The organism is Nonomuraea sp. NPDC049646 (genome assembly GCF_044465525.1).
Lineage (GTDB): Bacteria > Actinomycetota > Actinomycetes > Streptosporangiales > Streptosporangiaceae > Nonomuraea.
Genome location: NZ_JBITLU010000007.1, coordinates 106,985 through 161,333, shown reverse-complemented (window position 1 = coordinate 161,333; position 54,349 = coordinate 106,985). Strand labels below are relative to the sequence as shown.

Genomic DNA, 54,349 nt, shown 5'->3' with positions numbered 1-54,349 from the left:
CAGCGCACGGGAAGGAGGTATCTCCTACCCGGGAATGACATGACATCTCCCCCTGGCAGCTCAGGACCGGGACCTGACCAGGTTCGATACTGGAATCGCACGGGGGTGGGGATGAAGGGGATCAGGATGTTCTCGGCGGCCGCGCTGGCGCTGGTGCTGGTGGCCGTGCTGGCGTGCCCGGCCCCGCCCGCGGCGGCGTGGGCGGAGGTGCACCGGCCGTCGTCGTCGGAGCGGTTCCTGCAGGTCGTGGCCCATCCGGACGACGACCTGCTGTTCATGAGCCCCGACCTGTACGGCGCCGTCCAGTGGCACCGTCCGACGGTGACCGTCTACCTGACCGCGGGCGAGGGCCAGGCCGGCTGGGACGACGACCGCGACCCCGTCGCCTACGCCCGCGACCGCGCGCAGGGCCTGCGGGCCGCGTACGCCTTCCTGGCCGGCGCGCCCGACGTCTGGCGGGTCAGGACGATCACGGCGGGCGGCTTCCCCGTCCGGCTGGAGGAGCTGGCCGACCGGCCCGCGGTCAGGCTCGCCTTCGTCGGGCTGCCCGACGGCGGCGACCCGCGCGCCGACGGCGGCCGCGACGCGCTGACCAGGCTGTGGCAGGACCGCTCCTGCGTGCGCCGGTTCGGCGCCGGCCCCGAGCCGCGCTGCGTCGGCAGGAGGGACGTGGTCGGCGTGCTGCGCGCGCTCTACGCCCGCTTCCAGCCGACGGTGCTGCGCACGCTCGACCCCGAGCCGCCCACCGGCCGGGGGTTGTGCGACCACCCCGACCACGTCGCCTCGGCCCGCTTCGCGCTGGCCGCGGCGAGCGGGCTGGGGCTGCGGGCGGTCTCCTACCGCGGCTACCCGATGACCGGCTGGGCGCCCAACGTGGCCGGGTCGCTGCGCGAGCTCAAGCGCCAGGTCTTCGGCGTCTACCTGGGCCACGACTACCGCGTCGGGCACACCTGGCGCTACCGGGCCTGGACCGAGCGCATGTACCGGGTCCCCTGAGCCGGGACGCCGCCCGGCTCGGGGAGCGCCCGGCTAGAACCAGCCGCGGCGGCGGGCCATCTGCTCCAGGCCGTGCTGCAACGCCTGGTCGGCCGCGCCGGGGTGGTCGTCGTAGCGCACCGTGAAGCGGTTGTAGGTGTCGTGGCCGGAGGTCAGGAAGCCGTCGCGCTGGTCGGCCTCCAGGATGACGTCCATCTGCCGCGGCCCGGCGATGAACGTCAGCTCCAGCTCGTTGAAGTGCCGCCGCCACTGGCCGCCCGCGTAGTACTCGATCTCCTGGAAGAACGGCATCGTCGAGCCGTACAGCGTGCCGCGCTCCAGGTCGGCCTTCTTGAAGCCGAAGCCCAGCCGGTCGAGGGCGGCGATGACGTGCTCCTGGGCCGGCAACGGGCTGACGAACAGCGGGTCGAGGTCGCCCTTGTCGATCGCGCCCGCCAGCGCCAGCTCCGTCTGGACGCCGAGCCGCATGCCGTGCAGCGGGTGGCCGCCGATCGCGCTGATCGGCGTCTCCCACGGCACCATGATCTCGAACGGCTGCTGGTGCTGGGCGCCCGAGGCGAGCTGGAACGTCCCGGCCACCTGCTGGCGCAGGAAGCTGTAGGTCGTCTTGTACTCGTTGTCGCCGCTCTCGACCTCCACCACGGCGGTCAGGTCGAGGTAGATGCCCTCGACCTTGTAGTCGGAGCCGCCGCCCCGGAAGTGCACGACGCCGCGCAGCGGCGAGCCGGGACGCACGGTCGTGTCGGTGAGCACCGTGTCGACCTCGACGCCCGCGCCGAAGGCGGCCATCAACTTGCGGAACACCATGGGGTCTCTCCTATGCGGTGGGGGTCTGGCCGTTGACGGCGGCGTGTCCCGTGCCCGAGATGCGGGGGAGCAACTGGGCCAGGACGAGGGTGGACAGCGCCGAGTCGGCCTGGCCCTGCTGGGTCCGTACGACCAGCGGCTGGGGGGCGTTCTCGGCGAGCTTGGCGCCCACGTCCAGGCGCCGGCGGGCCAGCTCGTACTGCAGCACGGCCCGGTTGTCGCGGTAGGACTCGGCCAGCCTGCGCAGGGCCTTGGCCTCGTTCTCGGCGGCGGTCAGATCGGCCCTGCCGCGCGCCTCGATCTCCCACGTCACGCGCTGGGCCTCGGTCTCCTGCTCCTCCAGCATGCGCGCCACGTTCTTGCGCGCGTTGTTGTGGGCGGCCTTGACCTCGACCACGCGGGCGTCGCGGGTCTTCTTCGATCGCTCGATCTCCATGAGCAGCGTGTCGATGCGGCGCTTGCGGGTCAGCTCCCACTCGCGCTCGTAGGCCGACAGCTCCTTGGCGACCTTCTCCCGGGTGGCCAGGTGCTGCTGGTACTGGTCGGGGAGCTGGACGTCGGGGATGTTGGCGCCGGTGACGCGCACGCCGTACCGGCCGAGCTGGCGGTTGAGCGCCTCCTGCATGTCGCCGACGTCGGAGCCGCGCAGGTCGTAGGCGCGCTCGGTGTTGACCCGCCGGCTGCGCTGCCGGATCGCGTCCTGCACGGCGCTGGAGAGCACGAGGTCGAAGTTGCCCGCGCCGATCGTCCGGACGAACGCCACCGGGTCCACGATGCGGAACTTCAGGAAGAACTCGATCGACTTCAGCGGCACGTTCTCGGCCGTCGGGCAGGCCACGATCGGCGCCGAGTACGGGATCTCGGTGGAGGTGTCCACGACCGCGTCCACCCGGTCCCACGGCAGCCACAGGTAGTGGCGGCCCGGCGGGAGCGTGCCGGTGATCGCGCCCCAGCGGCTGCGCACGCCGGTGGTGCCCTCCTCGATCTCGATGATCGCCTTGCGCCACATCGTGACCAGCGCCACGACCAGGAAGAACAGCGCAGCCAGCGCGGCGGGCAGGGTGAGGTCGGTGAGCGCGGCCATCCCGGCGAAGTACAGGGCCAGCAGGACGAGCGCCATCCAGGCGAAGCCGCGCCGGTCCTTGGGGATCACCACCGGCACGAGCTGGCCCTGCTCGCCGCCGCGCAGGAGCTGGCGGATGTCGGACCAGGAGGCCAGCGACTCCTTGATCTTGGAGAACTCGCGGGTCATCGGACCTCACCCTCGCTCAGGTGGCCGGGCAGCAGGCGCTCGACCGTGCGTTCCAGGTCGTTGTCGGGCTCGGGCGTGGCCTGCGGCTCGCTCACGTCGGCGGCGGCCTTCTTCAGCAGGGCCGCGATCTCGTCCTCGCGGCTGCTGACGCGGGCGGCGATCTCGTCGAGCCGGCCGCGGATGGCGGCCATGTCCTCGGGGGAGAACAGCGTCGCGCCCTTGCCGCCCACGAGCTGCTGGGCCAGCGCCAGGAAGTCGATGTCGGTCTGCTCGCCCACCTGCACCACCTGCGGCAGCCGGGTGGCCACCGACTCCAGCTTGGTCAGCAGGTCCTGCTGGAAGCGGTAGTCGAGGATCTCGGGGGCCTCGGCGGCCGACAGCGCCCGGATGTCCAGGGCCTGGGCCTCCAGCAGCGCGGCGTTGGCGTTGGCCGTGGACTCGGCCTCGACCAGGCGCTGCCTGGCCTGCGCGGTGGCCTGGTGGCTGGCGCGTTCGAGCGCGGTGTCCATGCGGGCCTGGTAGCCGGCGATCTCGGCCTGGATGGCGCTCAGCGTCTCCTGGAGGCCGGCCAGCTCCTTGACCAGGTCGCCCTCGTTCTGCTCCTTGCGGAGCTGGAGCTCGTACTCGTAGGTGTAGGCCTCCTTGGCCACCCTGACCATCTCGGGGGCGGCCAGGTCCATGCGGTACTCCTGGCTGGACGGCTCGGCGTGGGTGATGTTCACGTCGGTGAGCCGTACGGCGGGCAGGAACTGCTGGTTCAGGTTCTCCAGCATGCCGAGGGTGCTCTCGCCCACCAGGTCGTAGATGTCCTCGGCCCGCTGGGCGTAGATCAGCGAGCGGGTGACCTCGCTGATGGCGTTCTGCAGCTTGGACTGGAAGCCGCTGACCGAGCCCAGCACGAAGATGAACTCGGCCGGGTTCTCGATCCTGAACTGCAGGAACAGGTCGACGCTGGCCTTGACGCCCTGCTGCGTCGGCGCCTCCCTGATGGGCGCGTTGAACGGGTACTCGCGCGTGGTGTTGACGATGTAGCTGACCCGCTTCCACGGGTTGAACAGCGTCACCCGGCCCGGGTCGGCGATGTGCACCAGCTTGCCGAACTTGGTGATCAGCGCCTTGCAGCCCTCGGGGACCATCACCACGCTCCTGCGCCACCACAGGAACGCGGCGGCCAGCACCAGCACCACCCAGTAGTGCGGGCCGAAGAAGATGTCCGACCCCGGCACGATGCCGCCGAGCGCGCCGATCAGGCCGAGGACCACCAGGACCGTCAGCGGGATGACCACCTTGGCCGTGCTGCCCTTGGGGATCACCACCGGCGAGATGACGTGCATGCCGTTCTCGGCGAAGCTGCGGTTGACGATCTCGCCGGCCTCGTTCAGCGAGGCGGACCTGGCCTCGATCAGCGTGCCGACGGAGGCGCCGCCGTCGCGGGCGGCGGCGAAGTCGTGCGGGTTGAGCGCGAAGCCGGGGGCCTGGCCGGTGAGCTGGCCGGCCTGGTCGGCGACCTGTCCGATCGCCTGGCTCATCGCCTGCCGTACGTCACCTCCTTGAGCGACCGCTTGGGCTATGCCCTGACCTGCCTGGATCAGTGCCTCTCGGGGTCGTGACATCGAACCTTCCTTTTCCGCTACAGGCGAATCCGACCGTATCGGGTATGACTTGCTGTTCGCTTGCAATGTGTCGTCATATGACTATTACGTCCCATAGCAGGTGTGTTATGGATGGAGCAGGTCTGCTACATGGAGGGTTGATGAGTGAGACCGTCCACAACCGCATCGCGCTGCTGCGCGCCGAGCGGGGGGTGAGCCGCAGGCAGCTCGCGCAGGCGCTGGGGGTGCACTACCAGACCGTGGGATACCTGGAGCGGGGCGAATACAGCCCGAGTCTTCACCTGGCGTTGCGCATGGCCGGATACTTCGGGGTGCCGGTCGAGGTGGTGTTCTCCACCACGCCGTTCCCCCGGATCGGGCAGCCCACGGCCTGACGGTTTCTGTCGGTGACGCCGCCTACAGTGGCAGCATGCGTCCGGTCACAGATTTGCAGCGGAAGGTGGCGCCTTTCGAGGTCGTCACCGAGATGACTCCATCCGGCGACCAGCCGACGGCCATCGCCGAGCTGGAGCGCCGCGTCCGGGCCGGGGAGAAGGACAGCGTCCTGCTCGGCGCCACCGGCACCGGCAAGACGGCCACGATCGCCTGGCTGATCGAGCGGCTGCAGCGGCCCGCGCTGGTCATGCAGCCCAACAAGACGCTCGCCGCCCAGTTCGCCAACGAGCTGCGCGAGATGCTGCCCAACAACGCGGTCGAGTATTTCGTCTCCTACTACGACTACTACCAGCCCGAGGCGTACGTGCCGCAGAGCGACACGTACATCGAGAAGGACTCCTCGATCAACGACGAGGTCGAGCGGCTGCGCCACTCGGCCACCAACTCGCTGCTCACCCGCCGCGACACCATCGTGGTCGCCTCCGTCTCGTGCATCTACGGCCTGGGCACCCCGCAGGAGTACGTCGACCGCATGGCCAGGCTCCGCGTCGGCATGGAGGTCGACCGCGACCAGCTCCTGCGCCGCCTGGTCGACATGCAGTACACGCGCAACGACCTGGCCTTCACCCGGGGCACGTTCCGGGTGCGCGGCGACACGATCGAGATCATCCCGAAGTACGAAGAGCTGGCCGTGCGCATCGAGATGTTCGGCGACGAGATCGAGAAGCTCGCCACCATGCACCCGCTGACCGGCGAGGTCATCACCGAGGACGAAGAGCTCTACATCTTCCCCGCCTCCCACTACATCGCCGGCGAGGAGCGCATGGCGGCGGCCGTGGCCGGCATCGAGGCCGAGCTGGCCGCGCGCCTGTCGGAGCTGGAGCGGCAGGGCAAGCTGCTGGAGGCCCAGCGGCTGCGCATGCGCACCACCTACGACATCGAGATGATGCGCCAGATCGGCACCTGCTCCGGCATCGAGAACTACTCCCGCCACCTCGACGGCCGCGCCGCCGGCACCGCGCCCAACACGCTGCTCGACTACTTCCCCGAAGACTTCCTGCTGGTCCTCGACGAGTCCCACCAGACCGTGCCGCAGATCGGCGCGATGTACGAGGGCGACGCCTCGCGCAAGCGCACGCTGGTCGACCACGGCTTCCGGCTGCCGTCCGCGCTGGACAACCGGCCGCTCAAGTGGGAGGAGTTCCTGGAGCGCATCGGGCAGTCGGTCTACCTGTCGGCCACGCCCGGGCCGTACGAGCTGGGGCGGGTCAAGGGCGACGTCGTCGAGCAGGTCATCCGGCCCACCGGCCTGGTCGACCCCGAGATCGTCGTCAAGCCCACCAAGGGGCAGATCGACGACCTGGTCCACGAGATCCGCGAGCGCGCCGAGCGCGACGAGCGCGTCCTGGTCACCACGCTGACCAAGAAGATGTCCGAAGACTTGACCGACTATCTCCTTGAGCTCGGCATCCGGGTGCGCTACCTGCACAGCGAGGTCGACACGCTGCGCCGCATCGAGCTGCTGCGCGAGCTGCGCATCGGCGAGTTCGACGTGCTGGTCGGCATCAACCTGCTGCGCGAGGGCCTCGACCTGCCCGAGGTGTCGCTGGTGGCCATCCTCGACGCCGACAAGGAGGGCTTCCTGCGCTCGGAGACCTCCCTGATCCAGACCATCGGCCGCGCCGCCCGTAACGTCTCCGGCCAGGTCCACATGTACGCCGACAAGATCACGCCGTCGATGGAGCGGGCCATCGACGAGACCAACCGGCGCCGGGCCAAGCAGATGGCCTACAACGAGGCCAACGGCATCGACCCGCAGCCGCTGCGCAAGAAGATCGCCGACATCCTCGACTCCCTCCAGCGGGAGGACGCCGACACCGACAAGCTGCTCGGCGGCGGCCGCCAGCAGTCGCGCGGCAAGGCCCCGGTGCCCGGCTTCGCCGCCCGCCAGGCGGGCCAGCACGCCAAGGCCATCGCGGGCGAGATGCCGCGGGCGCAGATGGAGTCGCTGATCGAGTCGCTGACCGAGCAGATGCACCAGTCGGCCGCCGACCTTCAGTTCGAGGTGGCCGCGCGGCTGCGCGACGAGATCAAGGAGCTCAAGCGCGAGCTGCGCGACATGCGCGAAGCAGGCGTCAAGTAGCGGCCTGCGACAGGCGTGACGCAGGCGTCGAGTAGTGGCCGGCGACAGGCGTCACGTAGCAGTCGGCGAGGTGCGTGGCGCGGGCCTCCAGTGGCGGCCGGCGACAGGCGCGGAGTGGCCGTCCAGTACGGGCCGGTGGGTCGGTGGTGGGTGCCCGGGTGGCGCGTCTCGCCGGCCCCGGGCCTGGCCCGGGGTTCTGACCTGCGGGAATGAAGCCGGGTTCCTGGGGCAGCGGTCCAGGTATGAACAAGTCGATCATCGGGGCACTGGTCGGTGCGGCACTGCTCGCCGCCGGCTGCGGCGCCGTACGGGAAGTCGGCCAGTTCGCCGTCGAACCGACGCCGGGCCCCACCATGGGAAGCCCGACTCCGACGATGGAAAGCCCGCCCGAGACGGGGACCATGTCCCCCTCACCGGGCGCCACGTCCATGAAGCCAGGAGCCGGAGAGCTCAAGGACGCCGCCAAGGTCGCGATGGCCGCGGTTCCCGGATCAAAGGTCGTCTCCGTCGAGAGCGAGGAGAACGGCATGCTCTGGGAGGTCAAGGTCGTCGGCTCCGACGGCACGGAACACCAGGTCGACGTCCAGGCCGGCAAGGTCGTCAAGGGCCCGACGACCGAGCAGATGGACGAGCAGGAGAAGGCCGAGATGCACACCCGCATCACCGAGGCCAAGCTCGACTACGCCCAGGCCGCCGACAAGGTCGCCGCGGCCGTACCGGAGGGACACGTCGCCAAGCTGAAGCTCGACACCGAGAACGGCAAGACCGTCTGGCAGTCGGACGTGATGACCCCGGACGGGACCAAGCACGAGGTGATGGTCGACGCCGCCACCGGTGAGGTCACCAAGAAGAACGAAACCAGCTGACCCACGGGGGAGCAGGCCACCTCCGGCCATCGGCGGAGGTGGCCGTCCCGGGGTCTGGGAGCGCTGGACGCCTGCCGGGGACGGGGGAGCCAGGGCAGGTGCTCTACAGGTTGTAGAGTAAAGTCCTGATCGCGTTTTCGGCCGCCACCCACGGCGGTTCGCCGAGCAGCAGAGAGACCTCTTCCCCCATGACCACTCCTTTCCAGTGGCTCGCCGCCCGGGTCGCCTTCGAACGAGCCGCCCTGCGAAGGGCCGCGGGCGCGGCGCTGGCCACCAGCCTGATGATCATCGTGACCGGCGGAGTCGTCCGCCTGACCGGGTCCGGGCTGGGCTGTGACGGGTGGCCGCGCTGCTCGGAGGCCGGTTTCGCGGCCACGCCCGAGCTCGGCGTCCACGGTGCGATCGAGTTCACCAACCGGGTGTTGTCCGGGGTCGTGTGCGTCGCCGTCGGCTGGCTCATCGTCGTCGCCCGGCTGCAGCGCCGTCCGGTGCCCGAGCTGACCCGGTGGGGGTGGGCGCAGTTCTGGATCGTCGTGCTGAACGCCGTCGTCGGCGGCCTCACCGTGTGGGCGCGGCTGAGCCCGTACCTCGTCGCCGCGCACTTCCTGGCCGCCGTGCTGTTCCTGACCGCCACCACGGTCGTCTGGCACAAGGCCCGCCTGCTCGACCGGCCCGCGCGGCCGCTGTCCGCGCCGTCGGGCCGGCTTCCGGCGGCGCTGGTGGCGTCCGTGGCGCTGCTGGTCGCGGCGGGCACGATCGTCACCGGCACCGGGCCGCACGCGGGTGACTCCTCCGACGTGCCGCGCATGCCGTTCAGCTGGACGGCGATGGTCTGGCTGCACGGGGCCGCCGCCGCGCTCAGCCTCGGCCTCGCCGTCGCCCTGTGGCTCAGGACCCGGCGCGAGCCGGGCTCGGCGGCCCACCGGCGCACCACGCTGTTCCTCGCCGTGCTGCTCGCCCAGGGGCTCGTCGGCCTGACGCAGACCGTGACCGACCTGCCCGAGCTCGTCGTCCTCGCCCACCTGCTCGGCTCGGCGATGGTGTGGGTGGGGGCGGTGCGCGTCCTGCTCGACACCCGGCTCCCGGCGGCGGCAGAGGAGGAACGGCCCCTGCTCGCCCGTACGTAACCGGTCCGCGCGGACGGGTCCGGGCGCCGGCGCCCGGACCGTGCGGGTTCCTCCGGTCACATCCGGCCCGACTCCTTGCGGAGCAGGTCGGCGAGCGCGTCGGGGTCCGCGGCGGCCACGCCCTTGGCTGCGAACCAGGTGGCCACGTTGCGGGCGTCCCGTTCCAGGTACGACGGGCCCGCGGGGTGGGCGATCACGTCGACGATCTGCGGCAGGTCGATGATCACCAGCCGCCCCTGGTGCACCAGCAGGTTGTACGGCGACAGGTCCCCGTGCGCCAGCCCCTCCGCGGCCAGCGTCACCATGGCCGCCACGAGCTGCTCCCACAGGTCGTCGAGGCCGTCGGAGACCTGGGCCAGGCGCGGGGCCGCGTACCCGTCGGGGGTGCCGACGAACTCCTCCAGGATCTCCGTCCCCACGATCTGCACCGGGTACGGCACCGGCACCCCCAGCTCCCAGAGCCGGCAGAGCGCCGTGAACTCGGCCACCGCCCACTGCGCGGCGATCACCTGCTTGCCGAACGCCGTGCGGTTGGCCATGGCCCGGTTCATCCGGCTCTCGCGGGCCCTGCGGCCCTCCAGGTACCCGGAGTCCCGGTGGAACAGGCGGTGCTCGGAGGAGCGGTAGCGTTTGGCCGCCAGCAGGCAGACCCGGTCGGTGCCGGGCACGCCCCGCGAGATCAGGTGGACGTCGGCCTCTTTGCCGGTCTTGAGCAGGCCGAGCTCGGTGTCGACGGCGGCCAGCTCGGTGACCAGCCAGCCGGGGTACGGCTTCGGCCCCTTCTCGGTGGGCGTGCTCTGGTCCCAGGTGGACCAGCGGTCGCCCTCGGGCGGCCCGTCATCGGTCTCGGGGGCGCTTTCGAGCCATTCGAGGTCGTCGGCGTCGAGCGCGAACTTGCCACGGCGGCGGTGTTGCGAGTGCTTGGGCACGGTGAGATGTCTCCAGTTACGAGGCCCCACCGGCTCGCCGCACGGATCAGGTCAGCGGACGCCTGGTGGGAAGGTCTGAGGGCGCGGAAAACGGCACGCGGGCAACGGTCGTCACGGTCTCAGCCTCCCTTCGTCTCGCTGCGAGCAACGCGGACGAGTATGCCGGGTCCGGCACGGCACTCGCAATCGAATAAACGGCGGCCCGATAATCGGGGGCGCCGCCACTCGCCCGGCTTGTACGGTCTCGGCCATGCGGCGATGTGAGGTGTGCGGACATCTGGAACCCGCCGGCGCGCCCGATTGTGACCGCTGCGCCGGGCTGGTGGACGAACTGGTCGAGGAGGGCTGGCGGGCCTTCCTGCTGGCGGAGTTCGGCACCGTGGCCCCGCCGGACGAGCAGCTCATCGCCCGCATGGTGGTCGACGAGCCCGACAAGCACCCGTGGCGGGTCGTGGACGCCGCCTACGACCGCCTGACGTGCCCCGAGTGCGGCGGCCGGCTGAGCCGGGGCCCGGCCGGATGCGCCTCCTGCGACCTCGCGAACGGCTTCCGCTATTCGGCCGTCGAGATCGACCGTCCCGGCGTGCCGCCCGGCAACGAGCACGCGCTGCGGGTCAACGTGGCCGTGGCGCGCCGCCCGTACGGGATCGCGGCCACGGAGGTGCTGGTGCGCCGGCTCTCGCTGCCCGTGCTGATCGCCGGCCGCCTGCCCACGACGGCCCAGGCCCAGGCCACCAAGGCCCTGATCCGCAAGGGCGTCACGGAACAGGAGCTGGCCGCGGCGATCTACGCGGACTGGAACAGCTGAGTGTGACGCGGCCGGTCCCGGTGGGTCTCGTCACTTCTGGTCGGCGGCGGGGCGGTCGGCGGAGTCGCGGGCGAGGGCGACGATCCGCTCCAGGGCCGCCGCGTGCCGCTGGAAGGCCGACCGCCCCTGCGGGGTGAGCTGCACGTACGTCCGCCGCGCCCGTTTGTCCTGGTCCTTGCGGACGACCACGTACCCGGCGGCGGCCAGCGCGGAGACCTGCTTGGACAGCGCCGAGTCGCTGGTGCCGACCGAGTCCCTGAGGAAGCCGAAGTCCACCCAATCGGCCGGCGCCAGCAGCGCCACGACCGACAGTCGCGCCGGGACGTGCAGGAACTCGTCGAAGAGCGGATCCATCAGGCGACCCCGCCGTCCTGCCGCACGATCGACCTCATGACCCGGCGGTTCAGGGGCGTCGCCGCGACGTACACCACGGCCGCCACGACCGCGCCCGCGACCGCCTGCGACGCCGCCCCGTGCGGCGGCAGGCCGAACAGCGCGGAGGCGGCGATCCGGCCGACAGCGAAGGCCACCATGACGCAGGCCAGCAGCACGCCGTGGAACAGGGCCTCCCGGCCGGTGGCCTTCCGCCGGACCGAGGCCCGGTGCTCGCAGACGATCCCCACGCCCCCGTACACGACCACCCCGAGCGCCGCGCCGAGGTAGTACCACGGGCTCGGCAGGTCGATGGCGGCGAGCATGACGAAGAGGGCGAGCGCGGAGACGGCCACGCGGGGCAGCGAAAAGCTCTGGCGGACGATCTGCTGCCGGGTCCTGGCCTGGAGGCGGTGGATGTCGTCGAGCGAAGTCTGGGCGTCGTGCTGGTTCATGGGCCTTCCCCGAGGGTCGACTGCTTTCCTGTAAGGAAAGTACCATCTGTTTTCCTCTTGGGAAAGTCGTCAGCGGCCGAGCGGTCGGCGCCGGAGGTGAGACCTGTCCCTTTGATCTCTGACGTCGGCGGAACTAGGGTCGCTGCATGGTCAAGGCCAGGGGTGACAAACCGTGATCGGCCGCGCAAAGCTCGCCCTGGGGCGGCCGCTCGGGCGTGAGGGCCAGGGGATGGTCCACGAGGAGCTCAGCGGCAGGATCAACGGCCGGCCCGGCGTCGCGTACAAGGAGATCGACTACGACGTCCGCCCCGGGCTCGACGTCGCCGTTCTCACCGCGATGACCCAGTTGACCGGCCGTCTCTCCCCGTCCGACGCCGATTGGCTGGCGGAGCGGGCGGCCTGGCCTGCCGAGCTGGTGGAGGAGAACGGCGCCGTCGTCGGTTTCCTGATGCGGACCGTGCCGCAGCGGTTCTTCCGCGAGAGGCCGGGCCCGTCCGGCGGCGTCCGCCGGCTCGCGACCCTCGACCGCCTGTTCGGCCAGGAGGACGTCACCGACCGCGACCGCCTGCTGATCCTGGCCGATCTCGCCGACACGCTCGCCCGCCTGCACGCGATGGGCATCGTCGCCGGCGACCTGGCCCCCGAGAACGTGCTGTTCACGACAGAGCCCCGGCCGGGGTGTTTTCTCATCGGCTGCGACGCGATGGGGCTGGGCGGAGCGCGGGCGCTGCCGCCCGTGGAGACACCGCCCGACCGGCGGATCCCCGCCGGGGAGCAGCCGGGGACGCCGCAGGCTGACGCCTACCAGTTCGCCCTGCTGGCCATCCGCGCCTTCGCCCGTGACCCGTCCGCCACCGACGTCGCCGCGCTGGCCGCCGTCCATCCCGGCCTGGCGGAGTTCGCCACGACCGCGCTCGACCGGCCCGCGTTCAGCCGTCCCATGCCCGCGCAGTGGGCCACGCGATTACGCGAGGCCGCGCAGCCGGAGCCGGTCTCGCCGCCTGTCCGGCAGGCGGAGGCGGCTTCGGGTTCCGGACGGTCGAGAATGGTCGGCATCGGGGCAGCGGTGGGAGCCGTCGTGCTGGTTCTGCTCGCGATGATCGGGAAGAACGTGATCAAGAACAACGTGCGCGAGGCCCTGACCGGTTCCTCGACGGTCACGGCCGAGCCCGCCGAGACGTCGCCGGCGTTCCCCGCGCCCACCGACGTCCCCACCCAGGCGCCGCCGACCTCGGCCGTGGCCCCGACTGTGGCCCCGACTGTGGCCCCGACCTGGACCCCGACCGTGGAGCCCAGTGAGCCGGTGGCCGACTTCAAGGTCGGTGACTGCCTGTCCGGCCTGCCGGACGCGCCGGTGACCGACAGTTGCAAGCAGGGCGCGCCCTATCGGGTGGCCGCCATCACCACTCCCTCCGGGCTCTGCGACGGCGAGACCAACCACCGCTACCTCGTCCACAACGACGTGCTGTACTGCCTGGCGTACCAGTTCGGGCGTAACTACTGCTACAAGTGGTCGAAGAACGACGAGTTCGTGGACTTCGCCCGCAAGTGCCGAGCGCCGAAGACGTTCACCGTGCGGCGCGTCCTGCGGGGGAACGCCGACAAGGACGCCACCGCCTGCGACGGCGTGACCAGACATTCGTGGACGTGGCCCGTCCCCGCGCTGACCATCTGCGTCGACAAGTACTGAGCGGCGTCCGGCCGGGCACCGATGAGTTCCGGGCGGCTCCGATGTCCTACGTGTCACCGGACGACCCGAGACCACGGAGACACGCTCATGCGGAAGCTGATTGCGACGGTGTTCAACTACTCCCTCGACGGCCTGCTCGCCGACGAGGGCACCGACTTCTGGAAGTTCTGCTTCGACCTGCCCGAGAACAACCGGCCCGACTCCCCGGCCTACCTCGACTTCCTGCGGAGCGCCCACGCGCACGTCATGGGCCGCGGCGCCTACGAGGGCATCGCCAAGGGCATGACGACCGCCACCGACCACCCGTTCGCCGACATCCTGACCGCCGGGCGCAAGGTCGTCTTCTCCCGGACCATGAAGACGGCCGACTGGGCCAACACCACCGTCGCCGGCGGCGACACGGCGGAGGAGATCGACAAGCTCCGCCTGGACGGCGACGGCCACATCCTGGTCTGGGGCGGCGTCGGCCTCTGGCGGTCGCTCATGCGGCTCGACCTGATCGACGAGTTCCGGCTGAGCGTGTTCCCCTACGTCGCGGGCGAGGGCACCCGGCTGTTCGACGGCTTCCCCAAGTCCTACCGCCTCGACCTGGTCTCCAGCTCCGCCTCCGACGGCGGGATCATGGAACTCCAGTACCGCCGACACCGCTGACCCGCCCGGCCGGCGCCGTCGAGGGGACCCGCCTGGGCGCCCCTCGACCACCGTGTCAGCGGCCGGAGCTAGCCAGGTGGCCACTCCAGGCCGAGGTCGATGTCTACGTCAAACCCGACGTACGTTCGCAGCCGCTTGCGGTGGATGCCGGTGGGGACATAGGCCCTGACTGCCGGTTCCAGCTCGAAGGTGTACACGACCGGCAGGCCGTCTTCCTGCTCCACCCGCCAGAAGTGCCGGATGCCGGCATCCGAGTATTTGATCGGTTTGGTGCTGCGATCCCGCTCCTTGGACTCCTCTGAGACCACCTCGGCGACGAGGTGGACGTCCTCTGGGCGGAAGGAAGTCGTCTTCGGTCCGATCGCTGACTTCTCCACCACCAGAATGTCCGGTTCCGGCCGCTGCCGGAGGCCCAGAGTGATGGTCATCTCGCGGACCACCGCGAGACGTGCGGGAGGTTTCAGGGCGTTCTCCAGCAACCTGATCGTGTACAGGTGGAAGGCTGTCTGTGGAGACATCATGATGAGCGACCCATCGATCAGCTCGACGTGCCGGGGCGCGCCGGGGGGGAGGTGATCGAGCATGTCGGCGGTCCAGCCGCCGGGTGGGCCGGGATAGAACCACTCAGGAAGGGCTGTGCTCATGCGCGCCTCCTAAGATGTACTCGGCGAGCTTATTGTGTCACAGACGGTGACCGTCAGGAGTGGTCCTTGCGCTGGTCCATCGAGCGGCGGTAGAGCTCGTCGATCTGGTCCAGCGGGTCCGGGGGGCGGCGGCGGGCCTCGATCTCCAGCTCCGTGCGCGAGTACAGCTCGTCGATGCCGGAGGACGCGTGGTGCATCTGGTCGCCCAGGAGGTCGGCGCGGATGCGGGCGCACATGGCGGTCAGCTTGGCCTGGTGCTCGCGCAGCCGGTCGAGGGCGGCGTGGTCGACGTACGGCGAGACGCGGCGCTGCTGGGCGTACGTGGCGAGCTGCCCGTCGTGCACGTCGGCCTGGGCCGACAGGTCGGCCAGCAGCCGGGGCAGGTCGCCGAGGCCCCAGCCGCGCTGCTGGGCCTGTTCGACGGCCTGGCGGGTGAGGGTCACCTCGCGGCGCAGGTCGAGGCGGAGGCGTTCGACCTCGGCCGCGTCGCCGGTGCCCATGGCGTTGACGTGCGTGGTCAGCCGGGTGGTGGCCTGCCGGGCCTTCCTGGCCGCCTTCTTGCCGACTTTGACCAGCAGATAGACGCCCACGCCGGTCAGCAGCAGGAGAAACGCCAGGATGGCCAGCACGATGACAAGGAACTCGCTGATCTCCGCCACCTCCCGTGGGGTTGTCACCTAGAAGGATAGTTCGACACCCGGGGGGTTCAACGCGTGACGGGGATCCCGGGTTCCGGCGAGCGGGCCGAGCAAGCCCTTGATCGGGGACGTGGGCGCGTGTTTCAGTGCACATGTTCGGTCGTCTCGGATGAGGGGTGCGCGTGCTCGACGGCAAGGTAGTGATCATCACGGGCGGCGCCCGGGGCATGGGCGCGGCCACGGCGCGCCGATGCGCGGCGGCCGGGGCGCGGGTCGTGCTCACCGACGTGCTCACCGAGGAGGGGACGGCCACCGCCAAGGACGTCGGGGGCACGTTCGTCCCGCACGACGTGACGGACGCGGAGCAGTGGGCGGCCGTCGTGGCCGCGACCGTCGAGGCGCACGGACGGCTCGACGGGCTGGTGAACAACGCCGGGATCGTCACCGTGCGGACGATCGAGCAGCAGTCCCTGGCGGAGTTCGAGCGCGTGCTCCAGGTGAACCTGGTCGGCGTGTTCCTCGGGCTGAAGGCCGTGGCCGGGGCCATGCGGGCGTCCGGCGGCGGGGCCGTGGTGAACCTGTCGTCGGTCGCGGGCCTGACCGCGCTGCCCGGCACGGGCGGGTACGGCGCGTCGAAGTGGGGCGTACGCGGGCTGACCAAGATCGCGGCGCTGGAGTTCGGGCGGGACCGCATCAGGGTGAACTCGGTGCATCCCGGGATGATCGTCACCCCGATGACGGCCTCGCTGGGCGCGGTCTCCGGCGAGGGCACGTTCCCGCTGGCCGCCGCCGGGCGATGGGGTGAGCCCGAGGAGGTCGCCGAGGCCATCGCGTTCCTGCTGTCCGACGCGGCCTCGTACGTCACGGGCGCGGAGCTGGCGATCGACGGCGGCTGGACGGCGGGGGAGACGGCCCTGCTCGGCTCCGTCCCGCGCCAGGCCGCTCCCGCCGCGGAGGAGGAGGCCGGAGATGGCCGTTGACGAGCCGACCCGCGCGGTCATCGACCTGATGAGCGAGTTCTTCCCCAAGGGGGAGGGGCCCTGGGACCCGGTGGCGGCGCGGCGGGTGCTGGCCTCGGTCCCGAGCCCGGAGCCGATGCCCGTGGGCCGGGTGGAGGACCGCGACGCGGCGGGCGTCCCCGTGCGCGTCTACTGGCCGGACGAGGTCGCCGAGGGCGCAGAGGGGCGGCCGCTGGTCGTGTACTTCCACGGCGGCGGGTTCACGCTGGGGTCGCTGGACAGCCATGACGGCGTCTGCCGCCAGATCTGCGCCGGGTCCGGGGCGGTGGTGGTCGCCGCCGACTACCGGCTCGCGCCCGAGCACCCCTATCCGGCCGCCGTCGAGGACGCCTTCGCCGTCACCCGGTGGGCCCACGAGCACGCGGCCGCGCTCGGCGCCGACCCGGGGGCGCTGGTGGTGGCGGGCGACAGCGCGGGCGGCAACCTCGCCACCGTCACCTGTCTGCGGGCGCGCGACGAGGGCGGGCCGCCGATCGTGCTGCAGGTGCTGGTCTATCCGGCGACGGACGCCGTCCGCCACTGGCCCTCGTACGACCAGAACGGCGAGGGATACTTCCTGACGACGGCGCACATGCGGTGGTTCTGGAACTGCTACCAGCCCGACCGGGAGCGGCGCGGGGAGCCGTACAGCTCGCCTCTGGGCGCGGACGTGAGCGGCCTGCCGCCGGCCCTGGTGATCACGGCCGGGCACGACCCGCTGCGCGACGAGGGCGAGGCGTACGCCCGCCACCTGCGCCACTCCGGGGTCGAGGCGGAGTGCGTCCGGTACGAGGGCCTGTTCCACGGCTTCTTCGGCACGGGCCCGATCCTGCCCGCCGCCGCCGACGCCACGGACCGGGTGTGCGCCGCCATCCGCGCCCTCAAATAAGGGGATATTTCATGCCACACGCCGAAATTTCGGCAACCATCAGCCTCTTCTACACCGACGACGGCCCCGGCGAGGGCACCGGAACCGGCCAGGGCCCCGGCGAGGGCGCCGGCCAGGGCGCCGGCCAGGGCGGCCCGCCGTTGCTGCTCGTGCACGGCTGGGGCGCCGACTCCCACCAATGGTCCTGGCACATCGACGCCCTGGCCGCCCGCCACCGCGTCATCGCCGTGGACCTGCGCGGCCACGGCTACTCCTCGGTCCCGGAGACCGGCAACACCCCCCAGGCGATGGCCGAGGACCTGAACACGCTGCTCGACCGCCTGGACGTGCCCGAGGTGATCGCGGTAGGCCACTCCATGGGCGGCCAGGTCGTCTCGATCCTCGCGGTCGAGCATCCCGGCCGCGTACGGGCGCTGGTCACCCTCGACCCCGGCTACGGCATGAGCCAGGACCTCGCCGCGGGCTTTCCCGGCATGATCGCGGCCCTGCGCGGCGAGCACCCGCACGCCGCCGCCGAGGAGATCGACCGGTGGTGCACCACCTCCGCGACCCCCGCCGTGATCCGGCGCTGGCACAAACGCCGCCTGTACGGCATGCCCCCGCACGTGCTGGCCGAGGCGTTCGAGGCCATGTTCACCGCCCCGGGGGCCATCGGCGTGCGGCCGGCCAGCGACGAGTACCTGGCCCGCCGGCGCTGCCCGGTGTTGTCGATCTGGGCCGACCCCGGACGCGCGGCCTGGGAGTCGGGGCTGCTCAAGCATCCGGACTCGAAGGTCGTGTGCTGGGAGGGCTCGGGCCACCGGCTGCACGAGGAGCGCCCGGCGGAGTTCGTCCGCGTGCTGGAGGGCTGGCTCAGAGGGCGTTGAGCGGCCGCAGGGCATAGTGAAGGGCCCGGCAGCGCGGACGCTGCTGCCGGGCCCTTCGTGTGAGCGCGCACAGGGGGTTGGGGGCCATGGCGCTCACACGTCTATGCGGGCGGCTCCACCCGGACGATCTCGCCCTTGCCGGGGGTGAAGCCCTTGTTGGACACGTAGACCGAACCGTCGCCGGCGACCGCCATGCCCAGCGGCACGGTCAGCGTGCCCGGCTTGAGCAGCTCGGTGCGCGTGCCGTCGGCCTCGATCCGGTAGAGCGACGTACGGGGCTGATGGTCGGCGGGCACCGGGCCGACCGAGCCGAGGACGAGCAGCCGGCCCGAGGCGTCGAAGGCGACGTCGACCGCGGTGGTGAAGCCCTTGACGGCGGTCTCGGCCTTCTTCCCGGCCAGCCTGAACACCCGGGCCACGCCCTCGGGCTGCGGGAACCCGGCGTGCTCGGCGACGTAGTAGGAGCCGTCGGGGGCGGCCGCGATGCCCATCGGCACCGACTGCATCGGCACCTTGCTGCCCTTGGGGAGCTTGAGCATGGCCGGGGCCGCGACCTTGCGCGCGTGGAACACCGCCCGCAGCGTCACCTTGCCCGACGCGCTGACCTGGAGCACGTCGTTGCCGCCCACGTCGGTGACGAGCGCGCCGCCCTGCGGGGTCGGCACGACCGCGAACGGGTACGAGTCGATCGCGCTGCCCTTGTCCTTCTTGTCGGGGTTGTGCTTGACCTCGAACGCCAGCAGGTCGCCCATGACGGACGACTTCCCGTCCTTGATCTTCAGCAGCGTGCCGAGGGTGCGGGCCTTGGGGCCGAGGTCGGCCCGCAGCTTGCCGTTGCCGCCCAGGCCGACGGGCACCAGCATGGAGCCGTCCGCGGCGAAGGCGACGTCGTGCGGGCCGGTGCCGAGGCCGTCGGAGCCGGCCGAGGGCAGGCCCTTGACCACGGTGGTCAGCCGGCCGTCGGCCAGCTTGGAGATCTTCCCGGTGAGGCCGAGGCACACCTTGCTCGCCTCGCCGCCCGGCTCGGCGGGCACGGTCGCGCACTTGATCGTGCCGCCGGAACCGGACTCGGCGACGTACAGGGCGCCGTCGGGGCCGAAGGTCAGGCCGCGCGGCCCGTCGAGCTTGGCGGCGACGACCGTGACGCTCGCCGGCGCGGACGCTGACGCCGGGACGGGCGCGACCGACGCGGCCAGGCCGAGAGCAGCGACTCCCCCCGTGATGATGACTCGCTTCATGAGGGAACACCGTAGAAGCGCGGGACGGGGCGGCGGATCAGCCCGCAGGGTGAGGCGCACTCAGCCTGCGGGTGGATTCCTCCTGATCCTGCGCCGGGCGCGCAGCCGGCGTACCCGCCGGAACGTCCACCACGCGAGCAGGACGAGCAGCAGCAGCGCGACGATCACCAGCACCGGCAGGAACACCGCGATCAGGCTCATGCCGAGCGAGCCGGCGTCCTCGGCGGTGCTCACCACGGGCGCGCCCACCCCCGCCGTGCCCGCGTTGATCACCGGCCGGGCCGTCGCCTTCAGTATGTGGACGGCCAGCGCCATCACGATACCCAGCAGCCAGCCGGCCCACGGGTTCTCGGTCATCCAGGTGGAGTGGTCGAGCTCGGCGGCGGCGTTGGTGGCGGAGAAGACCACGCCGCCCGCCGCCGGGCGCACCACGGTCTGGATGGCGTCGTTGACGGTGTCGACGGCCGGCACCTTGTCGAGGACCATCTCGGCGAGCAGCAGCACCGCGATGATCGCCAGCACGCCCCAGTTGGACAGCCAGGAGTAGCCGTCGGGCAGCTTCACCCTGTCGGTGAGGTTGGCCAGCACGCCCACGACCAGGAGAGGGATGTAGGCGTTAAGGCCGGCGGCGGTGGAGAGGCCGAGGCCGGTCAGCGCGGCGAACATCCCCCTAGTCTGCCCCCGCCGCGGCCTCCATCACGCGGGCCAGGCCCGGCCGGGTGAACTCGGCGGCCGCACGCTCGTACTTCTCCATGCCCCAGGACCAGAAGTCGAAGTCGATCGTGTCGTTGGCGCCGTCCTGGATCGAGGCCCACAGGGTCCAGCCGTACTTGGACATCAGGCCGAGCAGCCGGGCGCGGGCGATCCTGTGGCGCAGGCGGCGGCCGTAGTAGGCGGTGACGAGCTCCTCCAGGTGGCCGGGCGGCAGGTCGGCCTCGCTCCAGAGGTTGCCGAGCTCGAAGCAGGGGTCGTTGTTGCCGGCGTACTCGTAGTCGATGAGGTGCAGGCGGTCGCCGCACTCGACGATGTTGCCGGGGAGAAGATCGTTGTGGCACGGGACGGTGGGCTCGGCACGTACCGCCAGACATTTCCTGATTTCTGCGGCGGCGGGCATGAAATCCAGATATTTCGCAGGAAGTCGGAAACCTCGCTCCTGGACGATCCGCAAATACCCCCGCTGCACCTCGAACATGTCGAAATCGCGGACGAAGCGCGGCCCCGCGTGCAGCCGCCGGCACACCTCCGCCACCCGCGTCAGGTTCGCCGGCTCCCACAGGTCGGCCTCGGTGAACGTCCGGCCCGGCAGGAAGCCGATCACCAGCACGCCCGCCTCCGGCAGGTAGCCGTGCACGGGCGCCCCCACCCCGGCCCGCGCGGCGGCGACCGAGTCGGCGTGCTCGGCGTCCTTGTCGATGCCCAGCAGGGAGCCGTCGCTGGCGGCCACGCGCACGACGTAGACCCCGGCCGGGGTGGTGACCTTGTAGTTGCGGTTGGTCATCCCGCCGGGCAGCTCCTCGACGGAGCGCGGCAGGCCGGACAGCAGCGGGATGCGGTCGAGGACCCGGGCGATCGCCATGATCGATGCTAGCTCCGCCGTCCTAAACGGTCTAGACCTTTTAGGGTACGCGGGTTAGCCTCGCGACCATGAGCGACTCGGCCCGCATCGTGATCATCGGCGGCGGGGTGGGCGGCGCGTCCGTCGCCTACCACCTCACCCGGCGCGGCGAACGCGACGTCGTCCTGCTGGAGCGGGACGAGCTCACCAGCGGCTCCACCTTCCACTCCGCGGGCCTGGTCGGCCAGCTCCGCTCCGACCCCACCCTGACCCGGATGAACCAGTACTCCGTCGAGCTCTACCGCACCCTCGACGCCGGCTGGACCGAGTGCGGCGGGCTCAAGCTGGCCTCCACCCCCGAGCGGATGGCCGAGATCCGCCGCCAGATCGGCTGGGCCAGGACGTTCGGGCTGCCGCTGGAGGAGATCTCGGTCGCAGAGGCGGTGGAGCTGTTCCCGCTGATGGACCCGTCGGGGGTGGTGGGGGCGGCGTACCTGCCGACCGACGGCCAGGTCGATCCCTCGATGCTGTGCTACGCCCTGGCCGCCCGCGCCCGCGAGGGCGGCGCCCGCCTGCGCACCCGTACGCGGGTGCTGGGCATCGACGTCGAGCGCGGGCGCGTCACCGGCGTCCGCACCGACCAGGGGGACATCGCCTGCGAGATCGTGGTCAACTGCGGCGGCATGTTCGCCGCCGAGATCGGCCGCATGGCCGGGGTGCGGATCCCGATCGTGCCGATGTCCCACCAGTACGTCGTCACCGACGCCTTTCACGACCACCCCGTCCTGCCCACGCTGCGCGACCCCGACCTGCTCGTCTACTACCGGCAGGAGGTGCGCGGCCTGGTCATGGGCGGCTACGAGCGCACCTGCGCCCCCTGGACGGCCTCCGCGACCTCCTACGACGCGGTGCCGGCCGACTTCAACGGCAGGCTGCTGCCCGAGGACTGGCCGCGCCTGGAGGAGATCTCCGCCAATTCCCGGATCCGGGTGCCCGCGATGGCCGACGTCGGCCTCCGCAAGCTGATCAACGGGCCCGAGGCGTTCACCCCGGACAACGAGTTCTGCCTGGGGGAGACCGAGGTCGGCGGGTTCTTCGTGGCGGCCGGGTTCTGCGCCCACGGCATCGCCGGCGCGGGCGGCATCGGCAGGGTGATGGCCGACTGGATCGTCGACGGCGAGCCCGGCATGGACGTCCACCACATGGACGTGCGCCGCTTCGGCGGCCAGTACCGGTCGCCGTCGTACACGGTCAAACGCTCGGTCGAGAACTACGAGACGTACTACGACATCCGCTACCCGAGCCACGAGCGCGCGGCCGGGCGCCCGCTGCGGGTCTCGCCCGTCTACTCCTGGCACGCCGCCCACGGGGCCGTCTTCGGCGAGAAGGCCGGCTGGGAGCGGGTCAACCACTACTCCGCCGCCCCCGGCGGCGCGGACGAACGCCCCCGCGGCTGGGCCGGACGCCTGTGGTCGCCCGCCGTCGGGGCCGAGCACCGCGCCACCCGCACCACGGCCGGGCTGTTCGACGAGAGCTCCTTCGCCAAGATCGAGGTCACCGGCCCGGACGCCGCCGCCCTGCTGGAATGGGTGTGCGACAACCGCGTGGCCCGCCAGGTGGGCGCCGTCACCTACACGCAGGCGCTGAACCGGCGCGGCGGCATCGAGTGCGACTTCACCGTCACCCGGCGCGGCGAGCAGGAGTTCCTGATCGTCACCGGCACCGCGTCGGGCTCGCGCGACCTCGCCTGGCTGCGCCGGCAGGCCGCGCTCACCGGCTCGACGGCCAGGATCGCCGACGTCACCGGCCAGTACGCCTGCTTCGCCCTGTGGGGCCCCCATGCGCGCGACATCCTGTCCGGGCTGACCCCGGAGCCGCCGGACCTGCCGTTCATGTCGGCCCGGGAGCTGACCGTGGGCGACGTGCCCGCGCTGGCGCTGCGGGTGACGTTCGTGGGCGAGCACGGCTGGGAGCTGTACTGCTCCAGCGAGTACGGGCTCGCGCTGTGGGAGACGCTGTGGCGGGCGGGCGAGCCGTACGGGCTGGTCGCGGGCGGCTACCGGGCCATCGACAGCCTGCGGCTGGAGAAGGGGTACCGGGTGTGGGGCGCCGACATCGGGCCGGAGACGACGCCGTACGAGGCCGGGCTCGGGTTCTGCGTCAAGCCCGGCAAGGACTTCCTCGGCCGCGACGCCCTCGACCCCGGCCCGGCCCGCCGCCTGCGCTGCCTCACCCTGGCCGACCCGCGGGCGGTCGCCCTGGGCAACGAGCCCGTACGGGTGGACGGCCAGGTCGTGGCCCGGGTCACCTCCGGCGGGTACGGGTACACGGTCGAGCGGTCGATCGCCTACGCGTACCTGCCCGCCGGGCCGGGGGCCGAGCCCGGCGCCGCGGTGGAGGTCGAGATCGAGGGGGAGTGGGTGCCGGGCGTCGTGGTCAGGGAGCCGCTGTACGACCCGGCGGGGTCGCGGGTGCGGTGACGCCGCTGCGCACCGACAGGCGCACCCGGTCGGGGCGGAACAGGTCGCGGGCGTACTCGACGGGGACGCCGCCGGCGGCGTAGGCCGTGCGCTCGATCAGCATGAGCGGCGCGCCCGCCGCGATGCCCAGTTCGGCCGCCTCCTCCGGACCGGCGATCACCGGGTCCAGATGCTCGACCGCGGTCCGCGGCTCCAGCCCGTAGCGGCCGGCCAGCAGCGCGTACAGCGAGCCGCCGAGGTCCTCGCCGAGGAAGCCGGGCAGCGCGGGGAAGAAGGAGCGTTCGAGCGCCACCGGCGAACGGCCGGCCGACCGCACCCGGGCCACCTCGTGCACCGGCTCGCCCGGCCCGACGCCGAGCGCGGCGGCCACGGCCGCCGGCGCGGGCACGGTGGCGGCCGTCAGGATCCGCGCCTCGGCCCGCAGGTGGGCGCGGCGCATCTGCTCGGTGAACCCGGCCAGCCCCGTCAGGTCGCACTCGATGCGCGGCTCGGCCACGAACGCGCCGCCCGACCTGCCGGGGAGCCTGATCAGCACGCCGTCGCGTTCGAGGGTGGAAAGGGCCTGGCGCAGGGTCATCCGGCTCACGCCGAGGCGGGCGGCCAGCTCCCGCTCGCCGGGCAGCCGGTCGCCCGGGGCCATCTCGCCGGAGGAGATCGCCGCCAGCAGCCACTGCTCGATCTGCGTGTGCGCGGGAACCCCGGTGCCACGCTCCAGCTCAGGCGGTGTCCCGACCACACGCGCATGCTACCGGGCCATACGGGAGGAACCACTCCGCACGGGACGGGCCTTCAGGACGACGTGAGGCGGGTCACGGCGTCGGTGAACTCGCTGATCATGTCGTACACCACGTCACGGGCAGGTCGCACGCGGTCGAGCTGGCCCACCGCCTGGCCCACGTAGTAGGTGACGAGCTCCACGGCCCCGGGGTCGCCGCGGTCGGCCGCCGCGCCGATGCGGGCCATCGCCCCCTCGGCCAGCAGCAGTTGCAGGGGCATGCCCAGCGGCCCGGGGCTCTCCGGCCCGGAGTCCCACTCCTCGGTCCAGGCCGACCTGAGCTGCCGCGCCGGCTTGCCCGTACGCGACCGGGACCGCACGGTGTCCAGCGACGAGGCGGCCAGCAGCTTGCGCCGGAGCGCGGGCGAGGTCTCCGCCTCCTCGGTGGTCAGCCACACCGAGCCGCACCAGACGCCCTCGGCCCCGAGCGCCATGGCCGCGGCCATCTGGCGGCCCGAGGCGATGCCGCCCGCGGCCAGCACGGGGACCGGCGCGACCGCGTCCACGACCTGCGGCACGAGCACCATCGTGGAGATCTCGCCGGTGTGGCCGCCCGCCTCGGCGCCCTGGGCCACGACGATGTCCGCCCCGGCCGCCACCTGCCTGCGGGCGTGCTCGACGGTTCCGACCAGCGCGGCCACCGGCACGCCCGCCTTCCTGGCGCCCGCCACCATCTCCGGCGGCGGCGGTCCGAGCGCGCTGGCGATGAGCCCGATCGGATGCTTGAGCGCCACGTCGACCAGCGCGGTCGCGCCCGGTGCCGTCACCCGCCTGCCGAACTCGTCGGCCACCGCGCTCAGGGGTTGCGGCGGGGCGTGCACGCCGTACTTCGACAGCAGGTGGGCGACGAAGTCGCGGTGGCGGTCGGGGACGAAGTCCAGCAGGTGGGCCCGCAGGTCGAGCGCGGAGGCGTCGATCCGGCCGGGGACGAGCACGTCCACCCCGTACGGCCGGCCGCCCACCCGCCCGTCGATCCACGTCAGCTCGGCCTCCAGCCGCTCCGGCGAGTACGCGACGGCTCCCAGCACCCCGAACCCGCCCGCGTTCGTGACCGCGGCCACCACGTCGCGGCAGTGGCTGAAGGCGAACAACGGGAACTCGACGCCCAGGCGCTCACAGATGGCGGTCCGCATGCACCGACGCTAACCTCCAGAAGCTTGTTCGGTCCATCCCCGTTCCCGGCCGGTCCCCGGCTTCAGGACGGCCCGGCCTGCCCGTCGAGCGCCAGGGCGATCGCGGCGGCGGCCTCGGCGGCGCCGGGCGCGTGCCAGCCCAGCTCCGGCGTGTACCCGCGGACGCGCTTGGCGGGCACCCCGGCGACCACGCTGTGGTCGGGGAACTCGCCGCGCACCACCGCGCCCCCCGCCACCACGCACTGCCGCCCGAGGACCGTGCCCGGCAGGATGATCGCGCCCGTGCCGAGCCAGGAGCCGGCGCCGATCGAGACCGGGCTGTTGCGCGGCCACTGCCGCCCGATCGGCGTCTCGGGGTCGTCGTAGACGTGGTTCTGGTCGGTGATGTAGACGTACGGGCCGGTGAAGACGTGGTCGCCGATGTCGATCGACTGGTGGGCCACGATGTGCGAGCCCCTGCCGATCGAGCACGAGCCGCCGATCCGCAGGATCGAGTCGGGGCCGAGCTCGACGCCCGGCCACATGCCGCAGGAGATCGACACGCGCTCGCCGATCAGCGTGTGCTCGCCGATCTCGATCCACCGCTCGCCGAAGATCGCCCCCGGGGGGAAGGCGATGCTGACTCCCTCGCCGATCCGGCGGAATCGGTAACCCGCCGTGGAGTCCGGAGAGATCGCCCCGGCGTGGCGGATCGCCGCGTACGCACGGTGAATCAGTGCGCCCATGGCCCGGCGTACTAGTGACATAGGGCCCAAAGTTACCGCTAGGTCATGCCGTTCGGGCATGTGAGGGGCGTTGTTTGATATCCTGAGAGCCCGTGGACACTTCGGCCACCACTCGAGCCACGGGAGCCCCTTTGCGCAGCGCATCGCAAACCAAGCATCTGTTCGTCACCGGCGGTGTCGCCTCCAGTCTGGGCAAGGGGCTCACGGCCTCCAGCCTCGGCCGTCTGCTCAAGGGGCGCGGTCTCCGGGTCACCATGCAGAAGCTCGACCCCTACCTCAACGTCGACCCCGGCACGATGAACCCGTTCCAGCACGGCGAGGTCTTCGTCACCGACGACGGCTCCGAGACCGACCTCGACGTCGGCCACTACGAGCGGTTCCTCGACACCGATTTGCACGGCTCGGCCAACGTCACCACCGGCCAGGTCTACTCCAACGTCATCGCCAAGGAGCGGCGCGGCGAGTACCTGGGCGACACCGTCCAGGTCATCCCGCACATCACCAACGAGATCAAGGACCGCATCCGGGGCATGGCCGGCCCCGACGTCGACGTCGTCATCACCGAGGTCGGCGGCACGGTCGGCGACATCGAGTCGCTGCCGTTCCTGGAGGCCGTCCGCCAGATCAGGCACGAGGTCGGCCGCGACAACGTCTTCTTCCTGCACGTGTCGCTGCTGCCCTACATCGGCCCGTCCGGCGAGCTGAAGACCAAGCCGACCCAGCACAGCGTGGCCGCGCTGCGCAGCATCGGCATCCAGCCCGACGCGATCGTGCTGCGCTCCGACCGTCCGGTCCAGACGGCGATCAAGCGCAAGATCAGCCTCATGTGCGACGTCGACGAGGACGCCGTCGTCTCCGCCGTCGACGCCGCCTCCATCTACGACATCCCCAAGGTGCTGCACGCCGAGGGCCTCGACGCCTACGTCGTGCGCCGCCTCGGCCTGCCCTTCCGCGACGTCGACTGGAAGGAGTGGGAGCAGCTCCTGCGCCGCGTGCACCGCCCGGCCAAGGAGGTCACGATCGCGCTGGTCGGCAAGTACATCGACCTGCCCGACGCGTACCTGTCGGTCACCGAGGCGCTGCGCGCCGGCGGTTTCGCCAACGACGCGCGGGTCAACATCCGCTGGGTCAAGAGCGACGACTGCGAGACCCCCGAGGGCGCCGAGCGCGAGCTCGACGGCGTCGACGGCGTGCTGATCCCCGGCGGGTTCGGCGTGCGCGGCATCGAGGGCAAGATCGGCGCCATCCGGCACGCCCGCGAGGGCCGGATCCCGCTGCTCGGCATCTGCCTCGGCATGCAGGGCATGGTCATCGAGGCCGCCCGCAACATGGCCGGCATCGAGGACGCCAACTCCGCCGAGTTCGACCCCGACACCAAGCACGCGGTCATCTCCACCATGGCCGACCAGGAGGACGTCGTCGCCGGCGAGCGCGACATGGGCGGCACCATGCGGCTCGGCAGCTACACCGCCAAGCTCGGCGAGGGCACCCTGGCCAGGCAGCTCTACGGCGGCAAGGCCAAGGCCGACGAGCGCCACCGCCACAGGTACGAGGTCAACAACGCCTACCGCGAGCGCCTGGAGAACGTCGGCCTGGTCTTCTCCGGCCTGTCACCCGACGGCCGCCTGGTGGAGTACACCGAGCTGCCCGTCGACGTGCACCCGTTCTTCATCGGCACGCAGGCGCACCCCGAGTTCCGCTCCCGTCCCACCCGGGCCAACCCGATGTTCAAGGGCCTCATCGGCGCCGCCCTGGCCTACGCCGACAGCCGTGTGACCACCAAGGTCGGCAAGTGAGGATCGAGGATACGCCCGAGGCGTGGGACGTCGTCGCGTCCAAGGAGCACTTCCAGGGTTACGTGATCAAGGTCGTCACCGACACGGTCCGGATGCCCCAGGACGAGGTCGCCGACCGCGACTACGTCGTCCACCCCGGCTCGGTCGCCGTGCTCGCGCTCGACGACCGCGACCGCGTCCTGATGATCAGGCAGTACCGCCACCCCACCCGGCAGCTCATGTGGGAGCTGCCGGCCGGCATCCGCGACGTGGCGGGCGAACCGCTCGCCGACACCGCGGCCCGCGAGCTCGCCGAGGAGTCCGGCTACCGCGCCGACACCTGGCACACCCTGGTCGACCTGCGCTCGTCTCCCGGCATGACAGACGAGCGGATCAGGGTCTTCCTCGCCCGCGGCCTGAGCAGGATCCCCGACGAGGAGAACACCTTCGTCCATCGGCACGAGGAGATCGGCATGCCGGTCGAATGGGTGCCGCTGTCCGACGCGGTCGAGAAGGCGCTCATGGGAATGATCCACAATTCCCCGGCCGTGGCCGGTATCCTCGCCGCATATGCGGCTTCGGTTGAGGGATTCGCCCTGTTGCGCCCCGCCGACGCCCCGGAGGCGTGACGGAAGGACCATGTCGTGGAGGCAGTGCTCTCCAGCTACCTCGCCCATTTGGCGGTGGAGCGGGGCCTGGCTGCCAACACGCTCGCGTCCTACCGCCGTGACCTGCGGCGATACTTCGAACATCTGCAGGCGCGCGGGCGGCTGAAGCTCGACGAGGTGGGGGAGGCCGACGTCCAGGCCTTCCTCGCCGCGTTGCGCGAGGGCGACCGGGAGCATCCCGCCCTCGTGGCCAGCTCGGCCGCGCGGGCCGTCTCGGCCGTACGCGGGCTCCACCGGTTCGCCCTGCGCGAAGGCGTCACGGCCCACGACCCCGCCCACGAGGTACGCCCGCCGCGCCAGCTCCGCAGACTGCCCAAGGCGATCGCCGTCGACGAGGTCGAACGCCTCATCGCCGCCTCCGGCCCCGACGGCGCCCCGCTCACCCTGCGCAACCGCGCCCTGCTGGAGGTCCTGTACGGCACCGGCGCCCGCATCTCGGAAGCCGTCGGCCTGGCCGTCGACGACCTCGAACCCGACCAGGTGCGGCTGCGCGGCAAGGGCGGCCGCACCCGCGTCGTCCCGCTCGGCCGCTACGCCCGCTCGGCGCTCGACGCCTACCTCGTCCGCGCCAGGCCCGGCCTGCTGGCCCACGGGCGCGGCACCCCCGCGGTCTTCCTCAACGCCCGCGGCGGCCGGCTGACCAGGCAGGGGGCCTGGGAGGTGCTCCAGGCCGCGGCCGAACGCGCCGGCCTGGCCGGCATCAGCCCGCACGTCCTGCGCCACTCCTTCGCCACCCATCTGCTCGACGGCGGCGCGGACGTCCGGGTGGTCCAGGAGCTGCTCGGCCACGCCTCCGTCACGACCACGCAGGTCTACACCCTGGTGACGGTCGACAAACTCCGCGAGGTCTACGCCGCGGCGCACCCGCGCGCCCGGCAGTGATCTATAGTCTTTTGCGCGTGCGCGGTGCCCCGGCGTGCCGCCTTGCCGCGTTTAGTGGTGACGCCATAGTGTCCGTCCGGACGGTCCGGTTCGGGATCGTCAGGGAGGTTCGAGCTGGTGACTGTGACGACCAAGGGTTCGACCCCGGGGACCCCCGACAACCCCTGGGGTGACACCAAGACCAACGCGCCTTCCAACGGCGTCAACCTGGGCCCCACCCAGCGCCCGCGGCCGGTGTTCCCTGAACCGGTCCCGCCGCAGGTGCACGGGCCGGCGCGAGTGGTCGCGATGGTCAACCAGAAGGGCGGCGTCGGCAAGACGACGACCACCATCAACCTGGGCGCGGCGCTGGTCGAGTGCGGGCTGAAGGTGCTGCTGGTCGACTTCGACCCGCAGGGCGCGCTCTCGGTCGGCCTGGGCATCAACCCGCTCCAGCTCGACCTGACCGTCTACAACCTGCTGATGGACCGCGGCGTCACCGCCGAGGACGTCCTGCTGGAGACCGGCGTCGAGGGCCTCGACCTGCTGCCCAGCAACATCGACCTGTCGGCCGCCGAAGTGCAGCTCGTCACCGAGGTCGCCCGCGAGCAGGTGCTCGGCCGGGTGATCAAGCCGCTGCTGCCGCACTACGACGTCTGCCTCATCGACTGCCAGCCGTCGCTCGGCCTGCTCACCATCAACGCGCTGACCTGCGCCCACGGCGTCATGGTGCCGCTGGAGTGCGAGTTCTTCGCCCTGCGCGGCGTCGCGCTGCTCATGGACACCATCTCCAAGGTCCAGGAGCGGCTCAACGAAGACCTCGAGATCGAGGGCCTGCTCGCCACCATGTACGACGCCCGTACCCTGCACGGCCGCGAGGTGCTGGCCCGCGTGGTGGAGGCGTTCGGCGACAAGGTGTTCCACACGGTGATCAACCGTACGGTCCGCTTCCCCGACGCCACCGTCGCCGGCGAGCCGATCACCACCTTCGACCCGTCGTCCCTCGGCGCCAACGCCTACCGCGAACTGGCCCGCGAGGTGCTCTCGCGCTGGCCGGCTCCTGCGACAATGGCCAGGTGACCGCAGAGCAGACCGAGGCCCCCCAAGGCTTCCAGGTACACCTGGACGTCTTCGAAGGCCCCTTCGACCTGCTTCTCGGCCTGATCGCCAAGCACAAGCTCGACATCACCGAGGTCTCGCTCTCCAAGGTCACCGACGAGTTCATCGCCTACATCCGGTCCAGGGGCCCGGAGTGGGACCTCGACCAGACCAGCCACTTCCTGCTGGTCGCGGCCACGCTGCTCGACCTGAAGGCGGCCCGGCTGCTGCCGTCCGGCGAGGTGGAGGACGAAGAGGACCTCGCGCTCCTGGAGGCCAGAGACCTGCTGTTCGCCCGGCTGCTGCAGTACAAGGCGTACAAGGAGGTCGCGAAGGTCTTCGCGGGGCGGATGGCCGAGGAGTCGCTGCGTTTCCCCCGCACGGTGTCGCTGGAGCCGCAGTTCGCCAACCTGCTGCCCGAGCTCATCCTCGGCATCGGGCCCGAGCAGCTCGCCCGCATCGCGGCCAAGGCGTTCACCCCGAAACTGCCGCCCACCGTCAGCGTCGGCCACATCTACCAGCCGCTGGCCAGCGTCAAGGAGCAGGCGGCCATCCTGGTCATGCACCTGCGCAGGCTGCGCAGGGCCACCTTCCGCGCGCTGACGGCCGACTGCGAGGGCACCTTCGAAGTCATCGCCCGCTTCCTGGCCGTGCTGGAGCTGTTCCGGGAGTCCGCGGTGACGTTCGAGCAGGTCGAGGCGCTGGGAGAGCTCCACGTGACCTGGACGGGCGCCGACGACGGCGACGTCGCGGTGGGGGACGACTACGAGGAATCCGCGGAGAAACCATCGAATGACTGACAACCCCAACCCCCTGCCCGGCCCCCGCAAGGCCCCCGACTCGGGGTCGCCGCTGCCCGCCTGGATGACGCTCCCGGGCTCCATGGTTCAGCCGGCCTCTCCGGAGGAGGCGTCCGCCCTGCCCGCCGGCCCCGACCTGCCGGTCGCGCCGCCCGAGCCCTCGCCGTCGTCCGAGAGGCCGTCGTCCGAGAGGCCGTCGCCCGAGAGGCCGTCGCCTGAGTCGTCCTTCCCTGAGTCGCCTTCCGAGCGGCCCTCGGACACCGCTGCCGACCAGGAGGAAGGCCGGCAGGACGCCCCGGAGGAGGAGCCTCGGGGGGAGGGGCCCGCTCTTGAGGCGGCCCTGGAGGCCATCCTGATGGTGGTCGACGAGCCCGTGGCCGAGATCACGCTGGCCCAGGTGCTGGAGCGTCCCACCCACGAGGTCGCGGCGGCGCTCAGAAGCCTGGCGGCGGAATATACGGCCGCCGGGCGGGGTTTTGATCTGCGGGAAGTCGCGGGTGGCTGGCGTTTCTACACGCGGGCCGACTGCGCGGCGCTGGTCGAGCGGTTCGTCCGCGACGGCCAGCAGACGCGGCTGACCCAGGCCGCGCTGGAGACCCTCGCGGTCGTGGCCTACCGGCAACCGGTGAGCCGCGCCCGTGTCGCCGCCGTACGCGGCGTCAACAGCGACGGCGTCATGCGGACGCTCGTCGCCAGGGGGCTGGTCGAGGAGGCCGGCACCGACCCGGAGAGCCAGGCAGTGCTCTACCGGACAAGCTCATACTTCCTGGAACGTCTGGGACTGCGGGATTTGAGCGAGCTTCCCGAGCTCGCCCCCTTCCTCCCCGACGACGTGGAGAACCTCGAGGAGACAACAAAGTGATCAACAGGCGCAGCACCCCGTCCGGTGATGGACGCGGTCGTGGACGTACCGGCGGCTTCGGCCGCGGCGGGCGTCCCGCCTTCCGCTCCGACGACAACCGCCGCGACGGCTCCGGCGGCGGCTTCGGCGGGGACGACCCCCGCCGCGACTCCCTTCGCGCCGACCGCGGCGGCGCCCGCGCCCGCTTCGGCGACCGCGACGACCGCCCCCGCCAGGACTCCGGCTCCCGCGGCGGCGACCGCTCCGGCTTCGGCGGCGACCGCTCGGGTCGCCCCGGCGGCGAGCGCTCCGGTTTCGGCGGCGACCGTTCGGGTCGTCCCGCTTCCGGTGGTGGCCGCTCCGGTTTCGGCGGCGACCGCTCCGGCCGTCCCGCTTCCGGTGGTGACCGTTTCGGGCGCTCCGGTGGCGAGCGTTCCGGTCGCCCCGCTTTCGGTGGCGAGCGTTCTGGTCGCCCCGCTTTCGGCGGTGACCGCTCCGGTCGCCCCGCTTCCGGTGGTGACCGCTTCGGGCGTTCCGGCGGCGACCGCGACGGCTACTCGCGCGGCGACCGCACCGACCGTCCGGCGCGTGACGACCGCTACCAGCGCGCCGACCGGCCCGCCGGTGGCGACCGCGGCGACCGTTTCCGTGACGACCGTCCGCGTGACGACCGCGGTGACCGCGGTGACCGCGGCGGCGACCGTTTCGACCGTCCCCGTCGTGAGGGCGGCTTCGAGCGTCCGCGTGGTGAGGGCTTCGGCGGGGCTTCCCGGTCCGGTGACCGGGGCAGGTTCGGCGACGACCGGCGCGGCGGCTACGGCGGCGACCGGCGCGGTGAGCGCGGCGGTTACGCCGGTGGCGACCGCGGCGGGTACTCCAACGACCGCGGCGGGTTCTCCGGCGACCGTGGCGGCAACTCCGGCGAGCGTGGTGGCTTCTCGGGTGAGCGTGGCGGGTTCTCCGGCGGCCGTGGCGGGTCCTCCGCGGGCCGCGGCGGGTACGCGGGCGAGCGGCGCGGGGAGCGTGGCGGTTACGCCGGCTCCCGTGGCGCCGGACGCGGCGGCGACGGCGAGCGTCAGGAGCGCGGCGGCTTCCGTGCCGACCGCGGCGGACGCAGGGACGACGCCCCCAGGTCCGCCTCCGCCGGCAACACCCGCGCCCGTTTCGGCAGGCGCGAGGACTCCCCTCGCGGCCAGCAGCCGCGCACCCCGAGGCGCGACGACGTCCAGACGCTCGGCGGCGGACGGCGTGCGGCCGGCTCCGAGAGCCCCCAGGCCAGGCGCGTCAAGGCCGCCCGGCAGCCGCTGCGCGACCGTGCCTTCTACGACGACGACTACACCGACGAGCGCGACACCACCGAGGTGCCCAACGGCGTCCGCCTGCAGAAGGTGCTCGCCCAGGCGGGCGTGGCCAGCAGGCGCGCCTGCGAGGAGATGATCGGCGACGGCCGCGTCACGGTCAACGGCCAGGTCGTGCGCCGGTTCGGCGCCAAGGTCGACCCCGCCACCCAGGTGATCCACGTCGACGGCAAGCGCATCCCGACCGCCCCCGACCTGGTCTACTACGCCCTCAACAAGCCGATCGGCGTCGTGTCCACCATGGACGACCCGCAGGGGCGCCCGTGCCTGGCCGACTACGTCGAGGAGCTGGCCCCCCGCCTGTTCCACGTCGGCCGGCTCGACACCGAGACCGAGGGCCTGCTGCTGCTCACCAACGACGGCGAGCTGGCCAACCGGCTGACGCACCCGAGCTACGGCGTGCAGAAGAAGTACTGGGCCAAGGTGCCGGGGCCCATCCCGCGCGACCTGGGCCGCAGGCTCAAGCAGGGCATCGAGCTGGAGGACGGCATCGCCAAGGCCGACAGCTTCGCCATCGTCCAGGAGCACGGCCAGCAGGCGCTGGTCGAGGTGGTGCTGCACGAGGGCCGCAACCACGTCGTGCGGCGCATGCTGGAGGAGGCCGGTCACCGGGTGATCGACCTGGCCCGGATCGAGTTCGGTCCGGTGAAGCTGGGCCGCACCAAGGCCGGCACGGTCCGCGCGCTGAGCCTGAAGGAGGTCGGCGACCTTTACGCGGCCGTGAAGCTGTAATCTGGCCGGAACGCAGGAGCCCGTGCGCATCTCGCACGGGCTCTCCCGCTATGGAAGGGGAACAGGGCGCATGGTGCGGGCGATCCGCGGGGCGATCCAGGTGGATGCCGACGACCGCGACTCGATCATCCAGGGGACGACCGAGCTGGTCCAGGCGATCATGGAGCGCAACAGCCTGACCACCGACGACGTGATCAGCGTGCTGTTCACCGCCACCCCCGACCTGACCTCCGAGTTCCCCGCCCTGGCGGCGCGCAAGCTGGGTTTCCACGACGTGCCGCTGATCTGCTGCACCGAGATCGACGTGCCGGGGGCGCTGCCGCGCGTGGTGCGCCTGATGGCGCATGTGGAGACCGACCGTCCGCGGGCAGAGATGCAGCATGTGTATCTGCGGGGCGCGGTGGCGCTGCGGCAGGACATCGCCCAGTAGGCGACCGGCGTGAGCCGGATCGTCGTGCGGCACGTGCCTGGCGGACACGGCAGGCAACACTCTCACTAGCCCGATAAATCAGGACATCGATATGGCCTCGGAACTCCGTACCGTGCTCGTCGTCGGCACCGGTCTCATCGGCACCTCGGCGGCCCTGGCGCTGCGCAAGCACGACGTGCGCGTGCTGCTCGCCGACCGCGACGCGGCCGCCGTACGGCTGGCCAGGGAACTGGGCGCGGGCGAGGAGTGGGAGCCGGAGCGCCTGCCCGCCGGGCAGGTCGACCTGGCGGTCATCGCGGTGCCCCCGGCGCACGTGGCCGACGAGCTGCTGAAGCTGCAGAGCAGCGGCGCCGCCCGGTTCTACACCGACGTCGCCAGCGTCAAGGCCGAGCCCATCCGCATGGCCGCGCGGCTCGGCTGCGACCTGACGACCTACGTCGCCTCCCACCCGCTGGCCGGGCGGGAGAAGTCCGGTCCTGGCGCGGCCAGGGCCGACCTGTTCCTCGGCCGGCCGTGGGCGCTGTGCCCGACCGGCGAGGCCGCCGACGACGCCAGGGCGGCGGTGCTCAAGCTGGTCGAGCTGTGCGGCGCGAACCCCGTCGAGGTGGGCGCGGAGGAGCACGACCGCGCGGTCGCCGTCGTCTCGCACGCCCCCCACGTCGCCGCCTCGGCCGTGGCGGCCCGCCTGGCCGACGCCACCGAGGTCGCGCTCGGCCTGGCCGGGCAGGGGGTGCGCGACGTGACCAGGATCGCGGGCGGCGACCCCGGGCTCTGGCTCGGCATCCTGTCGGGCAACGCGACCCCGGTCGCCGAGGTGCTGGAGGCGGTCTCCCGCGACCTGGCCGAGGCCGCGACCGCGCTGCGCTCCCTGGCCGGGGGCGACGGCACCGCGAGCGGCGACCTCACCCAGCTCCTCAAGCGCGGCGTCGCCGGGCACGGGCGCATCCCGGGCAAGCACGGCGGCCCCGCTCCCGCGTACGTGGTCGTGCAGGTGGTCATCGGTGACCGTCCCGGCCAGCTCGCGCGGCTGTTCCAGGTGTGCGACGAGGTCGGCGTCAACGTCGAGGACGTGCGGCTGGAGCACGCGCCCGGGCTGCCCCTGGGCATCGCCGAGCTGTGGGTCCAGCCCGACGCGGCCTCCCCGCTCGCCGACGCCCTGCGCGAACGCGGCTGGCAGGTCCCCTGACCACGGAGCACTGAACGCGCCGGGCCCCGCCCGCGGCGTCAGCCGGCCGCCCGCTCCAGTCTGCGGCGGGCGCGTTCCACGGCGACCGGCAGGCCGCGCCGGGCGGCCAGGGCCCGGGGCAGCCGCCGCACTGCGGTGCGCAGCCCCTCCCGGCCCGCCGGACCGCCCAGCAGCGCCTCCAGGGACCGGCGCGCCACCACCGGCCATGGACGGCGCAGCACGGCGGTCAGCACGGCGTTGCGCGCCGCCAGCGCCTGCCTGCCGCGCGGGTCGCGGGCGGGGGAGGGGTGGTGGTGGGCGACGACGTCGTCCACGTAGGCCAGCCCCCAGCCGCGCGCGGCCAGGTCCACGGCCAGCCGCTCCTCCTCGCCGAAGAAGAAGATCACGTCGTCGAAGCCGCCCGCCTCCAGGAACGCCTCCCTGCGCACGACGGCCCCGCAGGCCAGGAAGCCCAGCACGCTCGGCCCCGGCAGGTCGTCCTCGACGCCGAGCGGGGAGTCGCGCATCGCCTCCGACACCGCGTCCAGCCGCTCCTGCGGCCCGACCAGCACGCGCGCGCCCAGCACGGCCAGGCGGGGGTGGGCGTCCAGCACGTCGGCGGCCAGCTCCAGGGCGCCGGGCGCCCACCAGGAGTCGTCGTCGGCGAAGGCGACGTAGGGGGTCTCGGCCAGGCGCACGCCGACGTTGCGGCCCGGCGCGCCCAGGTTGGTCCCCGCCTCGACCACCTGGACGTCGGGGAAGTGCTTGCGGACGAACCCGGCGGTCCCGTCCGAGGAGCCGTTGTCGACGAGGATCACCGGCCTCGGGTGGCGGGGGATCGTCCGGGCCAGCGTTCTGACCCGGTCCCTGGTGGCCACCACGACCGTGACCCGCGCTCGGTTCGTCTCCGTCACGCCGGACCCCCTTACCTGGGCGGACGCCGTTACTCCTCGCCGGCGGCATTGACGGCGGGACGGAGGAGGCGTACAAAGGTCGGTAACAGCGTTACCGAGAAGAAACGGTGTTACTCAGATGGCGGTCACCGCGTACCGGCAAGCCCAGCAGGAAGGCCAGAGCGTGGTCAGGACGGCCATCCTCGACGCCGCCAAACACCTGCTCGTCGCCGAGGGCCCGGCGGCGCTCACCGTCCGGCGCATCTCCGGCGAGGTCGGCTGCTCCACGAAGGTGATCTACACCCTCTTCGGCGGCAAGGACGGCCTCAGCGAGGCGCTGTGGCTGGAGGGCTTCGCCCGGCTGGAGGCCCGCCTGCTGGCCGTCCCCGCCCAGGACGACCCGCTCCCGGCGCTGCACGCGGGCCTGGCGGCCTACCGCGAGTACGCGCTGGACGAGCCCGACTACTACCGGGTCATGTTCCAGAACGCGATGCACGGCTTCCAGCCCGCCCCCGACGCGGTCGCGGCCGGCCGGCGGACCTTCGACATCCTGGTCGAGGCCGTGGCCGCCTGCCTGGAGGCCGGACGGCTGCGCGGGGCCGCCGCCGGCGAGATAGCCGACGTGCTGTGGATGGCGATCCACGGCGCGGTGAGCCTGGAGATCTCCGGCTTCTTCGACAGCGCCGAGGCGGAGCGGCGCTACCGGCTGCTCTACACCTCCGTGCTCACGCCGTTCCTGACCTGAGAGGAAGCGCACGATGACCAGCACCCCCTTCCGCAACGGCTTCGCACCCGCGACGGAGGAGATCACGGCCTTCGACCTGGAGGTCACCGGCCGCATCCCCGCCGAGCTCGACGGCCGCTACCTGCGCAACGGCCCCAACCCGCTCGGCCTCGACGACCCGGCCGCCGGCCACCTGTTCATGGGGCAGGGCATGGTCCACGGCGTGCGGCTGCGCGGCGGGCGGGCCGAGTGGTACCGCAACCGGTGGGTGCGCAACGCCGAGGTGGCCCGCCGGCTGGGCGAGCCGCCGGCGCCGGGCCCGGTGCACGCGGGCATGGACTTCGCGGCCAACACGCACGTCATCGGCATCGCCGGGCGCACGTTCGCGACCGTCGAGGCGGGCGGGCTGCCGTACGAGCTGAGCTACGAGCTCGACACGGTCGGCGCGTGCGACTTCGTCGGCGGCCTGCCCGGCGGGTACGCCGCCCACACCCACCTCGACCCGGTCACCGGCGAGCTGCACGCGGTGGCCTACTTCGCCGGCTGGGACCACCACCAGCACATCGTGATCGACCCCAAGGGCGTGGTGGCCCAGGTCAGGGACATCCCGGTCGCCGACCGCCCGATGCTGCACGACTTCGCGCTGACCCGCCGGCACGTCGTGATCTACGACCTGCCGGTCACGCTCAGCATGGCCCACGCCGAGCGCGGCGCGCCGCTCCCGTACGCCTGGGACGACGCCCGGCCCGCCCGGCTCGGCCTGCTCTCCCGCGAGACCGGCGACGTGCGCTGGGTGGAGATCGACCCCTGCTGGGTCTTCCACACCCTCAACGCCTACGACGACGGCGACCAGGTCGTGGTTGACGTCGTCCGCTACCCCAAGCGGTTCGTGGACGCCCGGCTCGACCTGGGCGGCGCGCCCACGCTCGACCGCTGGCGCATCGACCCCGGCACGGGCCGGGTCACCACCACCCGCCTGGACGACCGCCCCCAGGAGTTCCCCCGCATCGACGAGCGCCGCACCGGCAGCCCGTACCGGTACGGCTACACCTCGGCCGCCGCCGACCTGCACGACGTGATCTACCCGGCCACCGAGCTGGAGGACCTGCCGGACGAGGCGTTCGACAACACGCTCATCAAGCACGACCTGGAACGCGGCACGCAGGAGGCGCGGCGGTTCGGGCGCGGCGCGTACGTGGGCGAGCCGGTCTTCGTGCCCTCCGGCGCCGCCGAGGACGACGGTTACCTGCTCACCTACGTCAACGACCCGGCCAGGGGAGCGGCCGACCTGGTGATCCTGTCGGCCCAGGACTTCACCGGCGAGCCGGTCGCGATCGTGCACCTGCCCGCCAGGGTCCCGCTCGGCTTCCACGGGAGCTGGATCGCGGACTGACCGGAGGCGGTAGCCTCTTCAGGTTGGGGAAACACACGTGAAGAGGGAGAGGCCGTGTCCGGTCTGGTCGTCGCCATGGACGGTCCTTCGGGGTCGGGCAAGTCGAGCGTGTCGCGCGGGGTCGCCCGTGCGCTGGGCCTGCGTTACCTCGACACCGGGGCCATGTACCGGGCGATGACGTGGTGGATGCTCCGGCAGGGCGTCGACCTGGCCGATCCCGAGGCCGTCGCGGCCCGTTGCGGCGAGCCGTCCATCGTCTCCGGCACCGACCCCGAGGGCCCCTCGATCCTGGTCGACGGCGTCGACGTGGGCGGGCCCATCCGGGAGGCCGAGGTGACCGGGGCGGTCTCCGCCGTGGCCGCCGTCCCCGAGGTGCGCAGGCGGCTGGTCGCGCTGCAGCGGGAGATCGCCGCCGCCGGTGACATCGTGGTCGAGGGCCGCGACATCGGCAAGGTCGTCTGCCCCGACGCGCCCGTCAAGGTCTACCTGACGGCCAGCGCCGAGGCCCGTGCCCGCCGCAGGAGCGCCGAGCTGGCCGGCTCCACGGTGGAGGCGCAGCAGGCCGCCATGGAGCGGCGTGACACCCTGGACTCGACACGTAAGACGGACCCACTCTCGATGGCGGATGGCGCCGTCGAGCTCGACACCACCGCGCTCAACCTCGAAGAGGTCATCGCGGAGGTGCTGAGGCTGGTCAAGGAGCGCACCTGACCTCCAGGTGCGGTACTCACCTAAGGATGAACAAGCATGTCAACGGGGGATTGGGTCGAGGCTGACCTCGACGAGCTGGAAGTCACCGAGCACGGCGACACCACGCCGCTGCCGGTCGTGGCCATCGTGGGCCGCCCCAACGTGGGCAAGTCCACGCTGGTCAACCGCATCATCGGCCGCCGCGAGGCGGTCGTGGAGGACGTGCCGGGCGTCACCCGCGACCGCGTCACCTACGACGCCAACTGGCGCGGCCGCCGCTTCACCGTCGTCGACACCGGCGGCTGGGACCCCGACGCCACCGGCATGAACCTGCGCATCGCCGAGCAGGCCCAGGTCGCCGTCGAGCTGGCCGACGTGATCGTGTTCGTGGTCGACGCCACCGTGGGCGCCACCGACGCCGACGAGATCGTGGGCGCGGTGCTGCGCCAGTCGGGCAAGCCGGTGCTCCTGGCCGCCAACAAGGTCGACAACCAGCAGCTGGAGCTGGAGGCCGCCGCGCTGTGGGCGCTCGGGCTGGGCGAGCCCTACCCGGTCTCGGCGCTGCACGGCCGCTCCAGCGGCGACCTGCTCGACGTCGTGCTCGACGCGCTGCCCGAGACGCCGCAGCTGACCTTCGGCGGCGAGCGCGGCCCGGCCCGCGTGGCGCTGCTCGGCAAGCCCAACGTGGGCAAGTCCTCGCTGCTCAACAAGCTGGCGGGCGAGGAGCGGGTGCTGGTCGACCCGATGGCGGGCACCACCCGCGACCCGGTCGACGAGCTGGTCGAGCTGGGCGGGCGCACCTGGCGCTTCGTCGACACCGCCGGCATCCGGCGGCGCGACCGCGAGCTGCAGGGCGCCGACTTCTACGCGGCCATGCGCACCCGCGCCGCCCTGGAGCGCTCGGAGGTGGCGATCGTGCTGATCGACGCCAGCGAGCCGCTCACCGAGCAGGACCTGCGGATCATCGGCCTGGTGATCGAGTCGGGCCGGGCCATGGTGGTGGCCTTCAACAAGTGGGACCTGGTCGACGAAGACCGCCGCTACTACCTGGAGAAGGAGATCGACCGGCAGCTCGTGCGCACGCCGTGGGCGCTGCGGGTCAACATCTCCGCCAAGACCGGCCGCCACATGGACCGGCTGGTGCCGGCGCTGGAGAAGGCGCTCGACTCCTGGTCCACCCGGGTGCCGACGGCGCGGCTCAACGCGTTCCTCACCGAGCTGGTGCACGCGACGCCGCCGCCCGTCCGGGGTGGCAAGCAGCCGAAGATCCTGTTCGCCACGCAGGCGTCCGTCGAGCCGCCCAAGTTCGTGCTGTTCACCTCCGGCTGGCTGGAGGACACCTACCGGCGCTTCATCGAGCGGCGCATCCGCGAGGAGTTCGGGTTCGCCGGCTCGCCGATCGACGTCACGATGAAGATCCGGGAGAAGCGCCCCAAGAAGGACAAGTAACGGGGTTGCCGTATCATCTACGGCAACACGTGGACGGAGACGAGTAGCCAGCGGGCCGCACGGGCCCAGAGAGCCGCCGGCAGCTGTGAAGGCGGTCCCGTGTCCGCTGGTGAAGACACTCCCGAGTGCGGGGAGGAAATGCCCCGCCGGCCTGACCCCCGTCATCGGGTCGTGGAGGCCGCCCCTCGCGGGCGGCGAAAGTGCGGTGGCACCGGGAGCTCCCTTCTCCCCCGCACTCCCAAGGGGTCATGCATTTCCTGCAGAGGAGCTGTAATGATCTCTCGTGTCCTGTCGGCGTCGCTCGCTGAGCACGCCGGCCGACGAGTGACGATCGCCGGCTGGGTCCATCGCCGCCGGCACCTGAAATCCGTCTCCTTCCTGGTCGTCCGCGACCGCGCCGGGCTGGCCCAGGTGGTCGGCGCGGCCCGGGAGCTGCCGCCGGAGGAGAGCGTCGTCCGGGTCACCGGCACCGTGACCCCGTCCGGGCAGGCGCCGGGCGGGTTCGAGCTGACCGGGCCGGAGATCGAGGTCCTGGCCGAGCCCGCCCAGGCGCCGCCGTTCGACCTCTACCGGCCGGTCGTGGGCGCGACGCTGCCGACGGTCCTCGACCACGCGCCCGTCGCGCTGCGGCATCCGCTGCTGCGGGCGCCGCTGGAGATCTCGGCGGCGAGCGTGGCCGGGTTCCGCGAGACGCTGGACGGCCTCGGGTTCACCGAGATCCACACGCCCAAGATCGTGGCCTCGGCCACCGAGTCCGGCGCGAACGTCTTCGGCATCGACTACTTCGGCCGCCGCGCCTACCTCGCGCAGTCGCCGCAGTTCTACAAGCAGACGATGGTCGGGGTGTTCGAGCGGGTCTACGAGGTCGGGCCGGTCTTCCGCGCCGAGCCGCACGACACCGTCCGCCACCTGGCGCAGTACACCAGCCTCGACGCCGAGCTGGGCTTCGTGGCCGACCACCGGGACGTGATGGCCGTGCTGCGGGAGGTCGTCGCGGGCATGGTGGAGTCGGTGCGCCGCCGGGCCGCGTCCGCCGTCGAGGTGGCCGGGGCCGCGCTGCCGGACGTGCCCGCCGAGATCCCGGCCGTGCACTTCACCGAGGCCCAGCGGCTGACCGGCGAGGACGAGCCCGACCTGTCACCGGCCCAGGAACGATGCCTGTCGGAGTGGGCGCTGCGCGAGCACGGGTCGGAGTTCCTGTTCGTCACCGGCTACCCGATGTCCAAGCGGCCGTTCTACACCCATCCCGACCCGGCCAGACCGGGCTACTCCAACGGCTTCGACCTGCTGTTCAGGGGTTTGGAGCTGGTGACCGGCGGCCAGCGCCTGCACCGGTACGACGACTACGTCCGGGCCCTGGACGGCGACGTCGAGCCGTACGAGGGCTACCTCCAGGCGTTCCGGTACGGGATGCCGCCGCACGGCGGGTTCGCGCTCGGCCTGGAACGCTGGACGGCCCGGCTGACCGGCGCCGCCAACATCCGCCAGACCACCGCCTTCCCCCGCGACCTGCACCGCCTGTCGCCCTGACCGGCGGCGCCGGCTGAGTCACGGTCGAAGTCCGGGGTCGGGGGCGGCGTCCGCGAGGGCGGGCGCCGCCTCCGGCCGGGCCCGGCGCGGCATGAGCAGCGCCACCGCCGCCCCCAGCAGGCAGACGAACGCCGTGAGCAGGAACATCTCGGTGTACTCGACATGCAGGGCGGCGTCGATCCGGGCCAGGTAGTCGGCCAGCCGCCGCTGGTAGGTCTGCGCGTCCACGCCGAACGGCAGCGGCGTGTCCAGATGGGTGGTCAGCGACTGGAACCGGTGGAACCCCCACGCCGACACGCCCGCCACGCCGACGAGCATGCCCATCATCCGGGCCACCACGACCGCCGCCGAGGCGACGCCGTGCTGGACGGCCGGGCTCACCCGCAGGACCGCCGACGAGACCGGCGCGATCACCAGGCCGAGGCCGAGCCCCGCCACGGCCAGGTCGGCGTCCACGGCCAGGCCCGCGCCGGCCAGGTCGAGCGGCCAGCGGCTCATCAGCCAGTACCCGGCCGCGGCGATCAGCAGGCCGGGCACCGCCACCGCGCGCTCGCCGGCCCGCCGGGCCAGCACGCCGCCGAGCAGCGCGCCCACAGCCAGCGCGCCGAGGAAGCGGGCCAGGACCAGCGCCGCGCCCAGGGCGTCCTTGTCCAGCAGCGTCTGGGCGGCGAACTGCACGAACACCATCGTCACCAGCAGCGCCGCGCCCGCCAGGAAGCTCACGCCCAGCGTCGCCAGCAGCGGCGACTTGCGGGCGGCCGACAGGTCGAGCAGCCGGACGGGGGAGCGGATCTCCCACCAGACGAAGACGCCGCCGGCCACCGCACCGGCCGCGATCACCGGCGGACCCCACGGCGGCAGCACGGTCGTGGCCGGGTCGGGGTTGTACAGGCCGACGACCAGGAGGGCCAGCGCCAGCGCCAGCAGGGCGCCGCCGACGACGTCGACGCGGGCCGTGCCGGCGGGCGGCCGGGCCGGGACCGTACGCTGCACGGCGACCGCGGCCAGGGCGGCGAGGGGCACGTTGACCCAGAAGATGGCGTGCCAGCCGCCCAGCTCCACGCCCGCCACGGCGACCGGCGGGACCAGCGCCAGCACGCCGCCGTACAGGGGGCCGAGGGCGCTGCCCAGCTCCTGCGCCGCGCCCACCGCGCCCAGCGCGAGCGGCCGGTCGCGCGCCTCCCACAGGTCGCCGATCAGCGCCATCGTGATCGGCAGCAGCGCCCCGCCCGCCACGCCCTGCACCGTACGGCCCGACACCACCATCGCCTCACCGGAGGCCAGCGCGGTCAGCACCGAGCCGAGCGCGAACGCCGCCAGGCAGGCGTGGATCAGCGGCCGCCGGCCGTAACGGTCGGAGAGCTGGCCGAGCAGCGGCATCGCGGCGACGTAGCCGAGCAGGAACCCGGTGACGACCGGCGTGACCCGCTCCAGGTGGTTCTGCGGCACGCCGACGTCGTGGGCGATGTCCATCAGGACCGTCACGACCACGTAGGCGTCGAGCGCGGCCAGCAGCACCACCGCGCCGCCCGCGCCGAGCGCGACCCGGCGGGCCCGCTCGGCCGGGACGTTCCGGCTCACCGGGCTCATCCGGACGGGGGCGGCGTGATCGTGACCGGCGCGTCGTAGTCGCTGAACGTCACCGTCACCGTGCCGTTCTGCAGCGGCAGGCTCGCCTTGGCGAGCCTGCTCGTGGCCTTGTCGACCCAGACCTTGCCGTTGACGCCCTGCGTGACGCCCGGCACGATCTGCCCGACGACCTGCCCGGAGAACGTCGTGGCCACCCGGTACGAGCCGTCCTCGACCGCCTCCACCCTGGGGTCGGTCGCCGAGGAGAGCAGCTGCGCGATGCCCTTGGCCGGATCGAGGATCACCGACGGGTCGTAGAACTGGGCGAGCTGCTGCCTGGTCATCGTCTGGAAGCCGCCGGTCGGCCCCTTGAAGTGCACGGTGTCGCCGATCAGCGCGAAGGTGATCTCCTGCAGGGTGCCCAGCACCTCCAGCGTGATCGTGCCGTCGGCGTCGCCCGCCGAGGTGAGCCTGCCGTCGGCCTTCTTGAGCGGCACGTTGGGCTTGCCCTCCGTGGCGATCGAGAAACCGGCCGACCTGACGGCCTTCATGGCCTCGGCGGACTTCTTCATCACCTCCGGCCCGGCGGGGAGCTCGTCACCCCCGCCGCCACCCGCGGAGCAGGCCGGCATCAGCGCGAGCACGACAACGATCAGCAGCTTTCGGAGCATGAGCGGATCGTAGCGACCGCCCGGGAACGCCGGTGAGCCGTCGCCGATATCGGTTGGGCCTCAGCGCAGCTTCTTCAGGTGCTCGACGATGGGCCCGAACGCCTGCTCCAGCGCCTCGAGCTGGTCGTCGGTGAGCCGGTCGACGAAATGCTCGCGCACGCTCGCGACGTGGTCGGGCGCCACCCGCTGGATCGTCGCCCAGCCCTCGTCGGTCAGGACGGCGAACGTGCCGCGCCGGTCGTCGCGGCAGTCTTCCCTGGTGACCAGCCCCTTGGCCTCCATGCGGGAGATCTGGTGCGACAGCCTGCTGCGCGACTGGATCGTGGCGTCGGCCAGGTCGCTCATCCGCATGCGCCGCTCGGGGCTCTCGGAGAGGTTGACCAGGATCTCGTAGTCGTTCAGCGAGAGCTGGTGCTCCTGCAGCTCGCGGTCGAGGCGGTGCATGAGCAGCTTGTGCAGCGCGAGATGCGTACGCCAGGCACGCTGTTCGGCGGGGGAAAGCCAGCGGGGCGCGCTCATGATCCCCAATCTATCGCACGCCCGCGACGACGCGGCTACCTGCGGGGGGCCGCCGCGCAGGGCCGCCGTACAGTGATCTGATGGAGGAGAAGTCGGGGGAGAGCCTGGCGACCGTGCTGGTCGCGGGCGCCGCGAACCTGACCATCGCCCTGGCCAAGCTCGTCGCGGGGCTGATCGGCGGCTCGGCCGCGATGTTGTCCGAGGCGGCCCACTCGGCCGCCGACACGATGACCGAGCTGCTGCTGCTGGTCTCCGTACGCCGGGCGGGCAAGCCGCCCGACGCGCGCCACCCGTTCGGCTACGGCAAGGCGGGGTTCTTCTGGGCGATGATGGCGGCGGTCGCGACGCTGGTCGGCGGGGCGGGCTTCTCCGTCACCCACGGGCTGCACGAGATCAGCCACGGCGAGGAGCTGGGCAACCTCACGCCGTCCTACGTCGTGCTGGCCGTCTCGTTCGTGATCGAGGGCATCTCGTTCACGAAGGCGTACTCGCAGTTGCGCGCCGAGGCCGGCCGGTACAAGGTGCATCCGGCGCGGCTGGTGCGGATCACGTCCGACACCGCGCTCAAGGCCGTGCTGTTCGAGGACGCCGCCGCGCTGGTGGGCCTGGTGATCGCGGCGCTCGGGCTGCTCGGCTCGCAGTGGTCCGGCTCGGCCCTGTGGGACGGCGCGGCCTCCGTCGCCATCGGCCTGCTCCTGCTGGTGGTCGCGCTCATCCTGATCCAGTCGAACCTGTCGCTGCTGATCGGCCAGGCCGCCCCCCGGCAGGTCGAGGTCGGCATCCGCGCGGTGCTGCTGGCCCAGCCCGAGGTGGACGACGTGGTCGAGCTGCTGACGATGATGATCGGGCCGGGCTCCATCATGATCGCCGCCAAGATCGACTTCCGGGACGAGGCGAGCGCGGCGGGCGTGGAGATCGCCTGCGACGAGATCGACCGGCGGCTGCGCGACCGCTTCTCCGGCGTCACCCTGGTCTTCCTCGACCCCACCCCCACCCGCCGCCGCTAGCCTGCCGGCGGGACGGGAATCCGCTGGGCCGGCGTGTCGGTGATGACGGCGACCCTGATGTCCGGATCGGCCCGCCACTCCAGCAGGTGACCGGCCGGCAGCGGGTCGACGCCGGTCGTGCGCAGCTCGTCGAGGGTGAGCTCGCCGCGTTTGACCAGGGCCTCCTTGCGGGTCCAGTGGCGGATCAGGTCGTCGTTGCCGGTCACCAGGGCGCGTTCGGCGGGGGTGAGCGCGTGGTCGGCCAGGCCCTCGTTCAGCGGGCCCGGCGGCACGTGCTCGGCGTCCACGCCCACCCGGCCGGGGCCGGCCGCGGCGCACACGTAGCCGCGGGTGTGGCTGAAGCTCACGCCCAGGCCGGGGGCCTCGCGCAGGTACGGCCTGCCGTGGCCGGGGCCGTGCACCTCGCAGTGCTGCAGCAGGGTCAGCCCGTCCGGCGGCATGTCGAGCACGGCGGCGGCGCACAGGCGTACGAGCAGGTGGGCCGCGACGAAACAGGCGCGGTCGGCGGGGAAGACGAACCGGTCGGCGCGCTCGCGCTCGGCCTCGGTCAGCCACGTCTCGGGGGCGCGCACCTCTTCGGGGCGGCCGCCCATCGCCAGGGGGACGATCGTCAGTCCTTCTTGTTCGCCGCGGGGTCATCGGGCTTGTACCGGTCCTCCGAGGCCGCGCCGAGCACGGTCACGTCCTGGACCTTCCAGGCGCCCTTATGCTTCACAAGCGTGATCTTAAGGTGCGAATCGTGCACCGTGCGAATCGCCTGCGCGGTGTTCACCTGCTGGTCCACGACGACGATGGCGTGCGCGGTGGCCGCGTCGGCGTCGGCGTCGGCGTCGGTCAGGTAGACCTCGCGGACCTTGGCCTGCGAGACGGCCTTGAGCTGGACGATCGCCTGGGACATCGCGCCGCCGAACGCCGCGTCGTAGGTGGCCTGGAAGTCGCCCGTGGCCTGGGCGGACAGGGTCGAGCGGGTGCTCTGGAGGTCCTTGTAGTCGTAGCTGAGCAGGGCCTGGCCGAAGGCGCTCGCGGCGTCGGAGACCTGTAGGCGCAGGGCGCGTTCGCTCTCCAGGCGGGCCAGCGCGTCCCGGGCCCGGGACGCGCCGATCCACTGCAGCACCGCCACGGCCGCGACGGCCGCCACCAGCACCGCCGCCAGCGCACCGAACACCCGCGCCCGCGCGAACCGCCGACCCGCCACCGCCCTCGCCATTGGCCCACTGCCTATCACCATGGGCCTACTGCCCTCCGCCTCTGGGCCACCTTCCGCCTCTCCGGGGCCCGCGGCCTCGGAAGCCGCGGTGGGGGCCTCGGCGTCCGGGGCGGGTTCCGGGGTGGCGGGGGCGGTGAGGTGGTGGTCGGTGGTCATGGTGACTCCTCACGGCGGCGGGCTGCCCGGCCCGCCGCGACCCAGCCCACGATGCCACCACTCACCACGACGGCGAGGATGATCGCGACAATCAGCGGGCCGCCGGCGTCCGGCCCGCCGCCGTCCCGCGCCCTCCTGGACGCGGCCATGAGACCTGTGGCCGGGGCGTCACGAGCGGACGACGTTCATCCAGGACTCGATCTCGTCGGGGTGGCGGGGGAGGGCCTTGGACATCAGGGTGGCGCCCTCGGCGGTGACCACCAGGTCGTCCTCGATGCGGATGCCCATGCCGCGCAGCTCGGCGGGCAGCGTCAGGTCGTCGGGCTGGAAGTACAGGCCCGGCTCGACGGTCAGGACGTTGCCCTCCTCCAGCACGCCGTCGAGGTAGACCTCGGCCCGTGACCTGGCGCAGTCGTGCACGTCGAGGCCGAGCATGTGGCCGCTGCTGCACAGCGTGTAGCGCCGGTACAGGCCCGACTCCATGAGGGCGTCGGGGGAGTCCTTCAGCAGGCCCCAGTCGTGCAGGCCCTCGCAGATGACGCGCATGGCCGCCAGGTGGAAGTCGCGGAAGCTCGCGCCGGGCTTCAGCGCCGCGATGCCGGCGTCCTGGGCGGCCAGCACCAGCTCGTACGCCTGCCGCTGCGCCCCGGTGAACCGGCCCGACAGCGGGAACGTCCGGGTCACGTCGGCGGTGTAGAGGGTGTCGGTCTCGACGCCGGCGTCCAGCAGGAGCAGGTCGCCCTCGGCCAGCGCGCCGTCGTTGCGGATCCAGTGGAGCACGCAGGCGTGGGCGCCGGAGGCCACGATGCTGTCGTAGCCGACCGCGTTGCCCTCCAGGCGCGAGCGCAGCCCGAAGACGCCCTCCAGGTAACGCTCGCCGCGCGGGTGGCCGAGGGCCGCGGGCAGGGCGCGCACGACGTCCTCGAAGCCGCGCACGGTGGCGTCCACGGCCGACTGCAGCTCGCCGACCTCCCACTCGTCCTTGACCAGCCGCATCTCCGACAGGAACACCTCCAGCTCGGCGTCGCGGCCGCCGGCCGGCACCAGCGCGTCGACGGAGGCGTCGACGCCGCGCAGCACGCGGGCCGGGCCCTCGGAGCGCAGGTCGCGGATGTGCGCGCACTCGATCTGGTACAGCTCCGACGCCTCGGCCAGGTCGGGCCTGCGGCCCACCCAGAACTCGCCGTAGCGGCGGTCGCGGTAGAACTCCTCGCCCTCCTCGCGCGGCGAGCGCGGGCGCACGTACAGCACGGCCTGCCCGGACGGCTCGATGACCAGCACGTCGCCGGGCTCGCCCGCGCCCGTCAGGTAGGAGTAGGCGCTGTGCGGACGGAACCGGTAGTCGCTGTCGTTGCTGCGCACCTTGAGCGTGCCCGACGGGACGACCAGCCGCTCACCGGGGAAGCGCGCGGCCAGCGCCGCCCTGCGCCGGGCCGCCCAGGGAGCGATCGGCAGCGCGGTCACGCCGGTGCGCCGGGTGTCGGCCCAGCCGGTGCGCATGAACGCGGCCAGCTCCGGGGTGATGGGCAGGTCGTGGCTTCCGGTGTTGAGCTGCTCGGTCATCGGTGCCTTCCACGTCGTCGGAGATGCGGCAAGCCAGCCTACGTGACCGCTTGACGGGGTCCCCACTCGGTTGTTTGCCTGTGAGGACCGGGCATAAGCCGGCCCTCGGCCGGGGACATTGGGAGCAGAGGTGGTGCACATGCTCATCGGGACGATCCTGCGTAACAAGGGAAGCGCTGTTACCACGGTGGCGCCGGCGGCGACGGTGCGGGAACTGCTCGGCAAGCTCGCCGACCACAACATCGGCGCGGTCGTCGTCTCCACCGACGGCACGACGATCCAGGGGATCGTCTCCGAGCGCGACGTGGTGCGGCGGCTGCACGACCGGGGCCCCGAGATCCTCGACGCGCCGGTCTCCTCGATCATGACGACCGAGGTCCGCACGGCCGGGCCCGGCGACAACGTCGACGAGCTGCGCCGCACGATGACCACCCACCGGTTCCGCCACATGCCCGTGGTCGAGAACGGCCGCCTGGTGGGCATCGTCAGCATCGGCGACGTGGTCAAGAGCGCGATCGAGGAGCTGGAGACGGAGAAGGCGTCGCTCGTCGACTACCTCCACCGCTGACAGGGGCGTTGACAGGGGCGTCGATGGAGATGGCACCCTTGGGTCCGTGACGTACGGCCCCCCTGAGCCCCCTCGGGCGACGAGCAGTCCGCCGATCATCCTGCTCGTGTCCGGGCTGGCCGCCGTGGTGGCCTTCATCCTGGGCGTCTTCGTCGGGTACGGCGCGGAGGGCTCGTCGGCCTCGCCGGCCCCCAGGGTCACGGTGACGGTCGAGGGCACCGGCCCGCCCTCGGCCTCCGTCCCCGCCACCCAGCCCGCCCGGACGGACGCCCCGCAGACCGACCCCCTCCAGACGGACCCCCTCCAGACCGGTCCCGCTCAAACCGGCCCTGCGCAGACCGGTCCACCCCAAACCGGTCCCACCCAGAACGGCCCCACCCAGAACGGCCCCACCCAGAACGGCCCCACCCAGAACGGCCCTACGCAGCCCGGACCGGCGCAGACCGGGCCGATGGCCGGGATGCGGACGTTCGTCGTGGGGGTGGACATGCAGCCCGGCACCTACCGCACGACCGGTCCCGTCGCGGGCTCCACGAACTGCTTCTGGGCCCGGCTGAACAGCACGTCCCCCGACCTCGGCTCGGTGATCACCGCGGGCGCGCCGACCGGCCCGGCGAGCGTCACCATCGAGCCGGGCGACAAGGCGTTCCAGACCGCCGGATGCGCACAGTGGACCAAGGCATGACGGCCGTCGACCTCCTGGTCGTCGGCGACGCCAACCCCGACGTCGTGCTGTCGGGCGCGCCGCGCGAGCCGGCGTACGGCCAGCGCGAACAGCTCGTCGCGGGCGGCGACCTGGTCCTCGGCGGGTCCGGCGCGATCACCGCGTGCGGGGCCGCCAGGCTCGGCCTGCGCACCGCCTTCGCCGGCCGGGTGGGCGACGACGCGGCGGGGCGTTTCGTGCTCGGCGCGCTGGCCGAGCGCGGCGTGGACGTCTCCCACTGCGTCACCGACCCCCGGCCCACGGCCATGACCGTCGTGCTCGCCGACGGGACGGACCGGGCCATCCTCACCTCGCCCGGCTGCCTGCCGTACCTGACCGCCGCGGACGTGCCGCGCGGCCTGGCCCGGCACGTGCACGTGTCGTCGTACTTCCTGCAGCCGGGACTGGCGGCCGGGCTGCCCGCGCTGCTGGCCGAGCTGCGCGCGGCGGGCGCCACGACCTCGCTGGACACCAACGACGACCCGGCCGGCCGCTGGGACGGCCTCGCGGACGTGCTCGCCGAAACCGACGTGTTCCTGCCCAACGCCGCCGAGGCCAGGGCGATCGCGGCCCGCCTGTCCGGCGTCCGCGACGGGCCGCTGGAGGACGTCGCGGCGCGGCTGGGCGCCCTCGGGCCGGCCGTCGTCGTCAAGGACGGCGCGGACGGCGCGCTGGCCTGGGAGTCCGGCCTGGTGACGCGGGCCCCGGCCAGGCCCGTCGAACCCGTGGACACCGTCGGCGCGGGCGACGGCTTCGACGCGGGCTACCTCGCCGCCAGGCTGCGCGGGATGGGCCCGCGCGAATGCCTCGACGTGGCCGTGGCCTGCGGATCGTTGTCCACCCGCGCGGCCGGCGGCACCGCCGCCCAGCCGACCTGGGACGACCTGCGATGACCGCGGGTCGTTGCGCGGGTGAGTTCCGCTGGAGGAGGATGCGCTCAGCCCAACGAGGAGGATGACATGTCGGTGTTGCAGAGCTTCCTGGACAGCGTGCGCGGCGGTGCGATCGAGGTGGTCGACCTCACCGCGCCCCTGTCCTCCGAGACGCCGATCCTCCAGTTGCCCGAGCCGTTCGGCAACACCATCCCGTTCCGGCTGGAGGAGATCAGCCGTTACGACGACCGCGGCCCCGCCTGGTACTGGAACGACATCCACACCGGCGAGCACTCCGGCACCCACTTCGACGCCCCGATCCACTGGGTCACCGCCCGCGACGGCCAGGACGTCTCCCAGGTGCCCGTACGCAGCCTGATCGCGCCCGCGGTCGTGCTGGACTTCGCCGCCGAGGCGGCCAAGGATCCCGACTTCCTCCTGCAGATCGACCACGTCAAGGAATGGGAACGCGCCAACGGCCCGCTGCCCGACGGCGGCTGGCTGCTCTACCGCACCGGCTGGGACGCCCGCTCCGCCGACCAGGCCGCCTTCCTCAACGCCGACGAGACCGGGCCGCACTCGCCGGGCATCTCGGTCGAGTGCGCGTCATGGCTGGCGGCCGAGACCCCGATCCTCGGGCTGGGCGTGGAGACCGTCGGCACCGACGCAGGGGCCGCCCACTCCTTCGACCCGCCCTTCCCCTGCCACTCCTTCCTGCTCGGCGCGGGCAAGTACGGCCTGACCCAGCTCCGCAACCTCGACCGCCTGCCGGTGACCGGGGCCGCCGTGGTCGCGCCGCCGCTGCCCATCGTGGGCGGCTCCGGCAGCCCCGTCCGCGTCCTGGCCCTGGTGGAACGTTGACCGTCCCGGAGACGGCGGCCGCGGCGGTCGGCCGGACGCTGGCCGCCCGCGGCGTCCGGACGGCGTTCGGGGTGGTCGGCAGCGGCAACTTCCACGTCACGAACGCGCTGGTCGAGCACGGCGTGCGGTTCGTCGCCGCGCGGCACGAGGGCGGGGCGGCGACCATGGCCGACGCCTATGCCCGGATGAGCGGCGAGGTCGGCGTCGTCACGGTCCATCAGGGGCCGGGGCTGACCAACGCGATGACGGGGATCGCCGAGGCGGCCAAGAGCCGTACGCCGATGATCGTCCTGGCCGGTGAGGCGACGGACGCGCGCTCCAACTTCCACATCGACCAGGACGCCCTGGCAGCGGCGGTGGGCGCGGTCCCCATGCGCCTCACGGACGCCGCGCGGGCCGAGGAGCAGGCGCTCGAAGCCGTCCGCGTGGCCGCGCGGGAACGCCGCACGGTCCTGCTGAACCTGCCGCTCGACGTGCAGTCCGCCCCCGCCCCTGTTCTCACCGGTGCGGCCGCGCCCGGCCGGTCAGCCGCGGCGGGGGACACGGTGGGGGACACGGTGGGGGACACGGTGCGTGACACGGCGGCCGAGCTGGGGCGGTTGCTGGCCGGGGCGCGGCGGCCGGTGTTCGTCGCGGGCCGCGGCGCCCGGCACGCCCGCCGCGAGCTGGAGGCGCTGGCCGACCGCACCGGCGCCCTGCTGGCCACCTCCGCCGTCGCCAAGGGCCTGTTCCGCGGCAGCCCCTGGGACCTCGACGTGAGCGGCGGCTTCGCCACCCCGCTGGCCGCCGAGCTGATCCGCGGCGCGGACCTGATCGTCGGCTGGGGCTGCGCCCTGAACATGTGGACGACCCGCCACGGCTCGCTGATCGGGCCGGAGGCGAAGGTGGCCCAGGTCGACCTGGATCCGGCGGCCGTGGGCGCGCACGTCCGGGCCGATCTGGGGGTGGCCGGGGACGTCCGTGCCGTGGCGGCGGCCCTCACCGGGCCGGGCGGCGCCGCGCCGGGCTACCGGTCGGCCGAGCTGGCCCGGCGGATCAGGGACGAGGGCCGCTGGCGCGCGGTGCCGTACCGGGACGAGAGCGGCGCCGGCCGCATCGACCCCAGGACGCTCACCATCGCCCTGGACGACCTGCTCCCGAGCGAGCGCGTCGTGTCCGTCGACTCGGGCAACTTCATGGGATACCCCTCGATGTTCCTCGACGTGCCGGACGCGGGCGGGTTCTGCTTCACCCAGGCGTTCCAGTCGGTCGGGCTCGGCCTGGCGACCGCGATCGGGGCCGCCCTGGCCCGTCCGGACCGGCTCCCCGTGGCCGCCCTGGGCGACGGCGGCGCGTTCATGGGCATCGCCGAGCTGGAGACCGTCGTCCGGCTGGGGCTGCCCATGGTGGTCGTGGTCTACGACGACGAGGCGTACGGGGCGGAGGTGCACCACTTCGGGCCGCACGGGCATCCGCTCGGCACGGTCCGCTTCCCGCCCGCCGACCTGGCCTCGATCGCCCGGGGTCACGGGTTCGCGGCGGTGACCGTCACGGACGTCGCCGGGCTGGCGGGCGTGGCCGAATGGCTCAAGGGGCCCAGGGACCGCCCGCTGCTGGTGCACGCCAAGATCACCGGCGAACGCGGCTCCTGGTGGCTGGAGGAGGCCTTCAAGGGCCACTGAGAGAGGACGGCGGAGTCCCGCCGAGCGGCCGGGGCGCCGGACATCGGGCGCCGAGAACCGGGTGCCGAGAACCGAGCACCCGGGCTGGTCAGAGTTTGCGGTAGGTGCGGGCCTCTTCGGCGGCGGCCAGCACCTCCGCCAGCGACCCGCCCGTGCACGCCGCCACGCACGCCGCCACCGCCCCCTCCACGAACGGCACGTCCGCGATCACCACCCGCCCGTCCTCCTCCAGCAGCCGGGCGGTCAGCACCGAGCTGCCGAGGTCGGGGATGATCAGCACGCCGTCGCCCCGGTCCACGCTGCGCACCGCCTGCTCGACGAGGTCGAAGCTGGTGCCCAGGCCGCCGTCCGCGGTGCCGCCGGCCGCCGCCACCGGCACGGGCTCCGCGGCGATCCCCAGGGCCAGCGCCGCCGTCTCAGCCGCCAGCCCGGCACTGTGCGAGACCAGCACCACCCCGACCATCAGCCCTCCGCCCGCCCCTGGCCCGCTGCCTCGTCCCGGCCCGCCGCCCGGTCCTGGCCCTCCGCGCGGCTGCGGGCCACGGTGGCCAGGGCGCGCA

Annotated in this window: 55 protein-coding genes (1 of these 55 only partly in view); 32 read left to right on the top strand and 23 right to left on the bottom strand. The window is 72.6% G+C overall.

Annotation, left to right across the window (positions count from 1 at the left end):
• Positions 1 to 111: 111 nt before the first annotated feature.
• Positions 112 to 996: a PIG-L family deacetylase gene (locus ACIBQ8_RS22040; protein WP_397171489.1), complete on the top strand. Its 885-nt coding sequence runs from the start codon at positions 112 to 114 to the stop codon at positions 994 to 996.
• Between the two features lie 33 nt (positions 997 to 1,029).
• Here the strand turns inward: ACIBQ8_RS22040 and ACIBQ8_RS22035 are convergent, their stop codons facing one another.
• From ACIBQ8_RS22035 to ACIBQ8_RS22025, 3 genes are read right to left on the bottom strand one after another with little or no spacing between them, the layout of a single operon-like run.
• Positions 1,030 to 1,803, bottom strand: a complete 774-nt coding sequence (locus tag ACIBQ8_RS22035; RefSeq protein WP_397171490.1) for a sporulation protein — start codon at positions 1,801 to 1,803, stop codon at positions 1,030 to 1,032.
• Between the two features lie 10 nt (positions 1,804 to 1,813).
• A complete protein-coding gene (locus ACIBQ8_RS22030; protein ID WP_397192856.1) occupies positions 1,814 to 3,055 on the bottom strand; it encodes an SPFH domain-containing protein in 1,242 nt (413 codons plus the stop codon).
• Positions 3,052 to 4,668, bottom strand: coding sequence for an SPFH domain-containing protein (locus tag ACIBQ8_RS22025; protein WP_397192855.1), 1,617 nt, complete (start codon positions 4,666 to 4,668; stop codon positions 3,052 to 3,054). Before ACIBQ8_RS22025 ends, ACIBQ8_RS22030 begins: the two co-directional genes overlap by 4 nt.
• 140 nt (positions 4,669 to 4,808) lie before the next feature.
• Between ACIBQ8_RS22025 and ACIBQ8_RS22020 the strand changes: the two genes are divergently transcribed.
• The 4 genes from ACIBQ8_RS22020 (at position 4,809) to ACIBQ8_RS22005 (ending at position 9,179) form a co-directional block, all read left to right on the top strand.
• The gene (locus tag ACIBQ8_RS22020) at positions 4,809 to 5,042 is read left to right on the top strand and encodes a helix-turn-helix transcriptional regulator (RefSeq protein ID WP_352323468.1); all 234 of its coding nucleotides are present in this window, start codon (positions 4,809 to 4,811) and stop codon (positions 5,040 to 5,042) included.
• Positions 5,043 to 5,077: 35 nt separating this feature from the next.
• A complete protein-coding gene (gene uvrB, locus ACIBQ8_RS22015; protein WP_352358255.1) occupies positions 5,078 to 7,186 on the top strand; it encodes an excinuclease ABC subunit UvrB in 2,109 nt (702 codons plus the stop codon).
• A gap of 242 nt (positions 7,187 to 7,428) precedes the next feature.
• On the top strand, positions 7,429 to 8,052 hold the full coding sequence (locus ACIBQ8_RS22010; protein ID WP_397171494.1) for a PepSY domain-containing protein: 624 nt from the start codon (positions 7,429 to 7,431) through the stop codon (positions 8,050 to 8,052).
• Between the two features lie 188 nt (positions 8,053 to 8,240).
• Positions 8,241 to 9,179, top strand: coding sequence for a heme A synthase (locus ACIBQ8_RS22005; RefSeq protein WP_397171495.1), 939 nt, complete (start codon positions 8,241 to 8,243; stop codon positions 9,177 to 9,179).
• Between the two features lie 56 nt (positions 9,180 to 9,235).
• On the opposite strand, the gene ACIBQ8_RS22000 is transcribed toward ACIBQ8_RS22005, so the two are convergent.
• Entirely contained in the window at positions 9,236 to 10,108 is an 873-nt protein-coding gene (locus ACIBQ8_RS22000; RefSeq protein WP_397171496.1) for a serine protein kinase RIO, read from the bottom strand.
• 250 nt (positions 10,109 to 10,358) lie between these two features.
• Between ACIBQ8_RS22000 and ACIBQ8_RS21995 the strand changes: the two genes are divergently transcribed.
• The gene (locus tag ACIBQ8_RS21995; protein ID WP_397171497.1) at positions 10,359 to 10,916 is read left to right on the top strand and encodes a hypothetical protein; all 558 of its coding nucleotides are present in this window, start codon (positions 10,359 to 10,361) and stop codon (positions 10,914 to 10,916) included.
• 30 nt (positions 10,917 to 10,946) lie between these two features.
• Here ACIBQ8_RS21995 and ACIBQ8_RS21990 read toward each other — a convergent pair whose 3' ends face one another.
• Positions 10,947 to 11,270, bottom strand: coding sequence for a winged helix-turn-helix domain-containing protein (locus ACIBQ8_RS21990; RefSeq protein ID WP_397171498.1), 324 nt, complete (start codon positions 11,268 to 11,270; stop codon positions 10,947 to 10,949).
• Positions 11,270 to 11,743, bottom strand: coding sequence for a hypothetical protein (locus ACIBQ8_RS21985; RefSeq protein ID WP_397192854.1), 474 nt, complete (start codon positions 11,741 to 11,743; stop codon positions 11,270 to 11,272). The genes ACIBQ8_RS21990 and ACIBQ8_RS21985 overlap by 1 nt, the downstream gene beginning before the upstream one ends.
• A 172-nt stretch (positions 11,744 to 11,915) precedes the next feature.
• Between ACIBQ8_RS21985 and ACIBQ8_RS21980 the strand changes: the two genes are divergently transcribed.
• Together ACIBQ8_RS21980 and ACIBQ8_RS21975 are read left to right on the top strand one after the other, a co-directional pair.
• On the top strand, positions 11,916 to 13,433 hold the full coding sequence (locus tag ACIBQ8_RS21980; protein ID WP_397192853.1) for a hypothetical protein: 1,518 nt from the start codon (positions 11,916 to 11,918) through the stop codon (positions 13,431 to 13,433).
• Positions 13,434 to 13,520: 87 nt separating this feature from the next.
• On the top strand, positions 13,521 to 14,084 hold the full coding sequence (locus ACIBQ8_RS21975) for a dihydrofolate reductase family protein (RefSeq protein ID WP_397192852.1): 564 nt from the start codon (positions 13,521 to 13,523) through the stop codon (positions 14,082 to 14,084).
• Positions 14,085 to 14,152: 68 nt separating this feature from the next.
• Here the strand turns inward: ACIBQ8_RS21975 and ACIBQ8_RS21970 are convergent, their stop codons facing one another.
• Positions 14,153 to 14,728 carry a Uma2 family endonuclease gene (locus tag ACIBQ8_RS21970; protein WP_397192851.1) on the bottom strand — a complete coding sequence of 192 codons (576 nt, stop codon included), beginning with the start codon at positions 14,726 to 14,728 and terminating at the stop codon, positions 14,153 to 14,155.
• Positions 14,729 to 14,781: 53 nt separating this feature from the next.
• Positions 14,782 to 15,405 carry a hypothetical protein gene (locus ACIBQ8_RS21965; RefSeq protein WP_397171504.1) on the bottom strand — a complete coding sequence of 208 codons (624 nt, stop codon included), beginning with the start codon at positions 15,403 to 15,405 and terminating at the stop codon, positions 14,782 to 14,784.
• A gap of 143 nt (positions 15,406 to 15,548) precedes the next feature.
• On the opposite strand from ACIBQ8_RS21965, the gene ACIBQ8_RS21960 reads away from it, so the two are divergent.
• Genes ACIBQ8_RS21960 through ACIBQ8_RS21950 form a run of 3 tightly spaced genes read left to right on the top strand, consistent with a single transcriptional unit; the run spans position 15,549 to position 18,119 of the window.
• Positions 15,549 to 16,346, top strand: a complete 798-nt coding sequence (locus ACIBQ8_RS21960) for a glucose 1-dehydrogenase (protein ID WP_397171505.1) — start codon at positions 15,549 to 15,551, stop codon at positions 16,344 to 16,346.
• Positions 16,336 to 17,253 (top strand): alpha/beta hydrolase, encoded by a 918-nt coding sequence (locus ACIBQ8_RS21955; RefSeq protein WP_397192850.1) that lies wholly within the window; start codon positions 16,336 to 16,338, stop codon positions 17,251 to 17,253. Before ACIBQ8_RS21960 ends, ACIBQ8_RS21955 begins: the two co-directional genes overlap by 11 nt.
• Before the next feature lie 11 nt (positions 17,254 to 17,264).
• The gene (locus tag ACIBQ8_RS21950; RefSeq protein WP_397192849.1) at positions 17,265 to 18,119 is read left to right on the top strand and encodes an alpha/beta fold hydrolase; all 855 of its coding nucleotides are present in this window, start codon (positions 17,265 to 17,267) and stop codon (positions 18,117 to 18,119) included.
• 101 nt (positions 18,120 to 18,220) lie between these two features.
• Here the strand turns inward: ACIBQ8_RS21950 and ACIBQ8_RS21945 are convergent, their stop codons facing one another.
• From ACIBQ8_RS21945 to ACIBQ8_RS21935, 3 genes are read right to left on the bottom strand one after another with little or no spacing between them, the layout of a single operon-like run.
• Positions 18,221 to 19,357 (bottom strand): ScyD/ScyE family protein, encoded by a 1,137-nt coding sequence (locus ACIBQ8_RS21945; protein WP_397171509.1) that lies wholly within the window; start codon positions 19,355 to 19,357, stop codon positions 18,221 to 18,223.
• Positions 19,358 to 19,417: 60 nt separating this feature from the next.
• Complete coding sequence (locus ACIBQ8_RS21940) at positions 19,418 to 20,023, bottom strand: DUF4126 domain-containing protein (protein ID WP_397171511.1); 606 nt, start codon at positions 20,021 to 20,023, stop codon at positions 19,418 to 19,420.
• Between the two features lie 4 nt (positions 20,024 to 20,027).
• Positions 20,028 to 20,933, bottom strand: a complete 906-nt coding sequence (locus ACIBQ8_RS21935; protein ID WP_397171513.1) for a phosphotransferase — start codon at positions 20,931 to 20,933, stop codon at positions 20,028 to 20,030.
• 68 nt (positions 20,934 to 21,001) lie between these two features.
• Between ACIBQ8_RS21935 and ACIBQ8_RS21930 the strand changes: the two genes are divergently transcribed.
• Complete coding sequence (locus ACIBQ8_RS21930) at positions 21,002 to 23,392, top strand: FAD-dependent oxidoreductase (RefSeq protein WP_397192848.1); 2,391 nt, start codon at positions 21,002 to 21,004, stop codon at positions 23,390 to 23,392.
• Here the strand turns inward: ACIBQ8_RS21930 and ACIBQ8_RS21925 are convergent.
• The 3 genes from ACIBQ8_RS21925 to ACIBQ8_RS21915 all read right to left on the bottom strand — a co-directional run bounded on the left by ACIBQ8_RS21925 (position 23,349) and on the right by ACIBQ8_RS21915 (position 26,025).
• Positions 23,349 to 24,128 (bottom strand): GntR family transcriptional regulator, encoded by a 780-nt coding sequence (locus ACIBQ8_RS21925; RefSeq protein ID WP_397192847.1) that lies wholly within the window; start codon positions 24,126 to 24,128, stop codon positions 23,349 to 23,351. The two genes, ACIBQ8_RS21930 and ACIBQ8_RS21925, sit on opposite strands and share 44 nt — an antisense overlap.
• A gap of 53 nt (positions 24,129 to 24,181) precedes the next feature.
• Positions 24,182 to 25,300: an NAD(P)H-dependent flavin oxidoreductase gene (locus ACIBQ8_RS21920; RefSeq protein ID WP_397171518.1), complete on the bottom strand. Its 1,119-nt coding sequence runs from the start codon at positions 25,298 to 25,300 to the stop codon at positions 24,182 to 24,184.
• Positions 25,301 to 25,362: 62 nt separating this feature from the next.
• Positions 25,363 to 26,025, bottom strand: coding sequence for a DapH/DapD/GlmU-related protein (locus ACIBQ8_RS21915; RefSeq protein WP_387666688.1), 663 nt, complete (start codon positions 26,023 to 26,025; stop codon positions 25,363 to 25,365).
• 131 nt (positions 26,026 to 26,156) lie between these two features.
• On the opposite strand from ACIBQ8_RS21915, the gene ACIBQ8_RS21910 reads away from it, so the two are divergent.
• The 9 genes from ACIBQ8_RS21910 to ACIBQ8_RS21870 all read left to right on the top strand — a co-directional run bounded on the left by ACIBQ8_RS21910 (position 26,157) and on the right by ACIBQ8_RS21870 (position 35,774).
• Entirely contained in the window at positions 26,157 to 27,821 is a 1,665-nt protein-coding gene (locus ACIBQ8_RS21910) for a CTP synthase (protein WP_397171519.1), read from the top strand.
• Complete coding sequence (locus ACIBQ8_RS21905; RefSeq protein ID WP_397171521.1) at positions 27,818 to 28,429, top strand: NUDIX domain-containing protein; 612 nt, start codon at positions 27,818 to 27,820, stop codon at positions 28,427 to 28,429. The genes ACIBQ8_RS21910 and ACIBQ8_RS21905 overlap by 4 nt, the downstream gene beginning before the upstream one ends.
• Before the next feature lie 15 nt (positions 28,430 to 28,444).
• Positions 28,445 to 29,350 (top strand): site-specific tyrosine recombinase XerD, encoded by a 906-nt coding sequence (locus ACIBQ8_RS21900; protein ID WP_352321922.1) that lies wholly within the window; start codon positions 28,445 to 28,447, stop codon positions 29,348 to 29,350.
• A 123-nt stretch (positions 29,351 to 29,473) separates the two neighbouring features.
• On the top strand, positions 29,474 to 30,409 hold the full coding sequence (locus tag ACIBQ8_RS21895; RefSeq protein ID WP_387645452.1) for a ParA family protein: 936 nt from the start codon (positions 29,474 to 29,476) through the stop codon (positions 30,407 to 30,409).
• Positions 30,406 to 31,227, top strand: coding sequence for a segregation/condensation protein A (locus ACIBQ8_RS21890; protein WP_352321918.1), 822 nt, complete (start codon positions 30,406 to 30,408; stop codon positions 31,225 to 31,227). The genes ACIBQ8_RS21895 and ACIBQ8_RS21890 overlap by 4 nt, the downstream gene beginning before the upstream one ends.
• A 340-nt stretch (positions 31,228 to 31,567) precedes the next feature.
• Positions 31,568 to 32,089, top strand: coding sequence for an SMC-Scp complex subunit ScpB (scpB, locus tag ACIBQ8_RS21885; protein ID WP_397192990.1), 522 nt, complete (start codon positions 31,568 to 31,570; stop codon positions 32,087 to 32,089).
• Positions 32,086 to 34,158, top strand: coding sequence for a pseudouridine synthase (locus ACIBQ8_RS21880; RefSeq protein WP_397192846.1), 2,073 nt, complete (start codon positions 32,086 to 32,088; stop codon positions 34,156 to 34,158). The genes scpB and ACIBQ8_RS21880 overlap by 4 nt, the downstream gene beginning before the upstream one ends.
• Positions 34,159 to 34,228: 70 nt before the next feature.
• Positions 34,229 to 34,588: a chorismate mutase gene (gene aroH / locus ACIBQ8_RS21875; protein WP_397171525.1), complete on the top strand. Its 360-nt coding sequence runs from the start codon at positions 34,229 to 34,231 to the stop codon at positions 34,586 to 34,588.
• A gap of 91 nt (positions 34,589 to 34,679) precedes the next feature.
• On the top strand, positions 34,680 to 35,774 hold the full coding sequence (locus tag ACIBQ8_RS21870; protein WP_397192845.1) for a prephenate dehydrogenase: 1,095 nt from the start codon (positions 34,680 to 34,682) through the stop codon (positions 35,772 to 35,774).
• A 38-nt stretch (positions 35,775 to 35,812) separates the two neighbouring features.
• Here ACIBQ8_RS21870 and ACIBQ8_RS21865 read toward each other — a convergent pair whose 3' ends face one another.
• Positions 35,813 to 36,667, bottom strand: coding sequence for a glycosyltransferase family 2 protein (locus ACIBQ8_RS21865; protein ID WP_397171528.1), 855 nt, complete (start codon positions 36,665 to 36,667; stop codon positions 35,813 to 35,815).
• Between the two features lie 118 nt (positions 36,668 to 36,785).
• Between ACIBQ8_RS21865 and ACIBQ8_RS21860 the strand changes: the two genes are divergently transcribed.
• From ACIBQ8_RS21860 to aspS, 5 genes are all read left to right on the top strand, one after another.
• A complete protein-coding gene (locus tag ACIBQ8_RS21860) occupies positions 36,786 to 37,391 on the top strand; it encodes a TetR/AcrR family transcriptional regulator (protein ID WP_397171530.1) in 606 nt (201 codons plus the stop codon).
• Positions 37,392 to 37,404: 13 nt separating this feature from the next.
• Entirely contained in the window at positions 37,405 to 38,763 is a 1,359-nt protein-coding gene (locus ACIBQ8_RS21855) for a carotenoid oxygenase family protein (RefSeq protein ID WP_397192844.1), read from the top strand.
• Between the two features lie 54 nt (positions 38,764 to 38,817).
• On the top strand, positions 38,818 to 39,474 hold the full coding sequence (cmk, locus tag ACIBQ8_RS21850; RefSeq protein ID WP_397171533.1) for a (d)CMP kinase: 657 nt from the start codon (positions 38,818 to 38,820) through the stop codon (positions 39,472 to 39,474).
• A gap of 36 nt (positions 39,475 to 39,510) precedes the next feature.
• Positions 39,511 to 40,902 carry a ribosome biogenesis GTPase Der gene (der, locus tag ACIBQ8_RS21845; protein ID WP_397171534.1) on the top strand — a complete coding sequence of 464 codons (1,392 nt, stop codon included), beginning with the start codon at positions 39,511 to 39,513 and terminating at the stop codon, positions 40,900 to 40,902.
• A 273-nt stretch (positions 40,903 to 41,175) separates the two neighbouring features.
• Positions 41,176 to 42,432, top strand: a complete 1,257-nt coding sequence (gene aspS, locus ACIBQ8_RS21840) for an aspartate--tRNA(Asn) ligase (protein ID WP_397171536.1) — start codon at positions 41,176 to 41,178, stop codon at positions 42,430 to 42,432.
• Between the two features lie 18 nt (positions 42,433 to 42,450).
• On the opposite strand, the gene ACIBQ8_RS21835 is transcribed toward aspS, so the two are convergent.
• From ACIBQ8_RS21835 to ACIBQ8_RS21825, 3 genes are read right to left on the bottom strand one after another with little or no spacing between them, the layout of a single operon-like run.
• Positions 42,451 to 44,013: an MFS transporter gene (locus ACIBQ8_RS21835; RefSeq protein WP_397192843.1), complete on the bottom strand. Its 1,563-nt coding sequence runs from the start codon at positions 44,011 to 44,013 to the stop codon at positions 42,451 to 42,453.
• A 5-nt stretch (positions 44,014 to 44,018) separates the two neighbouring features.
• A complete protein-coding gene (locus tag ACIBQ8_RS21830) occupies positions 44,019 to 44,672 on the bottom strand; it encodes an LppX_LprAFG lipoprotein (protein WP_397192842.1) in 654 nt (217 codons plus the stop codon).
• Between the two features lie 60 nt (positions 44,673 to 44,732).
• Complete coding sequence (locus tag ACIBQ8_RS21825; RefSeq protein ID WP_358293728.1) at positions 44,733 to 45,191, bottom strand: MarR family transcriptional regulator; 459 nt, start codon at positions 45,189 to 45,191, stop codon at positions 44,733 to 44,735.
• A gap of 80 nt (positions 45,192 to 45,271) precedes the next feature.
• Here ACIBQ8_RS21825 and ACIBQ8_RS21820 point away from each other — a divergent pair, with 80 nt between their 5' ends.
• A complete protein-coding gene (locus ACIBQ8_RS21820) occupies positions 45,272 to 46,198 on the top strand; it encodes a cation diffusion facilitator family transporter (RefSeq protein WP_397192841.1) in 927 nt (308 codons plus the stop codon).
• On the opposite strand, the gene ACIBQ8_RS21815 is transcribed toward ACIBQ8_RS21820, so the two are convergent.
• The 3 genes from ACIBQ8_RS21815 to ACIBQ8_RS21805 all read right to left on the bottom strand — a co-directional run bounded on the left by ACIBQ8_RS21815 (position 46,195) and on the right by ACIBQ8_RS21805 (position 49,124).
• On the bottom strand, positions 46,195 to 46,791 hold the full coding sequence (locus ACIBQ8_RS21815) for a 4'-phosphopantetheinyl transferase family protein (RefSeq protein ID WP_397171544.1): 597 nt from the start codon (positions 46,789 to 46,791) through the stop codon (positions 46,195 to 46,197). The genes ACIBQ8_RS21820 and ACIBQ8_RS21815 overlap by 4 nt on opposite strands.
• 17 nt (positions 46,792 to 46,808) lie before the next feature.
• Positions 46,809 to 47,393: a hypothetical protein gene (locus tag ACIBQ8_RS21810; RefSeq protein ID WP_397192840.1), complete on the bottom strand. Its 585-nt coding sequence runs from the start codon at positions 47,391 to 47,393 to the stop codon at positions 46,809 to 46,811.
• 336 nt (positions 47,394 to 47,729) lie between these two features.
• Positions 47,730 to 49,124: an aminopeptidase P family protein gene (locus ACIBQ8_RS21805; protein WP_397171549.1), complete on the bottom strand. Its 1,395-nt coding sequence runs from the start codon at positions 49,122 to 49,124 to the stop codon at positions 47,730 to 47,732.
• Positions 49,125 to 49,263: 139 nt separating this feature from the next.
• Between ACIBQ8_RS21805 and ACIBQ8_RS21800 the strand changes: the two genes are divergently transcribed.
• The 5 genes from ACIBQ8_RS21800 to ACIBQ8_RS21780 all read left to right on the top strand — a co-directional run bounded on the left by ACIBQ8_RS21800 (position 49,264) and on the right by ACIBQ8_RS21780 (position 53,789).
• The gene (locus tag ACIBQ8_RS21800; RefSeq protein ID WP_364331049.1) at positions 49,264 to 49,692 is read left to right on the top strand and encodes a CBS domain-containing protein; all 429 of its coding nucleotides are present in this window, start codon (positions 49,264 to 49,266) and stop codon (positions 49,690 to 49,692) included.
• 46 nt (positions 49,693 to 49,738) lie between these two features.
• Complete coding sequence (locus ACIBQ8_RS21795; RefSeq protein ID WP_397192839.1) at positions 49,739 to 50,377, top strand: hypothetical protein; 639 nt, start codon at positions 49,739 to 49,741, stop codon at positions 50,375 to 50,377.
• Positions 50,374 to 51,288 carry a carbohydrate kinase family protein gene (locus tag ACIBQ8_RS21790; protein ID WP_397171551.1) on the top strand — a complete coding sequence of 305 codons (915 nt, stop codon included), beginning with the start codon at positions 50,374 to 50,376 and terminating at the stop codon, positions 51,286 to 51,288. Before ACIBQ8_RS21795 ends, ACIBQ8_RS21790 begins: the two co-directional genes overlap by 4 nt.
• A 66-nt stretch (positions 51,289 to 51,354) precedes the next feature.
• Positions 51,355 to 52,128, top strand: coding sequence for a cyclase family protein (locus ACIBQ8_RS21785; RefSeq protein WP_397171553.1), 774 nt, complete (start codon positions 51,355 to 51,357; stop codon positions 52,126 to 52,128).
• Positions 52,125 to 53,789 (top strand): thiamine pyrophosphate-binding protein, encoded by a 1,665-nt coding sequence (locus tag ACIBQ8_RS21780; RefSeq protein WP_397192838.1) that lies wholly within the window; start codon positions 52,125 to 52,127, stop codon positions 53,787 to 53,789. The genes ACIBQ8_RS21785 and ACIBQ8_RS21780 overlap by 4 nt, the downstream gene beginning before the upstream one ends.
• Before the next feature lie 88 nt (positions 53,790 to 53,877).
• Here the strand turns inward: ACIBQ8_RS21780 and dhaM are convergent, their stop codons facing one another.
• Together dhaM and dhaL are read right to left on the bottom strand one after the other, a co-directional pair.
• Positions 53,878 to 54,252 (bottom strand): dihydroxyacetone kinase phosphoryl donor subunit DhaM, encoded by a 375-nt coding sequence (gene dhaM, locus ACIBQ8_RS21775; protein WP_352358152.1) that lies wholly within the window; start codon positions 54,250 to 54,252, stop codon positions 53,878 to 53,880.
• Positions 54,252 to 54,349 carry the 3' end of a dihydroxyacetone kinase subunit DhaL gene (gene dhaL, locus ACIBQ8_RS21770; protein ID WP_397192837.1) on the bottom strand. 589 nt of this gene lie beyond the right edge of the window, so only the last 98 of its 687 coding nucleotides appear in the window; its start codon lies off the right edge, out of view; the stop codon is at positions 54,252 to 54,254. Before dhaL ends, dhaM begins: the two co-directional genes overlap by 1 nt.

Excerpts from the sequence above, each read along its gene's own strand:
- ACIBQ8_RS21920 (WP_397171518.1), bottom strand. The coding sequence starts at position 25,300 with ATGCGGACCGCCATCTGTGAGCGCCTGGGCGTCGAGTTCCCGTTGTTC.
- ACIBQ8_RS21870 (WP_397192845.1), top strand. The coding sequence starts at position 34,680 with ATGGCCTCGGAACTCCGTACCGTGCTCGTCGTCGGCACCGGTCTCATC.
- ACIBQ8_RS22035 (WP_397171490.1), bottom strand. The coding sequence starts at position 1,803 with ATGGTGTTCCGCAAGTTGATGGCCGCCTTCGGCGCGGGCGTCGAGGTC.
- ACIBQ8_RS21990 (WP_397171498.1), bottom strand. The coding sequence starts at position 11,270 with ATGGATCCGCTCTTCGACGAGTTCCTGCACGTCCCGGCGCGACTGTCG.
- ACIBQ8_RS21815 (WP_397171544.1), bottom strand. The coding sequence starts at position 46,791 with ATGGGCGGCCGCCCCGAAGAGGTGCGCGCCCCCGAGACGTGGCTGACC.
- ACIBQ8_RS21975 (WP_397192852.1), top strand. The coding sequence starts at position 13,521 with ATGCGGAAGCTGATTGCGACGGTGTTCAACTACTCCCTCGACGGCCTG.
- ACIBQ8_RS22005 (WP_397171495.1), top strand. The coding sequence starts at position 8,241 with ATGACCACTCCTTTCCAGTGGCTCGCCGCCCGGGTCGCCTTCGAACGA.
- ACIBQ8_RS21785 (WP_397171553.1), top strand. The coding sequence starts at position 51,355 with ATGTCGGTGTTGCAGAGCTTCCTGGACAGCGTGCGCGGCGGTGCGATC.
- ACIBQ8_RS21935 (WP_397171513.1), bottom strand. The coding sequence starts at position 20,933 with ATGGCGATCGCCCGGGTCCTCGACCGCATCCCGCTGCTGTCCGGCCTG.
- der (WP_397171534.1), top strand. The coding sequence starts at position 39,511 with ATGTCAACGGGGGATTGGGTCGAGGCTGACCTCGACGAGCTGGAAGTC.
- ACIBQ8_RS21955 (WP_397192850.1), top strand. The coding sequence starts at position 16,336 with ATGGCCGTTGACGAGCCGACCCGCGCGGTCATCGACCTGATGAGCGAG.
- aspS (WP_397171536.1), top strand. The coding sequence starts at position 41,176 with ATGATCTCTCGTGTCCTGTCGGCGTCGCTCGCTGAGCACGCCGGCCGA.
- ACIBQ8_RS22010 (WP_397171494.1), top strand. The coding sequence starts at position 7,429 with ATGAACAAGTCGATCATCGGGGCACTGGTCGGTGCGGCACTGCTCGCC.
- ACIBQ8_RS21940 (WP_397171511.1), bottom strand. The coding sequence starts at position 20,023 with ATGTTCGCCGCGCTGACCGGCCTCGGCCTCTCCACCGCCGCCGGCCTT.
- uvrB (WP_352358255.1), top strand. The coding sequence starts at position 5,078 with ATGCGTCCGGTCACAGATTTGCAGCGGAAGGTGGCGCCTTTCGAGGTC.
- ACIBQ8_RS21830 (WP_397192842.1), bottom strand. The coding sequence starts at position 44,672 with ATGCTCCGAAAGCTGCTGATCGTTGTCGTGCTCGCGCTGATGCCGGCC.
- ACIBQ8_RS22040 (WP_397171489.1), top strand. The coding sequence starts at position 112 with ATGAAGGGGATCAGGATGTTCTCGGCGGCCGCGCTGGCGCTGGTGCTG.
- ACIBQ8_RS21855 (WP_397192844.1), top strand. The coding sequence starts at position 37,405 with ATGACCAGCACCCCCTTCCGCAACGGCTTCGCACCCGCGACGGAGGAG.
- ACIBQ8_RS21800 (WP_364331049.1), top strand. The coding sequence starts at position 49,264 with ATGCTCATCGGGACGATCCTGCGTAACAAGGGAAGCGCTGTTACCACG.
- ACIBQ8_RS21945 (WP_397171509.1), bottom strand. The coding sequence starts at position 19,357 with ATGAAGCGAGTCATCATCACGGGGGGAGTCGCTGCTCTCGGCCTGGCC.
- aroH (WP_397171525.1), top strand. The coding sequence starts at position 34,229 with ATGGTGCGGGCGATCCGCGGGGCGATCCAGGTGGATGCCGACGACCGC.
- ACIBQ8_RS21970 (WP_397192851.1), bottom strand. The coding sequence starts at position 14,728 with ATGAGCACAGCCCTTCCTGAGTGGTTCTATCCCGGCCCACCCGGCGGC.
- ACIBQ8_RS21915 (WP_387666688.1), bottom strand. The coding sequence starts at position 26,025 with ATGGGCGCACTGATTCACCGTGCGTACGCGGCGATCCGCCACGCCGGG.
- ACIBQ8_RS21985 (WP_397192854.1), bottom strand. The coding sequence starts at position 11,743 with ATGAACCAGCACGACGCCCAGACTTCGCTCGACGACATCCACCGCCTC.
- ACIBQ8_RS21820 (WP_397192841.1), top strand. The coding sequence starts at position 45,272 with ATGGAGGAGAAGTCGGGGGAGAGCCTGGCGACCGTGCTGGTCGCGGGC.
- ACIBQ8_RS21930 (WP_397192848.1), top strand. The coding sequence starts at position 21,002 with ATGAGCGACTCGGCCCGCATCGTGATCATCGGCGGCGGGGTGGGCGGC.
- ACIBQ8_RS21790 (WP_397171551.1), top strand. The coding sequence starts at position 50,374 with ATGACGGCCGTCGACCTCCTGGTCGTCGGCGACGCCAACCCCGACGTC.
- ACIBQ8_RS21805 (WP_397171549.1), bottom strand. The coding sequence starts at position 49,124 with ATGACCGAGCAGCTCAACACCGGAAGCCACGACCTGCCCATCACCCCG.
- ACIBQ8_RS21950 (WP_397192849.1), top strand. The coding sequence starts at position 17,265 with ATGCCACACGCCGAAATTTCGGCAACCATCAGCCTCTTCTACACCGAC.
- ACIBQ8_RS22025 (WP_397192855.1), bottom strand. The coding sequence starts at position 4,668 with ATGTCACGACCCCGAGAGGCACTGATCCAGGCAGGTCAGGGCATAGCC.
- ACIBQ8_RS21995 (WP_397171497.1), top strand. The coding sequence starts at position 10,359 with ATGCGGCGATGTGAGGTGTGCGGACATCTGGAACCCGCCGGCGCGCCC.
- ACIBQ8_RS22030 (WP_397192856.1), bottom strand. The coding sequence starts at position 3,055 with ATGACCCGCGAGTTCTCCAAGATCAAGGAGTCGCTGGCCTCCTGGTCC.
- ACIBQ8_RS22020 (WP_352323468.1), top strand. The coding sequence starts at position 4,809 with ATGAGTGAGACCGTCCACAACCGCATCGCGCTGCTGCGCGCCGAGCGG.
- ACIBQ8_RS21825 (WP_358293728.1), bottom strand. The coding sequence starts at position 45,191 with ATGAGCGCGCCCCGCTGGCTTTCCCCCGCCGAACAGCGTGCCTGGCGT.
- ACIBQ8_RS21860 (WP_397171530.1), top strand. The coding sequence starts at position 36,786 with ATGGCGGTCACCGCGTACCGGCAAGCCCAGCAGGAAGGCCAGAGCGTG.
- dhaM (WP_352358152.1), bottom strand. The coding sequence starts at position 54,252 with ATGGTCGGGGTGGTGCTGGTCTCGCACAGTGCCGGGCTGGCGGCTGAG.